Raw genomic sequence first — 57671 nt, 5'->3', positions numbered from 1 at the left:
TGCACAATCTGAAAGTGAATTAGCTTCTGTATTAGCGCACGAAATCGCGCACGTAACCCAACGTCACTTAGCGCGTAGTATGGAAGACCAAGCGCGCCGCTCTCCAGCAACCATTGCAGCACTAGCAGCCTCTGTATTACTGGCAATTGCAGCTCCTGAAGCCGGCATTGCAGCCCTAACGGCAACGACTGCGGGTAATATGCAAAGCCAAATCAACTACACCCGTAGTAATGAAAAAGAAGCCGACCGCTTTGGTATCAACACGCTAGCAAAAGCTGGGTTTGATGTGAATGCGATGCCACGTTTCTTTGGCCGTTTAGCTGATGAATATCGCTATGCGAGCACACCACCGCCAATGCTACTGACTCACCCATTACCAGAAGACCGAATTACCGATTCACGTGCTCGTGCTCGTAGTTACCCGCCACTGAAACTGGCTCCCTCTCTGGACTACCACCTAGCAAGAGCCCGCATTGTTGCGCGCTATGCTGGCATTAATAATGATGCTGCTCTTGATTGGTTTGAGCGTCAGCTAAAGAAAGCCCCTAAAGCTTTGGTTCCGTCATTAGAATATGGCCAAGCACTGGTTTACCTAGACTCTAAAAAATTAGACAAAGCAGAGCCCATCCTGAACAAGCTGATTAACAGCGATCCAACCAACCTGTTTTATCTAGATGCTATTTCGGATCTGCACATCGAGAAGAAGCAGCCTGAGATTGCGATTAAAGAACTTAAATCGGCACTGGTTCGTCAACCAAACAACCCGGTTCTGACCATTAACTACGCCAACGCACTGATTGAAAATGAAGATCTTCAAGAAGCGGTTCGCGTATTGCAGCGTTACACGCACGATAACCCGAATGACACCAATGGCTGGCACTTACTTTCAAAAGTAAATACGAGCCTTGGTAATAGCGACGAAGAACTGGCTGCTCGTGCAGAAATTTTGGCACTGCAAGCCAACTGGAACAAAGCGATTCAGTACTACACGCAAGCAAGCCAAATCGCAGAATTAGGAAGCCTAAAACAAGCACGCTACGACGCTCGAATTGATCAGCTAATGATTCAACGAGAGCGCTTCTTGTCGCTACAATAGAGTGTTTACTGGTAACAGCTCGTTACCAGAATAAAAAGAAAGCTCAACGTTACACAAAAAAGAAGTCACCCCTGGTGGCTTCAGCTAAACAACTAAATCAAAAATAATAATGAGGAAGAACCATGTCTGTCGTGATTTATCATAACCCACGCTGCTCAAAGAGCCGTCAAACTCTAGAAGTGCTTCAGGAAAACGGCGTACAGCCAGAGGTCATCAAATACCTGGAGACTCCGTTAACAGTTGAACAGCTGAAAGTACTGTTCACTCAGCTTGGTTTTGACAGTGTTCGCGACATGATGCGCACCAAAGAAGCGGACTACAAAGAAGCAAACCTTGGCGATGCTTCAGTTACTGATGAAGATCTTTTCGCCGCGATGGCAACCAATCCAAAACTGTTTGAGCGCCCAGTCGTTGTCGCGAACAACAAAGCAAAAATTGGTCGTCCACCAGAGCAAGTGCTAGAGATTCTGTAATCCAATATGAGCATTAACATTCTTGTTCTTTATTACAGTCGCCACGGCAACACACAAGCTCTAGCAAGGCAGATTGCACGAGGGGTTGAATCCATCCCGAACTGCGAAGCTATGCTAAGGACGGTGAACGACGTGTACACAGTAGAAGAGCAGCCTGATTCGCGTTATCAACCAACCGATCCTATTGCCTCGTTACAAGAACTTCGATCTTGTGATGGTTTGGCGCTAGGCAGTCCGGTTTGGTTTGGTAACATGGCCGGGCCAATGAAGCACTTTTGGGATAGCACGACATCAATGTGGATCAATGGTGATCTCATCGATAAGCCAGGTTGTGTATTTACCTCTTCTTCATCATTGCATGGTGGTCAAGAGACAACACAACAAAGCATGATGTTGCCCCTGCTTCATCACGGCATGTTAGTCGTGGGCATCCCCTACTCAGAACCGGCGCTGCACACCACTCAAACTGGTGGTACGCCTTATGGTGCAAGCAGTACTGGAGAGAGCGCTTCACTTAGCAAAGAAGAGATTGAGTTGGCGCAAAACCTAGGTAAACGCCTAGCGCGCATCGCAATAAATCAGAAGGGAATTTCTCAATGATGTATATGCCAGAGAAGGCTATGTCTCCCAAAACCAAGCTATTTCGCTACCTTGCTTTAGCGGGCAACTTGTCACTGTTATTCTGGGTGGTGGCTTGGCAGATGACGCTTTCACCGCACCCTCATCTCAGTAATGTCACACTGGCGATTGCTTGGGCTATCCCGCTGTTATTGCCATTACCGGGCATTTTAGCAGGAAAACCTTATACGCACGCATGGGCAAATTTCGTCTTGATGCTCTATTTCCTACACGCATTAACTATCTTGTATGTAGACGATGGTGAACGTTTATTAGCGGCTGTAGAACTGCTTCTGACGACTCTAGGTTTCGCGGGCAATATCTTATTTACTCGCTTTAGAGCCAAAGAGTTAGGCATCAAGTTGAAGCGCCTTTCCGAAGTAGAAAAGAGAGAGAAAGCTAAGTTCGAGCAATAATATTGAGCCCATGCTTTTAAACTGACCGCTTACAAACAAAAAGCCCTGCGAGATTGCTCTTGCAGGGCTTTTTTCAAGTTTTCATTTCAATCAGTCATGTCAGCTGACAATTATGAGCGAACCCACTCGTATACCAAGCTTGGCTTAGCATGTACTGGCGCAGTGATGGTTAGATCTTCTGTATTAGAATCCTCTAACGTTGCGTCAGGCGTATTCGTTAGCTCAGCATCCTCAGATACCTCGTTGCCCTTAATCACTTGTACGCCTGAGTCAGTTTCGTCACCAACGACTTCAGCAGCGTCTGTTGAATCATCACCTACAGACATTGTGTTGTCTTGAGTTTCAAATTCAGGGCTCACTTCAGGCTCAATGTAAGATTCTTCAACCTTCGCAACTTGGCGAATACTTGCTACTTCTTGCTCAAACTCTTGTTGAGTCGACAATAAGTGAATTCGGAAAGTGACTTCGTTGTTCTGAATCTTCAGAATATCTAGGCTTGCCACCGAGTTTAGACGCTTAAGTGCGTTCTCTAACTGGAAGAAGTCTTGAGCATTATTCAGGCTAATAAACTGCGTTAAAATCGATTCTGATGACTCACTCGCTACCGTCACAGCACTTTTGCCTGCGTAGTAGTTACTGATTTGGTCAACTAACTTCTTAGAAGTCGTGTCGCTGTTACCCGATAGTGAACCACTTACAGGCGATGTTGGTGCACTCGTCAATTGACTTGGCTTTTGATCGTATAGAGCCCAACGTAGGCCTGAAGATTGAGCCTTTATCACCAACACAGCATCAACAGGATAACGCTGACTCGCTTTACTGATTGGCGTAACAAAGCTACCCCACAAATCAGAAGTCGCAATACCCGTAATATCGTCAAAGTCACCCACAGGCAGCGTTAGAGGCAAGCCACGCTCTTTTGCCTTAGCTTGTAAGCTAGCTGCTAACTGTGAGTTAGAGTGTTCCCATACGATGTTCTTGTCGTAGTTGTCCTCTTCCACCAGCCAAACAAGGATGTTTGAACGCGTGTCAGGCCAGTAAGGTAACTGTGCTTGAGTCAACAGAGAACGGATTTGAGCACCGTTAAAACGCATACGCAATGTTGATTGGTCATTGCTTTCGCCAAAACTCATTTGAGACATGTACTGCGAACTCTTGCGCATCGCCTTTTGAATCGTCTCATTCGAAGCGACATCAGTTTGGCCAGTCGCACGTATCAATACCTGCTCCATACCTGTATTTCTTGCCACTTGTTCTGGCTGTTTGTCTTCAGCGTTAATCGCAACTTCAGCACTAAAAATATCTACTTGAGTTAAGGCATAACTCGGAGAGGCTAATAGTCCCATCAACAACAATGCTATGTAGCGCATACTGATCCTAATATTCAAATCTTGTGCCTAGATGATAAGCAACTATGGATTGAGGGGCAAGGTCGATAGCGCCCACTGTGTTTAATAACCACAAAATATCACCTGGCCATGATAAATCGCTCACTTATAAACTGAATTTCTAGGGCTTAGATGGATATAAAACATCACTAAGATAAATAAATTTGATCTATTTGGTGTAGCAATCGATTGCCAAGTGATAGAATCCCGCGAATTTTATTTTTCGCTTTTCATATAACGACCATTTTTAAGGACATAACATGAAAAATGCTTTGCAAGGTGCGCAAATGCTGTTCGTAGCTTTTGGTGCGCTTGTACTCGTGCCGCTACTAACAGGGCTTGATCCTAACGTTGCACTGTTTGGCGCAGGTATCGGTACCCTTTTATTCCAACTTATTACACGCCGTTCAGTGCCAATCTTCTTAGCGTCTTCTTTCGCATTCATCGCGCCTATCATGTTTGGTATTCAAACATGGGGCGTTGGCGCAACCATGGGTGGCCTAATGGCGGCAGGTGTTGTGTATGTATTGATGGGTGCATTGATTAAAGTAAGAGGCGTTGGCTTCATTCATAAGCTACTTCCACCCGTCGTGGTTGGCCCTGTAATCATGGTTATCGGTTTAGGTCTTGCGCCTGTTGCGGTAAACATGGCGCTTGGTAAGACTGGCGACGGCGCAGTTCAGCTCGTTGATGCAGACGCAGCACTGTGGATCTCTTCGATTTCACTGCTAGTAACGATTGTCATCAGTGTATTCTCGAAAGGCTTCCTAAAACTGCTGCCTATCTTTGGTGGTATTGTTGCGGGTTACATCACTAGCTTGGTATACGGCGCGGTAGACTTCACACCAGTGGCTCAAGCGTCTTGGTTGGCACTACCGAACTTCACTGCACCTGAGTTCAACATCAACGCTATCTTTTTTATGGTATTTGTCGCGATTGCACCTGCCGTTGAACACGTAGGTGATATGCTTGCGATATCTAACGTGACCGGTAAAGACTACCTTAAAAAACCAGGTTTACACCGCACTATTACTGGCGACGGTGTGGCAACAATTGCCGCTTCAATGCTGGGCGCGCCGCCAAACACGACGTACAGTGAAGTAACAGGCGCAGTAATGCTTACCAAAGCATTCAACCCTGTGATCATGACTTGGGCTGCAGTCACAGCCATCGTTCTTGCATTGGTTGGCAAGCTAGGCGCACTACTTCAAACGATTCCGGTTCCTGTAATGGGCGGAATCATGATTCTACTGTTTGGCTCTATCGCAACAGTGGGTCTTAACACGCTAATCAAAAACAATGTTGACCTACACAAATCACGTAACCTTGTGATTGTGGGCATTACTTTAGTCTTTGGTATTGGCGGCATGGCCTTTGGTATCGGTGACTTTAGCCTACAGGGCGTAAGCTTGTGCGGTATCGTTGCGATTCTACTTAACCTAGTACTTCCAGAAGAGCTAGGTGACAACACTGTGGTAGATAAAGCTCAAATCGATTAATGAGTCGGTAAGGCTAGATTCCAAAGAATCGCAACCTAACAAGATCAAAAAAGGGAGAGCATCGAATGCTCTCCCTTTTTATTAATACGGTTAATTCAGCGAGTTAAGGAACTGTTTAGAGTCACTTAAGCTGAAACCGAATTACTTAGTACCGAAGATCTTATCGCCAGCATCGCCAAGACCAGGAACAATGTAGCCCTTGTCGTTTAGCTTCTCATCGATTGCAGCCGTGTAAAGCTCAACATCTGGGTGCGCTTTTTCTAGAGCAGCGATACCTTCAGGAGCAGCAACAAGCACAAGAATCTTAAAGTGCTTACAACCTTTCTCTTTCATCAGGTCGATAGTCGCGATCATAGAACCACCTGTCGCAAGCATTGGGTCTACCACTAGAGCAATACGCTCATCGATGTTAGATGCAAGCTTGTTGAAGTATGGTACTGGCTCAAGTGTTTCTTCGTCACGGTAGATACCAACAACGCTGATACGTGCACTTGGGATGTGCTCAAGAACGCCGTCCATCATGCCTAGACCAGCACGTAGGATTGGCACTACCGTTACTTTTTTACCTTTAATTTGGTCAACTTCTACTGGACCGTTCCAACCGTTAATCGTCACACGCTCAGTTTCAAAGTCTGATGTCGCTTCGTATGTTAGAAGGCTACCCACTTCTGTCGCTAGCTCACGAAAACGCTTAGTGCTAATCTCACCTTCACGCATCAGGCCAATTTTATGTTTTACTAGCGGGTGTTTCACTTCAACAACTTTCATTTCCAACTCCGGCAATATTTAAACAAACCTGTAGATTATACACGAACTCTAAGGTTATTTCAGAATCTTTATTCTAATAAAAAAAACCGCGCAAACGTTTGCTCTTCATATTCAAGCCCTGTTAGAATAGCGCCGTTTTCACATCCAACTTAAGTTCGAGGACTATCCCGTGAGTGGTAATACTTCTTCTCTAAGCTACAAAGACGCTGGTGTTGATATCGACGCAGGTAATGCACTAGTAGACCGTATTAAAGGTGCTGTTAAACGCACTCGTCGCCCTGAAGTAATGGGCGGTATTGGTGGCTTTGGCGCCCTATGTGAACTTCCAACGAAATACAAAGAGCCAGTACTTGTTTCAGGTACTGATGGTGTTGGTACTAAACTTCGCCTTGCTTTGGATCTGAAAAAACACGACACCATTGGTATCGACCTAGTGGCAATGTGTGTGAACGACCTAATCGTTCAAGGTGGTGAGCCTTTATTCTTCCTAGACTACTACGCAACAGGTAAGCTAGATGTAGATACAGCAGCAGACGTTGTTTCTGGTATTGCTGAAGGCTGTGTTCAAGCTGGCTGTGCACTAATCGGTGGTGAAACTGCTGAAATGCCAGGCATGTACGAAGGCGACGACTACGATGTAGCTGGCTTCTGTGTTGGTGTTGTAGAAAAAGCGGACATCATTGACGGCACTAAAGTAGCAGCAGGCGACGCACTTATCGCTGTTGGCTCAAGTGGTCCACACTCAAACGGTTACTCTTTAATTCGTAAAGTCCTAGAAGTTTCTGGTGCTGATAAGAGTGAAGAACTAGAAGGTCGCACTATCGGTGAGCACCTACTAGAACCAACTAAGATTTACATCAAATCGGCACTTAAGATGATTGCAGAGCATGACATTCATGCTATCTCACACATCACAGGTGGTGGTTTCTGGGAAAACATCCCACGCGTACTTCCTGAAGGTACTAAAGCAGTCATTGATGGCAAGAGCTGGGAATGGCCTGCTATCTTCAACTGGCTACAAGAGAAAGGTAACGTGGAGACATTCGAAATGTACCGCACTTTCAACTGTGGTGTAGGCCTAGTTGTTGCTCTACCTAAAGATCAAGCAGACGCTGCTGTTGAACTACTGAAAGCTGAAGGCGAAAACGCTTGGGTTATCGGTGAGATCGCAAACGCTGAAGCTGGCGAAGAGCAAGTTGAAATTAAATAAGTGATACGCTCACTTACTTAGTTAATCAATGAGGACCTAATGGTCCTCATTTTGCTATTTAGCCCGCAGAAAACCTTAGTTTATGTAGGTACATTGTAAACAATTCAGTTAATCAATCGTATGACCCACTCTATGAAAAACAATCACTCAAATAAAACCAGTCACTCCCAGAAAAACATCGTTGTGTTAGTTTCAGGAAGCGGAAGTAACTTACAGGCTATTTTAGATGCCTGCGATAGCGATATGATTGATGCATCGGTTAAAGCTGTCTTCTCAAACAAAGCAGAGGCTTTTGGATTAGAACGAGCGAAAACCGCAGGTGTTGACGCTCATTCAGTGAATCCAAAAGACTTTGGTTCACGTGAAGAGTTTGACCATGAATTGATGGTTCAGATCGATGCTTACCAGCCAGATTTAATCGTACTCGCTGGCTACATGCGAATCCTGAGTTCAGAGTTTGTTCGTCACTATGCAGGGAAAATGGTCAACATCCACCCTTCTCTGTTGCCGAAATACCCAGGCCTACACACCCACCAGCGTGCCATTGATGCGCAAGACAAAGAACACGGTACTAGCGTCCACTTTGTTACCGAGGAGCTCGATGGCGGCCCTGTGATCTTGCAAGCTAAGGTGCCGGTATTTGAAGATGATGATGCTGATATGTTGGCAAGCCGAGTGCTTACTCAAGAACACTGCATTTACCCTATGGTCTGTAAATGGTTCGCCGAAGATCGTTTATCAATGCTAAATGGGCAAGCTGTCTTAGACGGTAAGGCATTAGGTAAACACGGTTACGCAGAAGAGTAATTCTTCAGAAACTAAATCAAATCCAAAAAAAGACCGCTTACTGATTCATTAGTTCAGTAAGCGGTCTTTTTTATGAGGTTCAAATCATACTATTCGGGATACTTAGCTCAGCTCAATGGTTCAGTTGGCGCTTGGCTTGCTACCTTCTTCGGCGCATAAGCGACATCTTCCAATGCTTTATGATTGTTGCCTATCAGCTCACCAAAATGAAACAGCGCATATTCGCCCGGCTTCATTCTAAACCACTCTTCATTGTCTGTTAGAGGCTGGGTTGCCACCACTGTAACCACATCATTAGGTGTAGTTTCTTCTTGGAAGTTAATCTCAACATCTTCATCAATCAGGCTCGCTTTACCAAAAGGTGCGCGCCTTGTTATCCAGTACAAATGGTTGGTACAGAAGGTCATCACATACTCACCATCACTGAGTAACATGTTGAAAACGCCTTTCTCACGCAGCTTGTCACAACACTCAGCCACAAAGCGAAACATACCTTCCATATCTTGAGGTGGCTCAGGAAAACGCTCTTCGAGTTGTTTGAGTAACCAACAGAAAGAGAGCTCACTGTCTGTCTCGCCGACCGGTCTGAAACGACCACTGATCAGATCGTCGTAATCCGTTAATTGACCATTGTGAGCGAAGGTCCAGTATCGCCCCCAAAGCTCACGAGTAAAAGGGTGTGTATTTTCTAGATTAACACCACCACGGTTCGCTTGACGGATATGACTGACAACGGCTTGGCTTTTAATTGGGTAGTTTTGAACCAACTCAGCGATCTTAGATTCACAGCTAGGGTTAGGATCTTTAAATGTACGAAAACCCTTTCCCTCATAAAAGGTAATACCCCAGCCATCACGATGCGGGCCAGTGTTGCCTCCACGCTGCATAAGACCAGTAAAGCTAAAACAAATATCAGTTGGCACATTCGCGCTCATACCAAGCAATTCACACATGGTTTAATCTACTCCCTATTAAAACCAGCAGAGCCTAAGCTGTGCTTTAAATCTCTGTAAACGACTATTCCATTTCTTTTTCAACAAGTTGAATCACAATGTGGATGATCTTAATGTGAATCTCTTGGATGCGATCTGCGTAGCCAAAGTGTGGTACTCGGATTTCGATATCCGCACAACCCGCCATTTTACCGCCATCTTTACCCGTCAATGCAATCGTCTTCATGCCTTTCGCTTGAGCCGCTTCAATCGCTTTTAGAATATTGGCAGAGTTACCTGAAGTCGACAGACCGAACAACACATCACCTTTACGACCCACCGCTTCTACATAGCGAGAAAACACGTGGTCGTAGCCAAAATCATTACTCACACAAGATAAGTGGCTAGGGTCTGAAATCGCAATGCCAGCGTAGCCCGGGCGATTTTCACGGTATCGGCCTGTTAGCTCTTCCGCGAAGTGCATCGCATCACAGTGTGAGCCACCGTTACCACAAGAAAGCACTTTGCCTTCTTGTTTGAATGAGTCAGCAATCAGTTTTGCAGCCGCTTCAATTTGAGCAATGTTGTGATCATCACTCAAGAACTTGTTAAGAACGTCAGCAGCTTCGTTCAATTCACTTTTGATTAGGTCTTGGTACATAAGGCTTATCTCTTATATTTTTTTACGCAACTTAAGGTACGTGAAATGAGAGCTGAGGGTTTTTCCCTCTTTATAGCTGAGTTTACCCACAAACATGAAATAGTGTCGACACTTAAGCCCAAAGATTGCCACCTTAATTAACTTGTCGTTGTAAATCCGTCCAAATATTCGCCACCAACCTCTCACAATTAGAATTTTAACTCTATTGAGATCACTTTTTACTCACCTTGGAGTTTTACAAATATTTAATATTTTGTTTACACTTGACTGGTTAGACCTCTTACCTAAAACTTAATAACAATAAGTGATCTCTGAAAAGGAAATCGATCATGAACATATTGCTCTCCCTACTCGGCATGACCGCCATCTTAGGCGTCTGTCTTTACCATAGAGTTAGTCTGGTACGTGCATTAGTTGTATTAACCGGCGCAATGGTAGCATTAACACTGCTTGGCGGCGTGGCTGTTACTGGCTGGCTTTGCTATCTATTAGCCGTTGCGATCTTTGCTGTACCGACCATTCGTCAGACACTGATCAGCCAAAAAGCACTCTCTTTATTTAAGAAAGTTCTACCGGCGATGTCTCAGACAGAAAAAGAAGCACTAGAAGCTGGCACAGTATGGTGGGAAGCAGAGCTGTTCAAAGGCAAACCTGAATGGAAGAAGCTTCAGAACATTGCTGATCCGAAGCTCTCTGAAGCTGAGCAAGCGTTTTTAGATGGCCCAGTAAATACCGTGTGTGAAATGGTCAATGATTACCAAGTGACACATGAGCTTGCTGATTTGCCACCAGAAGTATGGCAATACCTGAAAGACCATAAATTCTTCGCCATGATCATCAAGAAAAAATACGGCGGCTTAGAGTTCTCAGCTTACGCTCAATCTTTGGTTCTACAGAAGCTAACGGGCGTTTCTAGTGTATTGTCATCGACGGTTGGCGTACCTAACTCATTAGGCCCTGGTGAACTTTTACAACACTACGGAACAGAAGAACAAAGAAACCACTACCTGCCTCGCTTAGCGGAAGGTAAAGAGATCCCTTGTTTTGCTCTGACTAGCCCAGAAGCCGGTTCAGATGCAGGCTCTATCCCAGATTACGGTGTGGTATGTAAAGGCGACTGGCAAGGCGAAGAAGTACTTGGCATGCGCCTAACTTGGAACAAGCGTTACATCACTCTCGCGCCTGTCGCGACGGTATTAGGCTTAGCTTTTAAACTTCGTGACCCGGATGGCCTGCTTGGTGATCAAAAAGATCTTGGTATCACTTGTGCGCTTATCCCAACGGATTTAAAAGGCGTAGAGATTGGCAACCGCCACTTCCCACTAAACGTACCTTTCCAAAATGGCCCGACGCAAGGCGACGATATCTTCGTGCCTATCGATTTCATCATTGGCGGTCAGAAAATGGCCGGTCAAGGCTGGCGTATGCTGGTTGAGTGCCTGTCGGTTGGTCGTGGTATCACACTGCCTTCAAATTCAACTGGTGGCATCAAGTCTGCCGCGCTTGCAACTGGCGCTTACGCTCGTATCCGCCGTCAGTTCAAACAGCCTATTGGCCGCATGGAAGGGGTTGAAGAGCCACTTGCACGCCTTGCAGGTAACGCTTATGTAATGGACGCTGCAAGTAACCTAACCGTTGCGGGCATCGACCTTGGTGAAAAGCCTTCGGTTATCTCTGCAATCGTTAAGTACCACTGTACTCACCGTGGCCAGCGCAGCATCATTGATGCGATGGATATCGTCGGTGGTAAAGGCATTTGTTTAGGCCCATCGAACTTCCTAGCTCGTGGCTACCAAGGCTCGCCTATCGCGATTACGGTTGAAGGCGCAAACATCCTGACTCGTTCAATGATCATCTATGGTCAAGGTGCGATTCGCTGTCACCCTTACGTACTGAACGAAATGGAAGCGGCTTATTCTGAAAGCAGCGATGCGCTTGATAAGTTTGATTCAGCGTTAGCAGGGCACGTTAGCTTTACGATGAGCAACCTAGTCCGCAGCTTGTGGTTTGGTTTAACCGATGGTCGTGGTTCTGATGCGCCAACACCTTCAAATAAAACAGATAAACAGACACAGCGTTACTACCAACAGCTAAACCGCTACAGTGCAAACCTAGCGCTACTGTCTGATATTTCAATGGCAGTTCTAGGCGGATCACTGAAGCGTAGAGAACGTTTATCAGCAAGACTGGGTGATATCTTAAGTCAACTTTACCTCGGTTCAGCAACGTTGAAGCGCTTTGAAAGTGAAGGCAGCCACGCTGAAGATCTACCGTTAGTACATTGGGGGATGCAAGATAGCTTACGTCAGACTGAAGTGGCGATTGATGAATTCTTAGCGAACTTCCCTAACCCTGTGATTGGTCGTCTGCTTCGTGTTGTGCTAATGCCATTTGGTCGTATCCGTCGTGCTCCAAACGACAAGCTCGATAGCAAAGTTGCGCACATTCTACAAACACCAAGCGAAACACGCTCTCGTATAGGTCGCGGCCAATACCTAGAAGCGACGGAATACAACCCAGTAGGTAAGATTGAAAAAGCGCTAGAAGTGATTCTTCAAGCTGAACCTCTGTTCGACAAAGTCTGCAAAGAGACACACCAAAAGCGCGCTTTCTTACGACTAGACCTTGTGGCTCAATTAGGGTTAGAGAAAGGCATCTTAACGCAAGAAGAGGCAGTTCTGCTGATTAGCGCCGAGGAACATAGACTGTACACGATTAACGTTGACGACTTCTCTCCAGAGGAGCTTGCAGCAAAGTCTCAGTACCCAGACCAATCGATTGATAACGTCGCTTAAGGTTAGAAAAAGAAACAAAAACGGGACTCCTATGAGTCCCGTTTTTTTTGTTCATGACATCGTTGTCACAAATTTTAATGCTTTATCTAGCGGCTTATTCTCTCTAGACAATCTAATCATCTAAGCGAGTTACTTGGGCGCCTTGAGCTGCATCTCAGGTAACGCTTTTTTCTTCGCCTTGACCTTACGAACCACAAACCAAATCAATAAGCCCAATAGAATAGCGACCACATTACCCACCGCAATAATGATCATACTGCGCTGTCTGTCATCTTCACGTTTTTGAAGGATCATCAACTCTGTTGCGATACGCTTCTGTTCAGCAAGAGCTTCTTCTTGAAGACGTCGTGACTCTGCTAAGTCGATATCTTCAACAACGCTGTACGACTGCTCGGTAATTGGAAAAATCAGCGGGCGCTGACTTGAAGCATCAGTGGCATAAACCATCCCTGACCAATTATAAATTCCTAAATCGCCATTATAAGGCACCTCTAAAGCGACTTTCATTGCGTCGACTTCAGCTTGCCCCTGCTTGTACATCACATACTCATCAGGAGCCTTGTGCTCAACATGAACCGCTAACGAGCTCGGTGCGATCATCCCCTGCTCACCAGACACCACAATAGTATGAGGTAAGCCCTCTTTTCGTGACTGAATGAAGGTGGTAGTAATGGGTGTTGGGTAAACCAAGACTTCTTGCTCTTGCGCTCGCAGGAAAACGCCATTGCCAGAAGTAATACGCGCTCTGTATTTACCAGGCTCGATATCAATTGGTAAAGAGACAGTGAACACACCATCTCCGGCTTTTTCATCAAGATCAGCGCCATCATCGGCAAACTCGCCCATCACAACAGGCACCGGGCGCGCTTCTCTTACTAAAGACTCTTCGTTTTCAACAAACTTAGTAAAGGTAACCTTAAGCTTCACGCGATCGAGAAAATCGCGCAGCACCAGCGGCTTGCCATCAGAAGTCAGTCGAGCGGTAAATTTGATGCGCTCTGTTTGGTACAACTTATCTGGGAACTCATTAGCATCCAAAACAAGATGAGACAGCAGCTTGATATTGTTCTTAGGGGAAACTTTACCTATCGCTTGCCAAGGGCCGGGCATCGGATTGTCGATAGAGATAATGTCCATGGACGATTCTTCGTACCAACGGACATTATCAGCATTGCGCCAAGAGTAGTATTTCTTGCCATCAGGGCGAACCAAAACGACAGGTTTAGAGTTATCGGCTCGATAAATCACAAAGGTGACTTGTTCAATACTGGGATCAACTCGAAAACGGTTGTCCAATAAACTCATAACGGATTCTGTTGCTGCATGTAAGCCAAAACTTAACAGCAATAAGCAACCGGTAGCCAATACCCTTAACATACTTTCTCCCTACTGACGCCAGAGGCAGCTTCCGCTTTTCTCGACGAGATCTAAACGACTTTGATGCGCTTCTACTTCATCGGCCGTAGCTCGTAAAACCTTTAGGGATTTTCGACCACTTTCTACTCTTCGTATGCTTTCGGCTTCACCTTCCTGTTGACCAGCGTTAAATTGCAGCGAAGTTTGACCACCCGTCATCAATAAGTAGACGTCGGCTAGGATCTCCGCATCGAGCAATGCGCCGTGGAGAGTGCGGTGCGAGTTATCGATACCGTAACGGTCACATAAGATATCTAGGTTGTTTCTTTTACCTGGGAATATCTTCTTCGCCATTGCCAAGGTATCGGTAACTTTACAGTAGTCATCCGTTTTACCTATCGCTGGGTTGAGCTTCTCAAACTCATAGTCCATGAAGCCCGTATCGAAGGGCGCGTTATGAGCCACCAGCTCCGCACCTTTGATAAAGTCGAGAAACTCTTTATGAATGTCTCGGTATTCAGGCTTATCAATCAAGAATTCATCGGTAATACCGTGAACGCCAATCGCCTCTTCTTGAATCGCACGATCGGGCTTGATGTAGACGTGGAAATGACGCCCGGTCAGCCTACGGTTGATGATCTCTACTGCACCAATTTCAACGATGCGGTGACCCATATAGTGAGGGCCACCTTCTGTATTCATACCGGTGGTTTCGGTATCGAGTACAACAATGCGCTTATTTTCGTTCGAACTGTTTTTTTCGTTCGTGCTTTGTTCTGGAGTGCTACTGGTATTCATAAGGATAACTGTGTCAGACTATGCCGATAATGTGCTTGAGGTAATAGTATCAAATCATGACGAAACAAGTTGAAATTTTCACTGATGGTTCTTGTTTAGGAAACCCTGGTCCCGGCGGCTATGGCATCGTACTTCGCTACAAAAAAGTCGAGAAGACGCTAGCAGAAGGTTTTACGCTAACAACCAATAACCGTATGGAAATGCTCGCCGCTGTCGTTGCTCTCCAAGCCCTCAAAGAACCTTGCTCTGTGATTCTGACCACAGATAGCCAATACGTGCGTCAAGGCATCACACAGTGGATTCATAACTGGAAAAAGCGTGACTGGAAAACAGCCGACAAGAAACCGGTTAAAAATGCCGATCTGTGGCAAAGGCTCGATAAAGAAACCGCTCGCCATAGCGTTGATTGGCGCTGGGTAAAAGGACACGCGGGACACAGAGAAAACGAAATGTGTGATGATTTAGCGCGAAATGCAGCGGAGAATCCGACTCTAGAAGATACGGGCTATCAACCAAGCTAATCGTCTTTTTAATTAGACGCACATTTCAGAAAGCGATTTATAATTTCTTAAACTAATTGACAATTTCTCAATCGAATTGATAGATGAAAAGCCGACAACTAATCGGCTTTTTCTGTTTTTAGCGGATATGACGCTTTGGCTGAATCCATTGTACGGCGCGTATTGGTTCTAAAACTTGCCCCAACAGGCGAGAAACGTCGCTTAAGGTGCCAATGTGGTTTGATGGGTTTTAGCGGGTAAGTACGCTTACGAGCAACAATAAAGTATTGGCTTCCGGCGAAGGATGCACAACCACCTAAGCTGTTCTCCAACCACGTCCACATCGCTTGATACTTACTCATCGGAAACAGCGCGTAGGTGTCACAATGAATTACTTCATAGTTAAGTACACCTAACCAGTCTTTAATTCGACTTGGCGTGTACATACGCCCACTCCAAGGCAAGCTGTTCTTTCGCCAAGGCATCAAACTGGCAAGCCCAGTGACACTGATTGGGTTGAAGCCCGTGATAATGATATAGCCATCGTCCATCATCACTCGATCGACTTCTCTCAATAAGCGATGCGGGTCATTGCTATAATCTAGCTGATGACTCAGTACTACAACATCAAAGCTTTTCTCCAAAAAGGGTAAATTATAGCCATCCGCTATCACATTATGTAATGGGTTCTGGATATCTAGGTTTACTTGATGTTGAATGTTGCATGTGCAGCTAGAAATCTCACTACTGAGGCCACCGAGCTTGAGCATATGGTAACCAAATAGCTTTGGGCACCACTCATCGAGTCGAGTTTGAATAGATTCTCTCAACCAGTCCCCATTGTGCAATTGCGCCCAAGTGTAAGGACGTTCAAACTTCTTTCTGCTACGTGCTGGCTTCATCAATAATCTGTCTCACTTATTCTGTCGCACTAATAGTGACTGGAGAACCAATAATGTTACATATCAAAAGCATACCTGCATTTAACGACAATTACATCTGGCTGATTCAAAATAGCGATCGCCGTTGTGCTGTCGTCGACCCTGGTGATGCGGCTCCAGTATTAGAGTACTTGGCACACCATGAGCTAACTTTAGATGCAATCTTGATTACACACCACCACCACGATCACATTGGTGGTGTTCCAGAACTCGTTAGACAATTTCCCGGCGTGGATGTTGTCGGTCCAAGGAATGAACCTATCCCTACCTTAACTCATCCGGTCGATGATGGTGATCAATTAGAACTGTTTGGCGAAGTATTCCTCGTCCTAGGGCTCAGTGGCCATACTGCGGGTCATATTGGTTATGTGGGCGATGCCAAACTGTTTTGTGGTGATGTGTTGTTCTCTGCGGGCTGTGGCCGAATCATGGAAGGCACACCACAACAGATGTTCGATGCACTGAATAAGATCACGGCTCTGCCTCAAGAAACCGAAGTGTATTGTGCACATGAGTACACTGCAGCCAATATCGCTTTCGCATTAGCCGTAGAGCCTGATAACCAACATTTGCAGCAATATCGCGACCAAGTGAACCGACTTCGCGCTCAAAATAAGTCGACCATCCCCACAAATTTGAGACAAGAGAAGTTTGTGAACCCCTTCCTGCGCTATACCGAGCCAAGTGTAGTGAAATCAGTGTCTAATCGCACCGAGCAGACCGATCCTTTATCGGTATTCACCGCTTTACGTGCGTGGAAGAACGAATTTTAACAAATACAGACTTGTCACTCATAGGGGGTGGCAAGTATTATCATCGGCCGTTAATTAAAAAGGCTGTAACATGCGAGTTAAGTACAGCTGGGCTTTGGTATTACTACTTTCTGGTTGCCAATTAACTCAGTCAGAGAATCCAGACCAAGCTTCCGAGCAAACCAACACATCTCCTACTAAAGAAGTTTCTCAAGCGAACGTTTCATCAGAAGCAACAGCCAAAGAAGATCAAAAAGTTGAAGCACCTGTCGTTACTCCACAAACACAAGAAGATGTTTGGAAACGCATTGCGATGCAACTTGAAATGGAAGTGCCAGACCAAAAGAAGGTCGACTACTACCGAACTTGGTATCTCAAGCACCCGAGTCATCTAAAAACAGTATCAAAGCGTGCTGAACCTTTCTTGTATCTGATCACGACTAAGATTGAAGAAAAAGGCTTACCACTAGAATTGGCACTACTACCCGTTGTAGAAAGCTCTTTCGATGCGTTTGCCTACTCTCATGGCAGTGCTGCTGGTCTATGGCAATTCATTTCAGGCACTGGCAAAGACTACGGGCTTGAACAGAACTTTTGGTATGACGGCCGCCGCGATGTTGCCGCCTCTACCGACGCCGCATTGGACTTCCTCTCAGATCTTAACCGACGTTTCGATGGCGACTGGAATCATGCGATTGCTGCCTATAACAGTGGTGGTGGTCGAGTAAACAGCGCAATTCGCAAGAACAAGAAGCTGGGCAAGCCAATCGACTTTTTCTCTTTGGACTTACCAAAAGAGACCAGCAGCTATGTACCTAAACTGCTTGCTCTAGCAGATGTCATTGCCAACCAAGAAAAGTATGGCATCGATATTCCGGCGATCCCGAATAAGCCAGTGCTGACTCTGGTTAACCCTGAAGAACAGCTTGATTTAGCCATTGCTGCGAACTACGCAGGCATTCCTGTCAAAGAACTTCAAGGTTACAACCCGGCTTACAACCAATGGGCAACGGCACCAGAGAAACACCAACAACTATTACTTCCTTTAGATTCAGTTGAGAAATTCAACAAAGAAGTCGCTGCCAATAAAGGCAAAGGCATGAAGTTGGTGCGTTACAAGGTTCAATCTGGTGACAGCATTAGCGTACTGGCAAGCAAATATAACACCACCAGCAAAGTGATCCGCTCTGCAAACGGTTTGAGCAACAACAATATTCGTATTGGCCAGCACTTACTTATCCCAACATCCACCAAAGACGACAAGACATACGCCCTAAGCGCCTCAAACCGCCTAGCAAGCACACAGTCGAAGAGTCGTGGTCAATATAAGCTCAGCCATACTGTAAGAAGTGGTGACAGCCTATGGACGATTGCACGCGCAAATAAGGTCTCTCATCAATCACTGGCTAAGTGGAATGGCATGGGACCACGCGACACGCTTAGAGTTGGTCAAGAACTGGTCATTTGGAAGAACGGCTCAGACGGCGCCATCATCCGTACGATCTTTTATAACGTAAGATCAGGTGACACAGTCAGCGGTATTGCATCAAAGTTCAAAGTAAAAAGTACAGATGTTGTAAAATGGAACACTTTGCAGAACAAAAAATACCTACAGCCAGGACAAAAACTGAAGCTGTATGTTGATGTAACTAAGGTAAGTGTATGAACCCGTCAAGTAACCCACTCGTCATGCTGTTGGATATATTCCGTTCGCCAACAGCTTGTTTCTTAGCGCTTTATCAACGAAGTGCTTGGGGATGGCAACCCTACGTCGTATTAATGCTCAGCCCATTTTTGTTTTGGGGTGCTTATTTTTCGAATGTAGATTTTGCATGGTTAAGTGCAGAGCTCTCGCAGCAACTGGCTCAAACGAACCCTGACCAATTGGCGTTACTTGACAGCAATACCTTACTCGCAAGTGAAATCATCAGCGACGTATTTGGCCGAACATTAACCATCGTTCTATTGGCATTCTGGTTTAACCTAGCAACCAAGCCAAGCCAACATCAGCACAGCTTTTGGCGATGGTTTGCAGCGGCATCGGTTGTTATATTCCCAGCTGTTTTAGGTGATGTAGCAAGCTACGCAAGCCTGATATTCAAGCATGGACATGTGATGAACTACGCTGCCGACTTGAACAGCTTAAATGGCTTGATCAAGTTACCGCTAACTAATGATTGGTCACAGTTTGCTAGCTCATTACCACTGCTTCTGCCATGGTACATCGTGCTAGGTTATGCTGCGGTATTAACGTGGACTGAGTTTGAACGCGGGCAAGCGCTTGTGATTTCAGGCTTACCATGGGTTGGCTACTACCTAATCTGGGCGCTCTACATTTTAATCTTTTAAGTAGAAGAGATAAGGCTAGCGAAGACTCTCTAGCCTATTGTTCCGTTAGATTTCCCAAGGTAACCACCGTGCGAATGGTTAAGTTCCAATGACTAATAGCTAATCACTATTTAGCCTTAAAGGTCACTCGCATAGGGTTATGATCAGAAGCGTCCGTAATGGGCGCTTTTGCTTTTTCTACCTCTAGCCCTCGATAGAACACATGGTCGAGCACCAGTCCTGTAATGAACTGAGTTCTGTTATCTGGCTCAAAGGCAACTTCCGTCAAACCAACCTTCTCCAACGCATCTTTCAATACAGCAAAGCGAGCTTCACTCCAGCTATTAAAGTCCCCAGCAAAAATAACCGGCCCACGATACTTTTGCAGATTGTCAGTTAAGCTCTTGAGCTGAGCCTCGTAATCTTCCGTACCAAAGGTAAAGTTCACAGCGTGGATATTAATCACAGCCAGCTCTTCGCCATTGTTTAGTTGGTAACGCGACCAAAGCGCCGATTTAGGCAGTTGAAGCCAAGGTTCTTCATGAGTATAAGCACACGCTTCAATCGGTAAATGGGTTGCTAGGTTGAGTACCCCAGCACTTTGCTCAAAGGCCTCAAACGCATTAACACGTGTGCTTCCCCACTGTCCGCTCATTACCCATTGGCGAAGTCCTTCTGTCATACTAGCTTCTTGCAGCAAGACTAAATCGCTACCTGCCGACAGCTTATTTAACTCACTCTGCCAATTATTTCGGTTTTGCTTGTAGATATTCCACACCGTAATGTCTAAGCCATCAGACACATCAATCGCTTTCGGTGCAGAGTTTTGGTAGCAACTGTAGATGTCGTTACTGGTACTTTGAGAGGAAATGATCAGGTTGGGTTTATTCGGGATCACGAAGATAAAATGAAAACTAACGACAGCAAGCGTTATCAATAACGTGATAACAATGATGGTTTTCTTAAACATACAGCACCCTACCAGAGATGAAAAAGGAGCGATAAACGCTCCTTTTAGGGTAATAGTTTTTTTATACGGCGTCTTCGTCTTCTTCGCCAGTACGAATACGTACCACACGTTCAACTTCAGTAATGAAGATCTTACCGTCACCAATTTTACCTGTTTGAGCCGTCTCAATGATGGTATCAACACATTGGTCAGCCACTTCGTCGGTCACAACGATTTCTAGTTTCACTTTAGGTAAAAAGTCGACCATGTACTCTGCGCCGCGGTATAGCTCAGTATGACCTTTTTGACGTCCAAAGCCTTTAACTTCAGATACTGTCATACCCGTAATACCCACTTCTGCAAGTGCTTCACGTACATCATCAAGTTTGAATGGCTTGATAATGGCTTCAATCTTTTTCATGTTCATCCCTTAAACTGTGCGAATGGCTCATTATCGGTTAGCTATAGTAAACATTCAATGAAAAAAGCCAGAGCTTTAAAGCTCTGGCTCGAAATTTATCATCTTGTTTAATCAGCGCTTTGAGAAGGTTTTACTTAAGGCTTGCGTAGTAAGCGGCTAGATTCGCGATGTCTTCATCACTCAGCATTGAAGCTTGAGCCTGCATTACAGCGGCCAAACCGCCGGTGCGCTGGCCATTCTTATAGGCCTTAATTGATGAAGCGATGTATTGCTCGTTTTGACCTTTAAGGTTTGGATAGCCAGGGATCACTGCGATACCGTCTGCACCATGACATGCCGCACAGATTGCTGCTTTAGCTTGACCCGCAGCAACATCAGCCGCCAGAGCGTTACCACTCAATAGTCCAAATCCAAGAACTAATCCTAGTGTAATTTTCTTCATTGCATATTCCATTAATTATTTTTATTAAAGTGACGGTGAATTGTGACATAAACTTTTTCTACTTGCTCCAAAGCGCTTCACAATCTTGACCTTCGTAGTTTTTATCTACGAATAAGCCTAAAACAGCGATCACTCGATCGCCATCCATTAATATCGGCGTTCTGCGTCTTAACCAACTGGGTACTTGGTACTCTTGAAACAACTTCTTAAGCTTCCTGCTATGACCGCGCCCAACAGGGTGTGCTGACAATCCCTCAGGGTTAAATATCACTCGCAGTGTTCCTCTCGTTGTGTTGAGACTAAAATGTTGCGCATCACAGTGGTTAGATACACCATCACTCGCCGCTGAAGTTAAGTGTAGTTCCCCTAAACCGTCAGGCAAAACTAAGCTCTCTTCCATCGAGATATCACTTTGCCAGTTCGACAAGTCTTTGGTCTCTTTTACGACATGGAGCTGATGATTAAAACGTCTAACCTCAACCTCATTCAACACCAGCTTAGGGTTGGCGTCTGCCTGAGCACATGCCACCTCATCCCATATAAGTTTGAGCTGCTTTTGGCTCGGCATCGGTTGATTACAGCGGCTCAGCCACATTCTTAATAAGCGTGCACGCAGTAAATCAGAGTACTGAGATAATACCTCAATACTTAAGCTGTGCTTCTCAGTCAAAGCTTGTTGTAAGTGAGATTCTAACAACTCATCCAACAGTAACTCTTGCTCTGCACATAGCTGAGCACTACGACTGACCGATTCTCGAAAACTAGGCCAACGCACGGTCAGTGTCGGAGTGACTTGATGACGAATAAAATTACGGTCAAAGCGAACGTCTTGATTACTCTCATCTTCTACCCAAGTTAAAGCCATATCGCGCGCCGCCACTTCAATATCCGTTCTCGTCACCGACAGCAGTGGGCGAACGATATGAGCACCTGAAAATGGCATCACTTTCGCCATTGAAGAGAGCCCTTTCGGACCACTGCCACGCTTAAGAGCTAACAAGAAGGTCTCGACTTGGTCATCGATGTGCTGGCCTGTCACTAACACATCACCTTGTCTAATATGCTTTTTAAGGGCTTGGTATCGCGCGTCTCGAGCCAGCTTTTCAACGCTTTCTCCACGGCTAATATCTAGCGAGACTCGTTCAATGAACAAGGATACCGACAAAGCATCACACCATGTTTTGCACTGCTCTGCCCAATAATCAGCATTGTTGCTTAAGCCGTGGTGAACATGTACCGCACAGCAATCGATGTGATGGGACTTAGCGAATTGGGCAGCCAACTCCAACAACACTCGTGAATCGACACCACCACTGAAAGCGACGATCAACCGACAAGGCTTAAGCGCGCTTTGATCAAGTACAGATGTGAAGGTATCAATTAAGTGTGTCATGAGGCTAATAAACCAAGAGATCGTGTGTTAAGGGATAATGTTTTAATAATAAAAAAGGGTTGGCACTGAGTCCAACCCTTTCATCATTTGTTCGTATAGCTAGCCTTATCGCTAAGGCAAGTTATCAGCAGTAGCCGTAGCTCATTAGACGCTGGTAACGACGCTCAAGCAGCGTTTCGTTATCAAACTGCTCTAGCTCTTCTAGCTGTTTAACTAACATGTCTTTCATGTTTTGAGCGGTTTGTGCAGGGTCGCGGTGCGCGCCACCTAGAGGCTCAGGAATGATTTCGTCGATAAGCTCAAGCTCTTTAAGACGAGGAGCAATCAGGCCCATCGCTTCAGCTGCTTGTGGTGCTTTATCTGAATCGCGCCATAAGATTGAAGCACAACCTTCTGGAGAGATTACTGAGTACGTAGAGTACTGAAGCATGTTCACGTAGTCACCAACACCAATCGCTAGTGCGCCACCAGAACCGCCTTCACCCACAACGTTACAGATAACAGGAACTGAAAGGCCAGCCATCACTTTTAGGTTTTTAGCGATAGCTTCAGATTGACCACGCTCTTCAGCACCAACACCTGGGTATGCGCCCGCTGTGTCGATGAAAGTAATAATAGGCATGTTGAAACGCTCAGCAGTTTCCATTAGACGTAGCGCCTTACGGTAACCTTCTGGCTTTGGCATACCAAAGTTACGGATCACTTTCTCTTTAGTCTCACGACCTTTCTGGTGACCAATAACCATAACAGGACGGCCATTTAGACGAGCCATACCACCCACAATAGCTTTGTCGTCAGCGTAAGCGCGATCGCCCGCCATCTCTTCAAACTCTGTGAATGCATGCTCCAGGTAATCTTTGGTGTAAGGACGTTGAGGGTGACGAGCAAGTTGAGCTACCTGCCATGCACCTAAGTCACTAAAGATTTTCTGTTTAAGCTCTAAGCTTTTTTTCTCTAGTTGTTCGATTTCTTTGTCTAGATCTACCGCTGTGTCACCACCGTGACGCGAAACGTCACGTAGCGCTTCGATTTTTGCTTCAAGTTCAGCGATAGGCTTTTCAAATTCTAGAAAGTTCAGGCTCATCTATGAATCCTTGTTGATTCAGCTCCGCATTCGCGAAGCTAAATTTTAGTTAAATTCGAGTTCTACTTGGCTATTTCCAAGCAGCTGTTTTAATTCGTCTAGTAATGTATCACTTGGCGTCACGCGCCATTCTGTGCCCAATGTTAACCGCGCTCTAGCGTCGGCACGCTGGTAGTATACATTGACTGGGACCGTTCCGGCTCTATAAGGTTCTAAGATTTGACTAAAGCGTTCAAAAAATTGACCGTTAATTTGGGATTGGTCGATAGATATCGACACCCCACGAGCATATTTCTCACGGGCGCTTCCTAAGTCCATGACCTCGCGCGCGGACATTTTAAGCCCGCCATTGAAATCATCAAAGCTGACCTGTCCGGAAACGACCACAATTTTGTCTTTTTCGAGCAATTCTGCGTAGCGATCGAGCGCATCCGAGAACAACATCACTTCCATTCGCCCCGAACGGTCATCAAGTGTCATCAAACCAATTCGCGTGCCGCGCTTCGTCGTCATCACTCTCGCAGCAATCACCAAGCCTGCAATTGTTAGTGATTGGTCACGACGCGTTGGCGTGGCATCTTTCAAACGACAGCTGGTGTATTTCGCTAACTCTTTGATGTAAGCGTTAACCGGGTGACCCGTTAAATACAAACCAAGCGTTTCACGTTCACCTTCAAGCCAAACCTTCTCAGGCCATTTAGGCACTTGGGTATACTTGTGTTCAACCTCTTCCGGAGCGTCGGTCAACACGCCAAACATATCAGATTGACCAAAAGACTCGGCATGATGATGTTGACTCGCCGCCTTCACCGCATCTTTCAAAGATGCCATCATTGCCGCTCGGTGAGGACCTAATCTATCTAAGGCTCCGGATAGAATCAACTTTTCGATAACACGTTTGTTGACCTTCTTCAGATCAAGGCGTGCACAGAAGTCGAATAAGTCTTTAAAGTAACCGCCTTTATTTCGCGCTTCAATGATCGCTTCAATAGGGCCTTCACCGACCCCTTTGATCGCACCGATGCCATAAACAATCGCGCCATCTTCATCCACATTGAAACGGTATAAACCTGAGTTGATATCTGGTGGTAAAAGCTTGAGCTTCATACGGAAACATTCATCAACAAGGCCGATAACCTTCTCGGTGTTATCCATATCCGCTGTCATTACCGCAGCCATAAATTCCGCTGGGTAGTGCGTTTTCAGCCATAGCGTTTGATAAGAAACCAGTGCGTATGCGGCCGAGTGAGATTTGTTAAAGCCGTAGCCCGCAAATTTCTCTACCAAGTCAAAGATCTTCATGGCCAGTTCGCCATCAACACCATTGGCTTCAGCGCCCTCTTTAAAGGTACCACGCTGCTTTGCCATCTCTTCTGGCTTTTTCTTACCCATCGCACGACGCAACATATCCGCTCCGCCAAGCGTATAACCAGCGAGGATCTGTGCGATTTGCATTACCTGTTCTTGGTACAGGATGATGCCGTACGTAGGTTCTAGTGTCTCTTTAAGCGATTCGTGCTGCCACGTTTCATCTGGGTATGAAACCGCTTCTCGGCCGTGCTTACGGTCGATAAAGTTATCTACCATGCCTGATTGCAGAGGACCCGGACGGAACAAGGCTACCAATGCGATAATATCTTCAAAACAGTCGGGCTGTAGACGTTTGATAAGGTCTTTCATACCACGCGATTCCAGCTGGAATACCGCGGTGGTTTCAGAATTTTGTAATAGGTTAAATGACGCTTGGTCATCAAGAGGAATCGACTCGATACGAACCGGTTCTTTCCCCTCTTTCTTCAAACGTGGATTCACTAGGCCTAACGCCCAGTCGATGATGGTCAGGGTACGCAGCCCCAAGAAGTCGAACTTAACCAAGCCAGCCGTTTCAACGTCATTCTTATCGAACTGCGTTACTGGGAAGTTACCTTCTGCGTCGGCATAGATTGGCGCAAAATCGGTGATCGTGGTGGGTGAGATAACAACACCACCTGCGTGCTTACCGGCATTTCGCGTACAACCTTCAAGGATGCGACACTTATCAATCAGCTCACGAACTTCTTCATCGCCATCGTAAAGCTCTGGCAATGCAGGTTCAGCAAGGAATGCTTTCTCTAGCGTCATACCCGGGTCTGGCGGTACAAGCTTTGAAATTCGATCGACGAAACCAAACGGGTGGCCCAATACACGGCCTACATCGCGGATTACCGCTTTTGCCGCCATGGTACCAAAGGTGATGATCTGAGAAACAGCATCACGACCGTACATCTCAGCCACGTGATCAATAACTTGGTCGCGCTTATCCATACAGAAGTCGATATCGAAATCGGGCATGGATACACGTTCTGGGTTCAAGAAACGTTCGAAAAGTAGATCGTATTCAAGTGGATCGAGATCGGTGATATCCAAGGCGTAAGCTACTAGAGAGCCGGCACCAGAACCACGGCCAGGACCTACTGGCACATCGTTGTCTTTTGACCACTGGATGAACTCCATTACGATCAAGAAGTAACCTGGGAAACCCATGTTGTTAACAACTTCGAGCTCAATCTTGAGTCGCTCATCGTATTCCGGTCTGCGCTCAGCACGCACTTTTTCATCTGGGAATAGGAACGCTAGACGTCGCTCAAGGCCTTCTTCAGATTTCTTGATCAAGAAGTCTTCAATCGCCAAACCTTCCGTTGGGAAGTTAGGCAGGAAGTACTCGCCCAGACGAACCGTTACATTACAACGCTTAGCAATCTCAACACTGTTCTCAAGTGCTTCAGGAATGTCTGAGAACAGCTCACACATCTCTTCTTCACTACGTAGATATTGCTGCGCGCTGTAGTTCTTAGGGCGACGAGGATCGACCATAGTGAAACCATCATGGATCGCCACGCGGATTTCGTGAGCATCAAACAGGTCTTCAGTTAGAAAAACCACTTCGTTGGTTGCGACAACAGGCAGGTCTTCCTGCTCAGCCAGTTCCAACGCAAAGTGTAAGTATGACTCTTCATCCGGACGTCCGGTACGAATCAGTTCCAAGTAAAAACGATCGGCGAAGTACGTTTTGTAAAACTCGACGCTGCTTGCAACCAAGTCACGGTTACCTTTCAGCAACGCCTTACCAATCTCACCTTCTTTGGCGCCAGATAGAATGATCAGGCCTTCTGCATTCTCAATTAGCCACTCTTTATCAATAACAGGCTGATGTTGAACATGACCACGAAGGTAAGCTTTTGAGATGAGTAACGTTAGGTTGTTATAACCTTTATTGTTCGTTGCGATAACGGTGAGCTTGGTCAACTCGTCACCGAATTCTGGAGACTGCATCAAGAAGTCAGCACCAATAATAGGTTTAACCCCACACCCATGGGCAGTACCGTAAAACTTCACTAAACCACACAGGTTGGTAAAGTCGGTCAATGCTAGAGCAGGCATACCCATTTCAGCGACTTTTTTAACTAATGGTGGCACCTTGGATAGGCCATCCACCATCGAAAAGTCACTGTGTACGCGTAGGTGAACAAATTTTGGATCTGACATTATTTTTCCTGAGTTCTAGGTTTGAGCCTAGGATTACAACTGTGTGTATTCTATTTTTTTCTAATACAAGTTAGCAACTTTATTCGATGCTAAGCTCTAGTTAACGTAAAGCTCTAATCTATACCAAGAATACGTTTTACTGGCTTAAAGCTCTTGCGGTAATGCTCGGTTACACCATGTTTTTCAATCGCTTCGAAATGCGCTTTGGTCGGGTAACCTTTATGCTTAGCAAAACCAAACTCTGGATGAAGTTTATCAAGATCTTCCATCTCTTGGTCACGAACGACTTTTGCGATAATAGACGCCGCACTGATTTCAGCCACTCGCAAGTCCCCCTTCACAATCGCAAGACCATCCATCGGCAGTTCTGGGACTCGGTTTCCATCTATCAACGCCATATCAGGTTGAACGCTCAACCCCGCGATAGCTCGCTGCATAGCAACCATCGTCGCTTGCAGAATATTCAACTCATCAATTTCTTGTGGAGAACAACGACCGACAGACCACGCCAAAGCTTTCTCTTTGATTTCAGGAAGTAACGCAAGACGCTTTTTCTCAGACAGTTTTTTTGAATCGTTTAAGCCTTCGATTGGGTTGTTTGGATCGAGGATAACCGCAGCAGTCACCACGTCGCCAACCAAAGGGCCACGTCCTACTTCATCCACGCCAGCAAACAGCTGGTAGCCTTGCGGGTATTCAAATGGAGGAAGCTCTTTTTTCTCTTTTACTGCCATAACTAATCTCTTAATATTCTGTAAGTAAGCGCTTTATGCTTCAACAAAAGGTCGGTCAATCAATTTCAATACTGCGTTAGCGGCTTGTTTGTCTGCGTCTTTACGGATCCAGTGATGCATCTCGGTAAAGCGTTCGATCAAGGCACTGTTATCGGCTGATAGCATTTTATCGACAGACGGGAACAAAAAGTCTGGGTGGCACTCTTCAAGAATATGCTCTTTCACGATCTCTTCACCGGCCAAAATATTCGGCAGTGACACAAACTCAGTGATCGCCAACTTCTTAACAATGTAACCCGTCAGCTTATTTACTTTGTAACCAACCACCATAGGGCGTTTAAGCAACATACATTCGAGAGCCACGGTACCTGAAGCCAAAAGCACAGAATCAGCGGCGGTAATCACGTTGGTTGCCGTATCTTCGACTAACGTGAATTCAAGCTCAGGTGCGGTCGATTGCCAGATTTCAGTAAACTGCTTTTTACGTTGCTCGTTAACGAGCGCAACAACAAAGTTGATATCCGGATACTTCTGCTTAATACGCTGGCAAGTTTCGATAAATGGCTGAGCAATCAAACCCATCTCACCGCCACGACTGCCCGGCAGTACGGCTAACCACTGCTTGTCTTGATCAAGACCTAACAGCTCTCGAGCATCTTGTTTACTTGGCTCTAAAGGAATCGCGTCTGCCAACGTGTGACCAACAAACTCACAGGCAACGTTATATTTATCGTAGAACGCTTTTTCGAACGGCAAGAAAGCCAATACCAAGTCAGTTGCTTTGTCGATTTTAAAGATACGTTTGGGACGCCAAGCCCACACTGAAGGGCTCACGTAATGCACCGTTTTGATGCCAGCGTTCTTAAGGTCTAACTCAAGCCTTAGGTTGAAATCAGGCGCATCGATACCCACAAACACATCTGGCGGGTTTTGAGTGAAATACTTTACCAGCTCTGCTTTCACTTTTAATAAGCGAGGTAAACGGCCAAGTACTTCAACTAAGCCCATGACAGCCAGCTCTTCCATCTCGAAAAGAGACTCACAACCAAGCGCCTTCATTTTTGGTCCGCCAATACCCACGAATTCAGCGTTCGGGTACTGCGATTTGATTGCTTTGATAAAACCTTCGCCAAGCGTGTCACCAGAGAGTTCTCCGACAACGATACCTACGCGCAGTGGTTCAATCGAAACAAAGTCCGTGCTGTTGGTTGCTGTTTCTTGCTGTGCCATAGTTTTCCAATTCCCTTCTTGCCTAAAACAAAAAAGATCGCCTAATGATTAGCGATCTTTTTGTTATACCAATCTGATTAAGTAATTATTGTCATACTTACGCGGATTGGTACATAACCACATCGAGTATTAACGAATAATACCGCGCTCAGAGTTCTCTAGCATTTCAAGCATAGGAACTACCGAAGTAAACTCTTTTGCCATTTCCACTAAAGCCGCTTTCGCTTCTTCAAGTGTTTTACCTGAACGGTATAGCTCTTTGTACGCTTTCTGTAGTGCACGAATTTCAGGTTTCTCAAATCCGTTACGCTTCAAGCCTACTAGGTTAAGGCCGAATGGAGCCGCGTGGTTACCCTGTGCAAGCACGTACGGCAGTACATCTTGAACAACTGCAGAACAGCCACCGATGTATGCGTAAGCACCAATTGAGCAGAATGGGTGAATCGCAGAAAGTGCCATAACACCAGCGTAGTCGCCAACCGTTACATGACCGCCAAGAATAGCGTTGTTACCAATGTGAGTGTGGTTACCAACAATAACATCGTGCGCTACGTGAGCATTAACACAAAGTAAGTTGTCATCACCAATCACTGTGGTTGCTTTGTCTTGAACCGTACCACGATGGATTTGAACCGCTTCACGAATTACGTTGCGATCACCGATCACAACTGTTGTGTCTTCGCCGCCGTATTTCTTATCTTGGTTTTCTTCACCGATAACAGCGTGTGGGAAGATACGGTTTTCTTTACCAATGGTTGTGTGACCTTTGATCACAACGTGCGACATCACTTCAGTGTCGTCACCAATTGTCACGTTACCAGCAATGTAAGTGAAAGGCCCAACCGTCACGTTAGCACCGATAGTTACATCACCTTCGATTACTGCTGCCGGGTGAATTTTCGCTGTTTCATGAATCATATTAAAACTCTCTACGAGCACATTTAAGTTCAGCTGAACATACAACTACGCCGTCAACCTTAGCAACACCATTAAACGATGCGATGCCACGACGTTCTTTTAAGAATTCAACTTCGATAACCAGTTGGTCACCAGGTACTACTGGCTTACGGAATTTTGCTTTATCAACACTTGCAAAGTAGTAAAGCTCGTTGCCAGAAGGCGCACCAAAAGATTTAAATGCTAGAAGGCCTGTTGCTTGTGCCATTGCTTCTAAGATCAACACGCCTGGGAATACAGGAAGTTGTGGGAAGTGGCCTGTGAACTGAGGTTCGTTAACAGAGACATTCTTAATCGCAGTCAGTGTTTTTTCTTTTTCAAAGCTAGTCACACGATCAACCATTAAGAATGGGTAGCGATGAGGTAATAGTTCCTGAATTTCAGTAATGTTCATCGTTGTCTGTTCAGTAGTCAAAGTCGTATTCCTATATATATTCTTTATTTAATTAGAAGGATTATAAACGAAAAAGACTCGCTGTACGCGAGCCTTTTATTAGAAATGCTGGAATTATGATTCCGCGCTCTTCTCGATAAGTTTTTCAACAGTTTTCAAACGCTTGTTCATTTCATCAATTCGATGAACACGCGTTGCTGTTTTACGCCAATCTTTATTTGGCTGTAAAGGAATACCTGAAGAGTACATGCCTTTCTCAGTGATGCTGCGCATTACCATCCCCATACCGGTGATTGTAACGCCATCAACGATTTCAATGTGACCATTAATCACACTGCCGCCACCAATAATACAGTACTTACCTATCGTCGTGCTGCCTGCGATGATAGTACCACCCGCAAGAGCAGAACCATATCCGATGTGAACATTGTGAGCAATTTGAAGTTGGTTATCTAAGATAACGTTATCTTCAATGATTGTGTCATCTAATGCACCACGGTCAATGGTAGTACACGCGCCGATTTCTACGCGGTTACCAATGCGAACAGAACCCACTTGCGGGATCTTAACCCACTCACCTTTCTCGTTCGCATAGCCAAAGCCATCAGAGCCAATAACAGTACTTGATTGGATCAGACATCCTTCACCAATCACAACTTCATGGTAAACACTTACGTTAGCCCACAGCTTAGTGCCTGCGCCAATTTTTGCATTTTTACCAATAAAGCAACCAGCACCGATGATCACATCATCACTAAGTACTACACCAGACTCAATCACAGCGTTCGCGCCAATAGACACATTTTGTCCAATGGTTGCTTCGCTAGAGATTGAAGCAGAATCAGCAATAGCCGCTGCGGGAGCAGGAGTAGTATCAAGCGCTTGAGCAACTTTAGCAAAAGCAACATAAGGGTCATTAACCACAATCACGTTAGTCTTGCACAGTTGACGCTCACTCTCTTTAACCATAATAGCGGACGCTTTACAGTCACCTAGGTGCTTGCTGTACTTCACGTTAGAAAGGAACGTAATGTTACCTTCTTGCGCTTTATCCATCGGAGCGACTGCTGAAACGGTAATTGTACCATCTCCGTGTAGCTCTCCCCCAGTAATCGTTGCCAATTCGGCTAAAGTCAGATTCTTCATAAAACTTATTTCAGTGCTTTAATTACTTTCTCAGAGATGTTGTATTCTGGCTTGCCGTATTGCAGAGCTTGAATATCAACGATCATGTCGTAGCCTTCTTTCTCTGCAACTTTCGTTACAGCATCTTGAATCACTTTGAATAGCTTCTGCTTCTCTTGTGCTTCACGACGTTGGCTTGCTTTTTCTAGTGCTTGAGCTTTGATTTTGTACTTGCTGTCTAGTTGGCCTACTTCGATACGTAGCTTCTCAACTTCGTCAGGACCTAGTAGCTCGCCATCACGCTTAAGCTTTTCAATCTTCGTTTTAGCTTCAGCTTGAATGCTCTGTAGCTCAGCTGCTTTGTCTTTGAACTCTTCCTGCATTTTTTGAAGAACAACTTCACGCTGAGGTAGAGCCTGGAATACTTGTGCAGTGTTTACATAACCCACTTTTTGCGCAGCTTCAGCAGCTGTTGCAAAGAAAGAAGAGCTAAGAACTACAAGGCCTAAACCTGCTGCTTTAATCATATTTTTCAAAATATTGTCCTTTAAATATTAGAAAGTTCTACCAATGGTGAATGTGAAGAATTCCTCATCATCACCTTCGTAAACTTTAATTGGTTTCGCTAGAGAGAAAACCAGTGGGCCCATCGGTGACATCCATTGAAGGGCTGCACCATAAGATGAACGGTAATTTGTTGGATCAGAGTAATCGTAGTAGTACTGGCCGCCACTGTTAGGTGCGCCACGGTCTACGAACTCGGTATCCCATACACTTGCCATATCGAAGAAGACACTGGTACGAATTTGGCTGCGCGCTTCATCAGAAGCAAACGGCGTTGGTACAATTAACTCTAAGCTTGCTAAGGCAACCGCGTTACCACCCACTGAATCATCAGTAGCGGTATCATAGGTTGGGTTATTACCTGTGCTGCTGCCGTAAACGGCTTTCGGGCCAGCTGAGTTAGAGCCAAAACCACGTAGGGTTGTAAAACCACCTGCGTAGTAGTTCTCGTAGAATGGGAACAAGTTATCGTTACCATCTGTTTGACCATAACCATTACCATAGCCTAATCGGCCGCGCATCAATAGTGTGAACTCATGCTTTTTGGTCAGCGGGATGTAATGTTTTACATCGTACTGCATTTTGAAGTACTGAGCATCAGAGCCTGGTACCGTCATTTTAGCGAAAGCACGTTGGTGGTTACCCTCAGTTGGGAAGAAACCACGGTTCAAATTGTTACGCGTCCATGAAATATTGATATCGAAGTCATCGGTTAAGATGTGCTCATCACCGTATTGGTCGATACTTCTCGCAAACTGTTCAACCTGGATATAAGTCGGTACGTTACCGATCTTGTTGTGCGTATAGCCAACACCGAACTCAATGCGGTTCAGCTCATCCATAGGGAAACCCCAGGTTAAGCTCGTACCATAACTTTGGTTGGTATAGTCGACGATGCCCGCTTCAGAGGCTTCAAATTCGTTGTAGAAGATCTTACCGCCTAAGCTCACACCATCCAGGTTCCAGTATGGGTCACGGTAGTCTAAGCTCACGTTTTTTTGGTAATCGTTCATCATGGCACTTACGCCAACACGGTTACCAGAGCCCGCAAAGTTGTCTTGTTGCAGGCCAACTTGGAAACTCACACCAGATTCAGTACCGTAGCCGACACCAAAGTTGATACTGCCTGAGTTCGCTTCCTTAACGTTGTAAACCAAATCAACTTGGTCTTCACTGCCAGGAACACGCACTGTTTGTACATCAACCGTTTCAAAGAAACCTAAACGGTTAAGACGGCTCTTACCGGTATCAATGGACTTAGAGTTAAGCCAGCTGCCTTCCATTTGACGCATTTCACGACGCAGTACTTCGTCTTTCGTTGAGTTGTTACCCGTGAATCGAATATCACGAACATAGATACGGCTGCCCGCTTCTACATTGATAACCAACGACACTTCTTTGGTCTCATCGTCAAATTCAGGAATCGTGCGAACTTGTGGGTACGCGTAGCCAGATTCACCAAGAATTCGTTTTACGTTCTCTTCCAAAGACGTTACCGAAGAACCGTTGTACGTATCGCCGTCTTCGAATGGCACTAACGCTTCGAAGTCAGCCTCACGACCGATTAATTCACCACGGAAAGAGACATCTTTAACGGTGTAGGCTTCGCCTTCATCGAGGCCAAGCGTGATGTAAACACCTTTTTTGTCTGGAGAGATCGCCACCTGCGTAGAGTCAACCTTAAACTTAAGGTAACCACGGTCAAGGTAGTAAGATTTCAGCGCTTCGATATCACCGGCTAATACTTGCTTTTGGTATTTTTCATCCGCAAGGAAATTCCACCATGCAACATCAACATTCAGATTGAAACGACTAAGCAGTTCAGAGTCAGAGAAGACTTCATTACCGATAAAGTTGATTTGCTGAATCTTAGCGGATACGCCCTCAGTAAACACAAACTTAAGGTCAGAACGGTTACGTGGCAGAGGTGTCACAACCGCTTTTACTGTCGCGTTGTACTTACCAACACTGTAGTAAAAATCTTCAAGGCCTTTTTCAATGTTACTCAGCGTAGTACGGTCAAGGGCTTCACCTTCACGAACACCAGACGCATCTAGGTTCTGCTGAAGCTGTTCTTCTTTAATCGCTTTATTACCAGAGAATGAGATGCTTGCGATGGTCGGTCGTTCTTGAACTTGAACAATCAATACACCTTCATCACGAAGTACTTTAACGTCCTCAAAGTTGCCCGAAGCATACAATGCACGAATGATCTCAGACACATCGCTTTCATCTACTTCATCGCCAATACGTACTGGCATTTTCAGTAGAGCTGCACCAAGTGCAACACGCTGTAAACCTTCGATCTTGATATCTTGAACTACAAAGTTTTGTGCTCCGTTCGCAGCCACACTAGTGGCCAATAGACTTGCGAACAGAATTTGCTTAATCGCCATACTTATTCTAATTATTCCTTGCTACTACCAATGCCTGTGAGAAACCATTCACAGACGAGTAAAATCGTTAAATATTGCCAGAGCCATCAATGAGAAGAGGATTGCCCCTCCCACTCTGTATCCCATTTCCTGAACTTTCTCAGGTACCGGTTTACGAGTAACGGCCTCAATAGCGAAAAACAGCAAATGTCCGCCATCAAGCATAGGCAGCGGAACCAAATTAATAATCCCTAAGTTAACACTAATCAGAGCCAAAAAGCCCAAGAAGTAAACCAGACCATAATCGGCGGTTGTACCTGCACCTTTAGCGATTGAAATAGGGCCACTCAAGTTGTTTAAGCCAACATCACCAACGATGAGCTTCTTAAGCATTGTCAGTGTCAATCCAATGATTTGACCTGTTTTATCAAATGCTTTTCCTACAGACTCAATTACACCAAATTGTAACTCAAAGCGATAATCTTCTGGCCATTCTGCGACTTCCGGAGCAATACCTGCATAGCCGATTGTCGAACCATCAGAAAGCTCGCGGCTTTTTGGCGTCATAACCAATGACTGCTCGGCACCATTTCGCAATACGACCAAGTCCAATGATGTCATTGGATTAGCACGAATTAACTCAACAACCGACTGCCACTGTTCAATAGGTTGCCCGTTAATCTCAACAATTTTATCGCCAGCTTCAAGACCTGCATCGTATGCAGCGCCATCATCAATGATTTGAGCCAGTACGGTCGATATCTCTGGAGAATACGGTCTAAAGCCCAGCGTTGTCATTGCAGATTCAGTTTCTGGGTTGAACGACCAGTCTGAAATATCCAATGTCATTTGTTGCTCAAAGCCGATGTCGTCTTGAGAAGCAACCGTCACTGTCATGGATTGATCACCAATGTGCGATATCAACCCCATATTGACTGATTCCCAATCTGCGGTTTTGATTCCTGAAATAGATTTAAGTTCCATTCCAGTTTCAATTCCGGCTTGTGCAGCAATAGATTGTGGAGTGACTTCACCAATCACGGGCTTAACCGCGGGTACGCCAATCAAAAATACTAACCAATATGCAAACACAGCAAAGATGAAGTTAAACGCTGGTCCAGCGCCAACAATCGCGGTTCGCTTCCACAATGGCTTTTTATCAAACGCGTACTGCTGCTCATCTTCTGATAGGTCATCGACACGACCGTCGAGCATTTTTACGTAACCGCCCAATGGAATCACGGACAAGCTGTATTCCGTACCATCTCGGCCTACTTTGCTCCAGATCGATTTACCAAAACCAATCGAGAATTTTTCAACTTTCACACCACAACGACGAGCGACCCAGAAGTGTCCAAACTCATGAACAGCAACCAGAATGCCAAGCGCTACGATAAAAGATGCGAAGTTCCACAGAATTCCACTCATGCTAGCTGCTCTTTAATAAATTGAATGGCTATTTGACGAGACATATTATCGAGCTCGAGAAGGCTTTCCAAGCTATCTAAGCCCTCAGAGTTATGTTGTTCACATACTTTGCTCATAACGTGTTCGTTAATGACAGCAATATCGGTAAACTTCACCTGATTGTTCAAGAAAGCATCGACCGCGATCTCGTTTGCTGCATTAATGGCTGTTGTCGCATGCTGACCTAAGTAGCACGCTTCAATCGCTAACCTCAAACACGGGTAACGACTGAAATCTGGTTCTAAGAAGGTAAGCTCACCCACTTTAGTAAAGTCTAAAGGCTTAACACCCGCCTCGGTACGATTAGGGTAAGACATCGTCAAAGCGATTGGCGTTGCCATATCTGGTTCGCCCATTTGAGCAAGCACAGAGCCATCCTTGTACTGAACCATCGAGTGAATCACAGACTGCGGGTGAATGATGACCTTTAACTGCTCCTGAGAAGCATTAAATAGCCATTTCGCTTCAATGTACTCTAGCCCTTTATTCATCATAGTCGCAGAATCGACAGAGATCTTAGGCCCCATAGACCAGTTAGGGTGTGCAATTGCGCGTTCAGGAGTCACTGATTCGAGTTCAGCCACATCGGTATAACGGAAAGGACCACCAGAACCAGTCAGAAGAATATGGTTAATGCCGTTTTCTTCAAGGTTACAGCGGCCTAGGTTAGTTTGTACGTTCTGCGGAAGGCATTGGAAAATAGCATTATGCTCGCTATCGACAGGAAGCAGCTCTGCACCGTATTTTTCCACGGCGTCGATAAACAACTGCCCAGACATCACCAAAGCTTCTTTGTTTGCAAGCAAGATACGCTTGCCCGCTTTAACCGCAGACATAGTAGGAAGTAAACCAGCGGCACCAACAATCGCGGCCATTACCGTGTCCACTTCCTCTAGAGAAGCAACCTGACACATGCCTTCAGTGCCTGAAAGTACTTTTACGTTAGGGTAACTCACGGACAACACTTCAGTCAGTTGAGACGCTGCATCAGAGCAAGCCATAGCAACATAGCTTGGTTGCCACTTTTCAACTAACGCCAGCATCTTTTCAACATTCGAGCCTGCAGCCAGTGCCACGACCGAATAGAGATCTGGGTTTTGCTCAACGACTTTTAGTGTACTTGCACCAATTGAGCCGGTAGCGCCAAGGATAGTTAGATTTCGCATCACATATGACCGTAGAAATGTAATAAAGGGCAGAATCACTGCCCTTTTTTATTAGAATGCTAAATAAAGCAGAGCAAAGACAGGGAATGCAGCCGTTAAGCTATCTATTCTATCTAGTATACCACCATGACCAGGAATCAGATTACTGCTGTCTTTCACCCCAGAAACACGCTTAAACATGCTTTCAACAAGGTCACCTAGAACAGAAATAACAACGGTCACAAGGGTAATAACAATCATGTGAAGTGGGCTTGTGAATTGGATGTCAAACAAGTCAGCAAAGATCCAAGCCACGATCACCGCAGTAACAATGCCACCGATAAGACCTTCAATCGTCTTATTAGGGCTTACCGCTGGTGCCATTTTACGCTTACCAAAACTCTTTCCTGAAAAGTATGCGCCGCTATCTGCAGCCCAAACAAGCAAGCAAACAAACATCACCAGTTTAGCACCGTGGTAAGGATCAGCATCGATACCGTTAGCACGCAGGATAACCACACTCCAGAAGAATGGCAGCAGAGTCAGCACACCAAAGGCGTGACGAAGAAGAGAAGAGTCTTTCCATGCAGGCATAGACTTAGGATAAGTCACCGCCATGCCACTCGCGATTACCCACCAAATCGAGCCAATCGTTAGAATGGCGTAGTGAGCAGTAGACAAGTTATTAAGGCTAAATGCATCAAAAGGGATAAAAGCAAAACTTGCAGCACTTACCACAACCGTTGGAATCAACGCTACATAACGTGATTTGCTTTCAACAAACTGAGTCCACTCCCAAAAACCCAATAGCGAGATTACCGCTAGTGAAAGAATAAATGTAGGAAGTGATAACTCGAAAATACCTAGAATAACTAGGGGAGCTAAAATCAACGCCGTAATAATTCGTTGTTTCAAACCAAAAAATCCTTATTAACTGTCCATCAGAGCTTTAATTTGCTCACCGGTGCATCCAAAACGACGCTCACGGTTAACAAACCAAGTCACAGCTTCTACTAAGCTGTCTTCATTAAAGTCTGGCCAGAATTGTTCAGTGAAATACATTTCGGCGTAAGCCAACTGCCAAAGCATAAAATTACTAATGCGGCATTCGCCACTGGTACGGATAAGTAGATCGACTTCAGGAATATCTGCCATTGTCAGGTGCTGTGTAATCATAGCTTCATCAATGTCATCTACATTAATATCACCAGACTTTACCTGTTGAGCAATAGAGGTCATTGCTTGCTGAATATCCCACTTACCGCCGTAGTTAGCTGCAATATTAATAACCATACCCGTATTGGTGCTAGTCAAAGCTTCCGCTTCTTCTATCTTCTTTTGTAGTCGATCATTGAAACGACTTTTATCACCAATAACACGAAGTTGTAGATTATTTTTATGAAGCTTTTTAACTTCACTCGACAGCACTGAAATAAACAGTTCCATCAAGATACCGACTTCTTCTTCAGGACGACGCCAGTTTTCGCTACTAAATGCAAAAAGAGTAACGGCTTTAATGCCAAGTCTGGCTGCAGAAGAGATAGTTTTACGAACGGCTTGAACACCGTTTTTATGGCCAAAGACGCGAGGCTTGCCCTGAGCTTTTGCCCAGCGACCATTACCATCCATAATGATAGCAATGTGTTTAGGAAGAGAGTCTGTGAACGCTTGAGAATTATGCATAAAAGAGTGAATCAAATTCTAATAGTCGAACAGAGTAGCATAAAAAAACGCTGCACCGTGAGTACAGCGTTTTTCCGGAAAGAAAAGAATATGGAAAATTAAACTTCCATCAACTCTTTTTCTTTAACAGCTAGAACTTCGTCTACGTTCTTAACCGCAGCGTCAGTTAGCTTTTGAATTTCGTCTTGTGCTTTACGATCTTCATCTTCAGAGATTTCTTTATCTTTAAGAAGTGCTTTTAGATCGCCATTCGCGTCACGACGGATGTTACGGATAGCAACACGGCCACCTTCAGCTTCGCCACGAACGATTTTAACTAGGTCTTTACGACGCTCTTCCGTTAGCGGTGGAAGTGGAACACGGATAACCGTACCAGCAGACATAGGGTTTAGGCCTAGGTCAGATGTCAGGATTGCTTTTTCAACTAGAGGAGTCAGTGTTTTATCAAACACTGTAATAGCTAGTGTACGTGCATCTTCAGCGATAACGTTAGCTACTTGAGTCAAAGGCGTTGGAGCACCGTAGTACTCAACAGTAAGACCAGAAAGTAGGCTCGGGTGCGCACGGCCTGTACGAATCTTTTGCAGGCTGTTTTTTAGTGCATCAACACTTTTTACCATGCGCTCTTGAGCGTCTTTTTTGATTTCGTTAATCACAATTTCACCTTGATTATGTTCTTTCTTCAAGAAAGCTTTTTATTTGGAGTGATAAGGATAAGCTTACCAAGGTACAACACCTCAGTAAGCCCGAAAAATTAGTCAGCGTCGCTGATTAATGTACCTTCAGTTTCACCCATAACCACGCGACGTAGTGCGCCTGGTTTATTCATGTTAAATACACGGATTGGCATTTTGTGATCACGTGCTAGCGTAAATGCAGCCAAGTCCATTACTTTAAGTTCTTTATCAAGAACCGTGTTGTAAGACAACGTATCATACAACTCTGCGTCTGGGTTTGCTACAGGGTCAGAAGTAAATACACCATCTACTTTTGTCGCTTTTAGAACTACGTCAGCTTCGATTTCGATACCACGTAGACATGCAGCAGAATCCGTAGTGAAGAATGGGTTACCCGTACCAGCAGAGAAGATCACAACGCGACCTTGACGTAGTTGGCTGATTGCATCTGCCCAGTTGTAGTCGTCACACACACCTTTAAGAGGGATTGCAGACATTACACGTGCGTTTACGTAAGCACGGTGAAGAGCGTCACGCATTGCAAGGCCGTTCATTACCGTTGCAAGCATACCCATGTGGTCACCAACAACGCGGTTCATGCCAGCTTCAGCAAGACCAGCACCACGGAACAAGTTACCGCCACCGATAACAACACCAACTTGAACGCCTAGTTCAACCAATTCTTTTACTTCTTGAGCCATACGATCAAGGATCGTTGGGTCAATACCAAAACCTTCTTCGCCTTGTAGCGCTTCACCGCTAAGTTTTAACAGAATACGTTGATACACTGGTTTAGGGTTCGTAGTCATGGAGTTTACCTTCCAAAGAGTTGATGATTAACAGTCATGGATAAAAACTGAGTAAGTCAGTTTGCATTCATAACCACTAACGTTGCCTTCAAAAATAGTTCACTATTCATAAAAAGACCGCAGCATTTGCCACGGTCTTTTTTCAAACAATACGCTAAGGATTAACCTTTTTGTACCGCTGCAACTTCGTCAGCGAAGCTCATTTCAGCAGCTTTCTCGATACCTTCACCAACTTCTAGACGTACGAAGTTAGATACTGCAGCGCCTTTTTCTTTAAGGATTTCGCCAACAGTTTTCTTAGGTTCCATGATGAAAGCTTGACCAGTTAGAGAGATTTCGCCCGTGAATTTCTTCATACGGCCGATAACCATTTTCTCAGCGATCTCTTGAGGCTTGCCTTCGTTCATAGCGATTTCAACTTGAACTTCTTTCTCTTTAGCAACTACGTCTGCTGGTACGTCTTCTGGGTTAACAAACTCAGGACGAGAAGCAGCAACGTGCATAGCAACGTGCTTAAGAGTTTCAGCTTCGCCTTCACCAGCTACAACAACACCGATTTTCTCACCGTGACGGTAAGAAGCTAGTGCAGCACCTTCAACGTAAGCTACGCGACGGATGTTGATGTTTTCGCCGATTTTAGCAACTAGAGCAACGCGAGTTTCTTCGAACTGTGCTTGTAGCTCTTCTACAGAAGCTTTAGAAGCTACGGCTGCAGCTGCAACTTCTTCTGCAAACGCAGTGAAGCTAGCATCTTTTGCTACGAAGTCAGTTTGGCAGTTAACTTCAAGAAGAACAGCTACACCGTTCTCTTCTTTGATGATGATTGCGCCTTCAGCAGCAACGTTACCAGCTTTCTTAGCTGCTTTCGCTGCGCCAGATTTACGCATGTTTTCAATTGCTAGTTCGATGTCAGCGTTTGCTTCTACAAGCGCTTTCTTACATTCCATCATGCCAGCGCCAGTGCGCTCGCGAAGTTCTTTAACTAGAGCAGCAGTTACAGTTGCCATTCTCTATTCCTCGGTTGATTCGAAAATAAGGTAAAAATCAGGGGCCAAAATGAGGCCCCCGATCTAACTATAACTTAGCTTACATTTAATAAAGATTTCAAAATCTATATTAGCTAAGCCAAGCGTGATTCAGAGCCGCTATTATTCAGCTTCTACAAAACCATCTTTTTCAGCAGCTACAGCAGCAACGTCTTTGTTACGACCTTCTTTAACCGCGTCTGCAGCAGCGTTTAGGTAAAGCTGTACTGCACGGATTGCATCGTCGTTACCTGGGATAACGAAGTCAACGCCGTCTGGGTTAGAGTTAGTATCAACTACAGCGTAAACTGGGATACCTAGGTTGTTTGCTTCTTTAACTGCGATGTGTTCGTGATCAGCATCGATTACGAATAGAGCGTCTGGTAGGCCGCCCATGTTCTTGATACCACCAAGAGACTTCTCTAGCTTCTCCATTTCACGAGTGCGCATTAGAGCTTCTTTCTTAGTTAGCTTGTCGAAAGTACCGTCTTGAGCTTGCGCTTCAAGTTCTTTCAGACGCTTGATAGACTGACGAACAGTTTTGTAGTTCGTTAGCATACCGCCTAACCAGCGGTTGTTAACGTAGAACTGGTTGCTGTTTACAGCAGCTTCTTTAACAGCTTCAGATGCAGCGCGCTTAGTACCAACGAAAAGAACTTTACCTTTCTTCTCACCAACTTTAGCGATTTCTGCTAGAGCTTCGTTGAACATTGGTACAGTTTTTTCTAGGTTGATGATATGTACTTTGTTACGAGCACCAAAGATGAATGGCTTCATTTTTGGGTTCCAGTAACGAGTTTGGTGACCGAAGTGAACACCAGCTTTAAGCATATCGCGCATTGATACAGTTGCCATTTTAAAATCCTCTATGGGGTTAGGCCTCCACATCCCCCATGAATCCGACCCCTAACAACTAACCACTTTTCAGCCGTTATCTGTGTTGTTGAGGCACCCCGGAACATGTGTCGGAATGTGTGTGATTTAAAGAAATAAGTTAGTGGACATAAAGCTTGTTTCGCCAATTGGAGAAAACAGTCCTGATGTCCGGCGCGCTTTATACCATATTTTGTCTATCTATGGCTAGAAAAAATTCTAAAAATGGCGACTGCTATACTGATCTCTAAAGGTAAATTTTCTCTAAAAAATAGTGTCTATATCAAGCAGGTTCTGCACCATTAAACCGAACATTATCCACTCAGATTGAGCAGTATCCACCAATATTGTACGGACATGGTAATGTTGCGCTAAAATGCTGCACTGATAGAATAGCCCCAATATGCACACTTAGGTGCTACCAAATTAAGAGATATGCAATGGCTGTAAAAATTAAAACTGCTGAAGAAATCGAAAAAATGCGCGTTGCCGGCAAACTGGCCGCTGAAATTCTAGAGATGATTGAACCTCACATCCAAGTAGGTACAACGACAGAAGAACTGAACAAAATCTGTCACGAGTACGCTCTAGAAAGAGGCGCATACTCAGCACCACTCGATTACCACGGTTTCCCTAAGTCTATCTGTACGTCTATCAATCATATTGTGTGTCACGGCATTCCCGCGTCACAAGACGAGACGGGTAGCACAGGTCAATTCAAACCTGCGGTACTCAAAGATGGCGACATTCTGAACGTTGATATCACAGTTATCATCCCTGATGACGCAAATGCCGATCTTAGTACTCGCCCTCAAGGCTACCACGGTGACACCTCTAAGATGTTCCTAGTGGGTGAGGTTTCACCTGCAAACAAGCGTCTGTGCATGGTTGCTCAAGAAGCACTTTACGAAGGCATGCGCCAAGTTAAGCCAGGTGTTCAACTTGGTCAAATCGGTACTGCTATCGAGAAGTACATCAAAACAAACAACAAGAACAACCCACGCGCTAAGTTCTCTATTGTTAAAGATTACTGTGGTCACGGCATTGGTTCTGAATTCCACGAAGATCCACAAGTAGTTCACTACAAGAACAGCGATCGCACCGTGCTAAAAGCAGGCATGTGCTTCACTATCGAGCCAATGATCAACGCGGGTAAGTTTGGCTGTCGTCTTGATGACGAAGATAGCTGGACAGTATACACAGCAGACAGCAAGAACTCGGCTCAATGGGAGCACACTCTGGTTGTAACTGATACTGGTTGTGAAGTACTAACACTGCGCAGCGATGATACAATCCCACGTATCATGAAGAACGCTTAGTTCACCGAACTGAGCGCATCAGCCTTTTAAAAATATCCTCGCATTGTCGAGGATATTTTTTATCCACTCAATTTCGATTTTCCATCAGCTTCTGTTAAATTGTTTACTATTCTCATTTGCTTGCACGGATAGCAGACTATGCCTTATCAATGCCCTCTTACGTTCAATGACGAACAAATTGAAATCTGCGAATTAAAAAATCAGCTCGAGATCTTCACGCAGTATCAAAAAAATGAATTTCTGAACCACCATCCCGTCACCGATTTGGTTCTACTGCGCTCCGAATACATGGATTTACTTCTCAATCGTTTGTGGGAAAATTTCGGATTCAACAAACTGCCTCATATTTCACTTGTCGCAGTGGGTGGTTATGGTCGTGGCGAACTGCATCCTTTGTCTGACATTGATATTCTCATTGTCTCGCAAAAAACACTACCACCAGCTCTTGGTGAAAAGGTCAGTCAATTCATTACTCTACTTTGGGATTTAAAGCTCGAAGTTGGCCATGCTGTGCGAACTATTACTGAGTGTCTCGATATCGGCACCGATGATTTAACCGTCGCGACCAACCTACAAGAGTCGCGATTGTTATGTGGTAGTGAAGACACTTTCCAAGAACTAAAACTGAAGATTCATTCCGATTCATTTTGGCCAAGTGAGACGTTTTACAAAGCCAAGATTCAAGAACAGAGAGAGCGTCATGCTCGCTACCACGACACCACTTATAATTTAGAACCGGACATCAAATCGACTCCGGGAGGGCTCAGAGACATCCATACCCTGAGCTGGGTTGCGCGTCGCCACTTCGGCGCGACCTCTTTGTTAGAGATGAGCAAATACGGCTTTCTGACCGATGCTGAATATCGTGAGCTCGTTGAGTGCCAAGATTTTTTATGGCGTGTTCGCTTTGCATTGCATATTGAACTGCGCCGTTACGACAACCGTTTAACGTTCGCGCATCAAGCTCAAGTCGCTGAACATCTGGGTTATACGGGTGAAGGAAACCGTGGTGTTGAGATGATGATGAAAGAGTTCTACCGAACCCTTCGTCGTGTTGCTGAACTGAATAAGATGCTGCTTAAGCTGTTCGATCAAGCGATCATCAATGGCGGTCAAACCCAAGACGCTGAAATTCTCGATAGTGATTTCCAACGTCGAGGTTCGTTGATCGAAGCGCGCAAGCCTGCCCTATTCCAAGCAAGACCAGAAACCATTCTCGATATGTTCATCCATATCGCCAATGACTCGACTATCGAAGGGGTAAGTCCACCAACATTGCGACAACTGCGTACGGCACGCCGTCGATTGAACCGATTCCTGCATACCATTCCTGAAGCTCGTGACAAGTTCATGGATCTAGTTCGCCACCCTAATGCCCTGCACAAAGCCTTTAGCTTAATGCACAAATTGGGCGTGCTCTCTGCGTACTTACCGCAGTGGAGCCAGATCGTTGGTCAGATGCAGTTTGACCTATTCCATGTTTACACCGTGGATGAGCACAGTATCCGCCTGCTCAAGCACATCAACCGCTTTGGTCAAATCGAAAACCACGATAAGCACCCTATCTGCTGTGAAGTCTATCCTCGAGTACAGAAGAAAGAGTTGCTGATCCTTGCCGCTATCTTCCATGACATCGGCAAAGGCCGCGGCGGAGACCACTCTGAGATAGGTGCGGTTGAGGCTTACTCTTTCTGTATTGAACACGGGCTATCGAAGCCTGAAGCCAAACAAGTCGCGTGGTTGGTACAAAATCACCTATTGATGTCAGTAACGGCTCAACGTCGTGATATCTACGACCCAGATGTGATCACCGAATTCGCCAAAAAAGTGCGTGATGAAGAATCACTCGAGCTACTGGTTTGTTTAACCGTTGCCGATATCTGTGCGACTAACCCTGAGCTATGGAACAGTTGGAAACGAACCCTGTTAGCTGAGCTGTTCCACTCAACGCAGCGAGCACTGCGCCGCGGCTTGGAAAACCCTGTCGATGTCAGAGACCGTATTCGTCACAACCAACAAATGGCATCAGCACTGCTGCGTAAAGAAGGCTTCACCGCTCGTGAGATTGAAGTGTTGTGGCAACGCTTTAAGGCCGATTATTTCTTGCGTCACACACATAAACAAATCGCTTGGCACTGTGAGCACTTACTTCGCCTAGAAGACCCAAGCCAACCGTTAGTGCTGATCAGTAAGAAAGCGACGCGCGGTGGCACAGAAGTGTTCGTTTATTGTAAAGACCAAGCAGCACTGTTTGCGACCGTGGTTGCCGAACTCGACAGACGTAACTTTAACGTTCATGACGCGCAGGTCATGGTTAGCAAAGATGGTCATGTTTTGGATACCTTTATCGTACTAGACCAGCACGGCGAAGCGATTGATGAAGCAAGACACAAAGCCGTTGCTAAACATCTGACTCACGTTCTAGCTGATGGTCGTCCAACTAAAATTAGAACACGCAGAACGCCGCGTAACTTACAGCACTTCAAGGTAAAGACTCTGGTCGAATTCCTACCGACCAAGAGCAAGAAACGCACCTTGATGGAACTCAGAGCATTGGACACGCCGGGATTACTGGCTCAAGTCGGTGCAACCTTTGCTGAGTTAGACATCAATTTGCACGGCGCTAAAATTACCACCATCGGCGAACGTGCAGAAGATTTGTTTATTCTGACTAGTGAAGCGGGAGGAAGGCTATCTGAAGAGCAGGAACAAGCGCTAAGAGAAAGATTGACGGAGCATGTTTCGGAACTTGCGCCCTAAAAACAGAATCTAATCATCAGATAAGTGTGGGTAAAGATAGAGAGCGATCTTGCCCACAACTTACAATCAATTCCCATATATCAACTATCTAGCTCGTCGTTAGGCTGCTACATTGATCAAGTCAATTACATAAAAGTATTACATTCATAAACTAGAGGTCGCTTATGTATCCAAACCTCACTGGCTTAGGTATCCACGAACCTAAACAGATTGAACGTTACTCCCTTCGCCAAGAAGCTCACAAAGATATTCTTAAGATTTACTTCCGTAAACAGAAAGGCGAACTGTTCGCGAAAAGCGTTAAGTTTAAGTATCCACGACAAGTAAAAAGTGTGCTTGTTAGCGGTGGCAACAATCAATACAAAGAAGTGACCGAGATTAACCGTAATCTCACACTTGTAATTGATGAGCTCAATAAGATCACCAAGCCGATTCCAACTGCAGAAGTCGATGTGAAACAGAAAATTCTTACTGACTTACGTCACCTAGAGAAAGTGGTATCGAGCAAGATCGCAGAGATCGAAGCGGATCTAGAAAAGCTAAAATGATCCCGCGATTCACGGTTAGCTATGAACTGGTAACAACTAAATGTTAACTACCCGTTCAAATTGCACAGACATTAAAAAGGGCTGATATCACTATCAGCCCTTTATTTTTTCTTCTGTCTACGTTGACTAGACACGTGTGCGTTTACTTAGACAAACATACTCCAGCATTCACTAAGTTGGTATCCCACTCAAAGGTTTCAAATAACCTTAACCACGTTTCATCTAGGTTGGCCTTCATCACTAACTCTTTTTTAGTGAAAGGATGAATGAAGCGCAATTCAGAAGCATGCAGCAACAGACGGTGTGAGTCTAAATCATCACGAAACAATCGGTTATGTTTACCATCACCATGTGAAGTATCGCCGACAATCGGGTGTCTTAGGTGAGCCATATGACGACGCAGCTGATGTTTACGTCCTGTCTTTGGCATCATCTCAACTAAGCAGTAACGACTGGTAGGAAAGCGACCAGTTGAATACGGTACTTCGACTTTCGCTAACGGCTCGTAAACGGTGACAGCTTCTTGTGGTTCTTTGTCTTCTTTCGCGAACTTATCGGCGATCTTATCCAGTTCAACCTTAAGCGCATAATCGAGCGTATCGCCCTCTTCTATCCACCCACGCACAATCGCATGATAGGTTTTTTGCATCTCGTGGTTGGCGAACATCGGCATCACCTCAGAGGCAACCTCACTCGACAGTGCAAACACCAACACACCAGATGTAGGTCGGTCTAAACGATGCAGAGGAAAGACATGCTGACCAATTTGGTCGCGCAGAGTCTGCATCACAAACTGAGTCTCGTGTTTATCCAACCATGAGCGATGCACTAGCATACCCGCAGGCTTATTCACTGCGACAAAATACTCATCTTGATAAATGATCTCTAACATTACGCGCATACCTCATCAATGCTCAGAATCGTCACTAGCAATTCCGCTTTCTCTGCCTCATTTTTCCACACTTCACCAAAATAAGGATGAATAGCAAAGCCTTTAGGTAGGCTCATTTGTGCATCCATCATTGCGTTGATCTTAACGATGAAGATCCACTGCAACCACTCTTCAGGTTGTAACGAATCAATAGCAAAAGGTTCAACGCTCGCCAGAGCTTCATCCGAAGGCGGAAGAACACTCCATAGAGAACATTGGCGCATTTGTTGTTCTAATTGTTGAAGTAAAAGAGGTAACTTTGTGGCTGCTGTCATTTTTCACCAAGTTATTTATCTAGTGACCTTGAAATTGGGGCATAGAGTACCATCTATTTAGGAAAGAAAGTTAGGAGCTTTATTACTATGGAAACGATTCACACGCTCACTCAGTTGCTAAAGAATAGCGGTTGCCAATACGATATCTACGACCTCGGTCGCCGTATCCAGAAGATCGACAACACCCTATTCTCTGATGTTGAGCAGGGGAAACAGCCATACCCGTTTCCACTTCAAAAACAAGCTCACTTAGCGATTAGCTACTGGAACGAACACAAGCAGCCTTGGATCTGGTTCCTAAAATTCAAACTGGACGAAAGAGGCCTATTACATCAAGGTGATGTCGGCAATTTCCTTAAGTTTGTTATCGAAGCGATGGGCACACGTTTGAACGGTGAGATCAGCGAAGAGCAACAACAAAAGCTGTCAAACAACCCATATACCTTCAAGCCTTCAGAAGACAAAATGGCCGTGTTCCATAGCCAAGTAAGAGCAGGTTTAGACCTTGCAACGAGCCAATACTACGAACACGCTCAACACTACTTCACAGGCGATCTAGGCTGGGACAACTGGAAAACCGTTGGCCTACAAGGCATCACTGATATGTGTGCTCGTTTAGGCAGCCAACAAAATGGTGTCGCGATTCGCAAAGCATTGAATAAGCTGCCTTCAGAACCTCTATACGCGACTCTCGGGGCGCTTGAGCATACGCAAATCAATGACAAGCTCGCTCAACGCTTACAAGAAATGGCAGAGAATGAGATTAACAGTCAAGAGCCAGATCTGTTCTTACTGTCAGCACTGGTACGTGCCCTTTCTGGCGCAGAGCAAAGCACAACCAACGCCGTAATTAACCAAGTTCTGGCTAGCCCGCGCTTAAGCCACCAAGAAGTATTGATTGGTTTGGCTGGTCGCAGCTGGCACGCACTGCAAGATCCTGCGATTGCTGAGCAGTTCTTGCTGCGTCTCGCACAAACGGGCAACCAAAACTTGTTCAATCAGTTATTTGCAGATTTAGTGATGATTCCGACACTGAGAATGGTATTTTTACCATTATTGAACTCGAACCCATCACCAGAACTCGCCAATGCACTTGTAGAATTACAACAAGCGGCTAAGTCGCAATAGATACCAGACAGAACAGCTCAGTAGCTCATAACAAAAAGCTCAAATCACGAACGGAATAGAGAGATAAAAGGAAGTATGGATTAAATGATAGATAACTTATTGGCTATTTTGATGCTGTGCTTCTTTTGCTTTCTGTTTTGGCAACAGCGCAGGCAATCCGAGCTTGCGAAAGCTGCCATTGCGAGAAAATGTAAAGAGCTCGACTTACAGCTATTAAGTGTTGCCTTTAGTGGTCATAAACTTAAGATGCGCCATGAGCTCACCACCATTTGGCGCTGGCACACCGTGTATCAATTTGAGTTTTCAGCGTTAGGTGATGACCTGTACCAAGGGAAACTGACCATGGTGGGCTTCCGTTCTATGCGGTTTGAGCTACAGCCTCATAGAATGTAACGTCGCAATACGCGGTATAACTATATTCATGATAAGGGCCAAACTGATCTTGTTTGGTCTCTTTAAATGCAAAGCCTAACTTTTCAAGTAACTTAATTGATGGGTTATGACCAACATTAACGGTCGCGACAACATTCGTTAGGTGTTCTTCAAAACAAACCAAACTAAAGAAAGGTTTTAGCACTTCACTAGCAAGGCCTTGATTCCAAAACTCCTTGTCCAGAATAAATCCCAGTTCATGCTTCCCTTCTTCAGACGAAACAAACAAATGCCCGAGGTATTCGCGGGTTTGGTTGTGGATAATGGCTCGGCAAAAACCAACGTTGTCGTTCAGTATTTCTTGAAATAGGTGTTTTGCAGAGGCAATAGAATGCGGCCCGTTCATTTCAGCACGATTGATGGGGCAGCAATTCAACTTGATAAAGTCATGTTCTAACTGCTCGGTATAAGGTACCAACAGCGTTCTTGAGGTTGCTATCGTCATAAAACACTCCTTGTGTTGACCATTAGCAAAAAAGCAGATGTCGCGTGCTTAGATAAAAGCTCCTGAATTAAAGAGAGCCCCTAGATAGAGAAAAAGCCTTAGGAAAAGAAAAGCCCCGACACCGAAGTGTCAGGGCTAGGGTCTTACTCGCAGCAGTCCGGCTACTAATTAATGCTCCATGCATCATCCATAATAGTGGCTGTAATCCTTCAGCTCTTTCCTTTACTTCGCCGTCCTAGCGGTGTCCAATCATCCTGAAAGCTAACAATCCTAGTTAGCGCACATCACTTGTTCCGTGAGCGGTGTCCTTTACATCGTCCTGATGCTAATCCAACCCTTTAATCCTAAAGGTGTCCATTGTCATTCCGTTGCAGCTAACTTCCTGTTAACTGACTGTATCCCTACAATGTCCTTACGCTCCATGCTTGATCACTCAATCCTAAGTAACCAAATCTTCATCCTGAAGATAACCAAATCCTTGGTGCTTTCCTGTTCCGTGTCAGAATCCTTCCGACAAGGTTTAATTTACGCGATTTAGGATTTCGGACAATAGATTTGCATCACATTTTGAATTCAAGAAAGTTGTTAATTATATAAAACAATTAAAATTCAACACCTTAACCATGTGCACATCAATCTCTCTAGCGATGTATTCGTGTTATCTCACAACCTTTGTAAGAGATCTCTCACAAGCCATGGGCGGTTTTATGATTCGCTATCATTCACCAGAGCGAGTAAAATGACTAAAGACTAAAAATGGAGATCAACATGCTGACAAAAGATGTTTCTGAAGAGTTGAAATCAGTGCTTGAAGGACTGCAAGCGCAAGGGAAAGAGCCGACAGTTGCTTTAGTTAAGGCTCGTATGAGCACATCCGTTCCGATGCCCGCTTTAATCACGACCATCAAGAGCTGGAAAAGCGCAAATCGTGTTCCTAAAGTTGAAGTCGCGACACAAGAAGAGCCAGCACTTGATCGTGTTAGCCAACTGGAAAAGCAAATCCTTGAACTCACTGCTCGCGTTGCCATGCTTGAAGCTAAACTAACTGATCAATAAGGCAACTGAGCAATAAGTTGACCGATAAATAAGCTAACAGAGAAATAGAACACTATGAAGATATGGGTTGATGCGGACGCTTGTCCAAAGGTTATCCGAGAAACAATCGTACGCGCAGCTGAGCGCACAGGGGTTGAATGTACCTTTGTGGCAAACCATCTGGTTCCCGTTCCTAAACGCAATAACATTCACTCAATTCAAGTGCCAAGCGGGTTTGATATTGCTGATGATGAAATCGTAAAGCGCACTGAACCCGGCGATCTTGTGATTACATCCGATATCCCTCTGGCTGACGAAGTGATCACTAAAGGTGGGCAAGCACTCAGCTCTCGTGGTGAGCTTTACACCAAAGAGACCATTAAAGCGCGTCTGAACATTCGTGACTTTATGGATACCATGCGCTCAAGTGGCATCCAAACGGGTGGACCAAGTGCCCTTTCTCAAACCGACCGTCGTGAGTTTGCCAACCACTTAGATAGAATTCTAGCCAAACGCTAGCTGGCTCATCCGAGCTTAACCTAGTTCTATCTCTCCATAAAAAATCAAAAAACCTGCAAACAATGCAGGTTTTTTTAATATCAATTAGAAGAAGGTTTCCCCTACTCTACAACTAAGGCGTGTAGTACGTTGCAGCACCTGGACCTACTGGTAGGCCAAATACGAATACCCAAACGTAGAACATTAAGCTCCAACCAACCAAGAATACGATTGAGTATGGAAGCATAGTTGCAATCAGAGTACCGATACCTAGGTTCTTCATGTAACGCGTCGCTACAGCTAGGATAAGACCAAAGTAGCTCATCATTGGCGTAATGATGTTGGTTGTTGAATCACCGATACGGTAAGCCGCTTGAATCGTTTCAGGTGCGTAACCTACTAACATTAGCATTGGAACGAAGATTGGCGCTGTTACTGCCCACTGAGCAGAAGCCGAACCGATCATCAGGTTAATGAAGCCACACATTAGGATGAATGCGAAGAACAACATTGGACCCGTTAGGCCGATATCCTGTAGGAAAGTAGCACCTGCAACTGCGAATACTTGACCGAAGTTAGTCCACTTGAAGAAAGCAACAAACTGAGCAGCGAAGAACACAAGTACGATGTACATGCCCATTGAAGACATAGACTTAGACATTGCATTGATTACATCACGGTCTGTTTTCATTGTGCCGGTAACTTTACCGTAAACAAAACCAGGAACTGCGAAGAATACGAAGATGAACGCTACGATACTTTTCAGGAATGGAGAACCTGAAACCGTACCTGCTGCTGAACGTAGAACACCATCAGCTGGAACAATCGTCCAAGCAAGAAGCGCTGAAACCGCTAGCACTGCGATACCCGCAAACTTAAGGCCTTTCTTCTCAACGTCTGTTAGCTTGCCCATTGAATCATTTGATAAATCTTCAGACGCTTCTTCGTCGTTGTATTTACCCAGTTTTGGTTCAACAATCTTCTCAGTTACAAATGCACCTGTAATCGCGATGAAGAAAGTAGAAACAAACATGAAGTACCAGTTTGATTCAGGACCAACGTTGTAAGTCGGGTCAATCATTTGTGCTGCTGTTGTAGTAATACCAGAAAGCAGCGGGTCAACCGTACCGATTAGAAGGTTTGCAGAGTAACCACCAGATACACCAGCAAATGCTGCCGCTAGACCTGCTAATGGGTGACGACCCAAAGAGTGGAAAAGCATTGCTGCAAGCGGGATAAGTACTACATAGCCAAGCTCTGAAGCCGTGTTAGAGATAATACCTGCGAAAACTACGGTTACCGTAACCATGCGCTTAGATGCGCCCATTACCATGCCACGCATCGCCGCAGATAATAGACCTGAGTGCTCAGCAATCGCTACACCTAGCATTGCAACAAGCACGGTACCTAATGGCGCAAAGCCAACAAAGTTTGTCACTAGATTAGTAACAATGAGCTGTAAGCCTTCAGCATTAAGTAAGCTTACAACGTAGATCATGCCGTCAGCAGCACGACCTGGAGCACCTTCTGGACGAGGGTCCATAACAGAGACTTCAAAATATCCAGCGATACCTGAAGTAACTAGAATAGCGACACAGAAGATTGCGAAAAGAGTGATCGGGTGGGGTAATAGGTTCCCCAAATATTCAACACCATCGAGAAAACGGGTAAAAATAGGTTTCTTTGGCGAGTTGTTTTTTATTGAAGCTGATGAACTCATCAGTTCCCTCCTTGTAGTGATTCCTATGCAATTGTGACAAAAATGTTCAAATTGCCAGCGAAGGGTACGCGACAAAATTATCAATTAGAAATTCAAAATGTTACAAAATGTGTAGAAGACGGCGATTTTTAACTCTATTTGAACAATTAATTAGCAAATAAATCTACATTAAATACAAAATCTAGATTTATAATTCACAATTACACATTCACTACAAATATAAGTGATAGTATAACCCATTGATTCACTTGAAAATAAAACACACCATACGATAAGTTAATACACAATATCCTGTCAGGTTCTTCTCGAGGGAAAAGAAAAACAGACAAATGAATGAAGTTTGACTTTCCCCTCGTTTTTACACTCGCGTCACATCAATTTGACTGACTAATTCTGAACCGCTTTGAATCTCGGATTGGTTTTGCAGATAACATAATGACGACCTCTGCGCTTTACTATCTGGCAATCAGGATGGCGGCTTTTCGCGCTTTTAAGTGATTTCACAACTTTCATTCTATTTCGCTCCCTTACCTAATTGACCAAAACGACGAGTGAAGTTCGCAACGCGTCCCTCTTTATGTAGCACTCGTTGTTTGCCCGTATAGAAAGGATGCGACTTTGGCGACACCTCAATCGTGAAGTAAGGGCAAATATTGCCGACTTCCCATTCGATAGTACGGTCTGTTTTTAGCGTTGAGCCGATTAAGAAGTACTCATCGACACTGGTGTCATGAAAAACCACGGGACGGTAATCTGGATGGATATTCGGTTTCATTGTATTCCCCTTAAATAACCAACTTGATATGTTATAACACTACAAGTGACAATTGTTATCAAAAGAAAAACAAGCGATTTTATGATATTTTTCCGTCTTAATCGTAATCAGAGAACACCCAACTATGTACACAATTGAACCTGTTGGCTTTATTGAGTCTCCTTATAAAGAGAAGTTCGCTGTGCCAAGGCAGCCCAGGTTGGTACCCACATCCACCTCAAGAGTCAGATTGGTTGATGCAGCAAACTGCCTTGAGTCTGTTCGTGATATAGAGCAATTTAGCCATGTTTGGTTGTTGTTTCTGTTCGATAAGAACCTTGAAGCGGGCTGGAAACCAACTGTGAGGCCGCCTCGACTTGGCGGCAATGAACGTATCGGTGTTTTCGCATCACGTGCGACATTCAGACCGAATGGGATTGGTATGTCCGCGGTTGAGCTCAAAGGTGTCTATCAAGAAAAAGGACAAACTTGGTTGGACTTGGGCAGCGTCGATCTCGTTGACGGTACGCCTATCATCGACATCAAACCTTATATCTCCTACTCGGATTCAATTCCCGATGCACTAGGAGGGTTTGCCGCCGATGAACCTGAAGTGTTAGATGTGAACTTCTCTCAGCAAGCCCAAAGTAAGCTGTCTGGTCACCCGCAGGCACGCCATATCATTCAAGTGATCAAAGAAGTGCTTGGTCAAGATCCGCGACCTGCCTATAAAAAAGGCAAGCCTGACAACAAGGAATATGCGGTAAATTTGTTCAATCTTAACGTGAAATTCGTGGTTGAAACGCTTTTCATCAATGTAACTGACATTGAACGCTTTTGAGATCCCAAATAGGCTGATATTATATGCGGCTATATCAGATTTGCTGTGGTTACGAACGACAGCAAGTTTTCTTTTATCAATGATGAAACGGATACCATAGAATGCGTACCAGTAACTACCTTCTTTCTACTCTGAAAGAGACTCCAAACGACGCAGAAGTTATCAGCCACCAGCTGATGCTACGTGCAGGTATGATCCGTAAGCTAGCTTCAGGTTTATATACTTGGCTACCTACTGGTCTACGTGTACTGCGTAAAGTCGAAAATATCGTTCGCCAAGAGATCGATAATGCAGGTGCCGTTGAAATCTTGATGCCCGTAGTTCAACCGTTTGAGCTTTGGGAAGAGACTGGCCGTTCTGAAAAGATGGGGCCTGAGCTACTTCGTTTCACAGACCGTCACTCTCGTCCGTTTGTTCTTAGCCCAACAGCTGAAGAAGTAGTAACGAGCCTAGTACGTAACGAGATCAGCTCTTACAAACAGCTACCTCTAAATCTGTACCAAATCCAGACTAAATTCCGTGATGAGCGCCGCCCTCGTTTTGGCGTAATGCGTGCACGTGAATTCTCTATGATGGATGCGTACAGCTTTGATATCGATAAAGAAGGCTTAGAAAAGTCTTACCAAGCGATGCACGATGCTTACTGTAAAGCATTCGACCGCATGGGCCTTGAGTATCGTCCAGTATTGGCAGACTCTGGCGCAATCGGCGGCAGCGGCTCTCAAGAGTTCCACGTTCTTGCTGAAAGCGGCGAAGACCTAATCGCATTCTCAACTGAGTCAGATTACGCAGCAAACATCGAAAAAGCAGAAGCACTTGCTCCTACTGAAGATGCTGCAGCACCAACTCAAGAGATGGAACTGGTTGATACACCAAACGCGAAAACTATCGCAGAATTGGTAGAGCAACACGGTCTAGCAATCGAGAAGACAGTTAAGACTCTATTCGTTAAAGCTTCTGATGAAGTAGAAGCAGATATTATTGCTCTGATCATCCGTGGTGACCACGAGCTTAACGAAGTGAAAGCAGAGAACCTTCCACAAGTTGCTGCTCCGCTAGAGATGGCTTCTGAAGAAGAAATCCGCGCACTTGTTGGTGCAGGTCCAGGTTCACTTGGCCCTGTTGGCCTAGAGCTACCATTCATCGTTGACCGCTCTGTTGCTGTAATGAGCGACTTTGGCGCTGGCGCAAACGTAGACGGTAAGCACTACTTCGGTATTAACTGGGGTCGTGATGTTGAGCTTGCTCAAATTGAAGATCTACGTAACGTAGTTGAAGGCGACCTAAGCCCATGTGGTCAAGGTACAATCCAACTTAAGCGCGGTATCGAAGTTGGTCACATCTTCCAACTGGGTAATACTTACTCTAAAGCAATGAACTGTAACGTGCTTGGTCCTGACGGCAAGAGCGTAATCCTAGAAATGGGTTGTTACGGTATCGGTGTTTCACGTGTTGTTGCATCTGCTATCGAGCAAAACCACGATAAATTCGGTATCACTTGGCCAGACGCACTAGCACCGTTCCAAGTTGCTATCGTACCAATGAACATGCACAAATCTGAGCGCGTTAAAGAAGCAGCTGAGAAGCTATACGCTGAATTAACAGCTATGGGTATCGAAGTTCTATTCGATGACCGTAAAGAGCGCCCAGGTGTTATGTTTAAAGATATCGAGCTAGTGGGTATTCCTCACACTATCGTTATCGGTGATCGCAGCATGGACGAAGGTAACTTCGAATACAAAAACCGTCGTACTGGTGATAAAGAAGCTATCGCAATGGACACGGTTATCGAGCACCTTAAAGCTCAACTAGCTTAGTAATCCGATTACTCACTAGATAAATATTGAAAGGCTACCATCAGGTGGCCTTTTTTATGGTTCATCGCGGATTAGCGGGAACTAAAAACAAAAACGGTAGTAAGTGATATGGTTTAGTCGCCAAACAAAAATCATACACAAACTACCGTTTTCATGCCGAATCATACTTTCCTATCTTCATTCTGGGAAGGCTTTCAAATAGTAAAGTCTCACCAGACAGCATCACTTATTACCCTGACTCTTAAACCTAACTCTGAGGCTAAGTGCCTTTGTGGTCTCGAGGCCGAGGCTATTCATGAGTATCAATGGCGTCATGTAAAAGAGGCCATGTTGCTCGGTGTTCCTGTTGAACTTTCCGTTCAAACACGAAGAATCAAGTGTCGTGACTGCGGCATAAAAACAGAGTCTCTATCTTGGCTAGAGCCTTATGCTCGCATCACGAAGCGCTTAAAAAGTTATATAGAACAACTGCTGCCTCTTCTTCCCATTAAGCATATCTCCCAGTTAACAAGCGTACATTGGCACACCATTAAAGAGATAGATAAACGCCGACTTCGCCAAGTGGTACCGTCAGTGAAATGGGAGGGGCTAAGGCAACTCGTCATGGATGAGTTCGCTATCTTTAAAGGACATCGGTATGCCACGGTCATCGCTGACGCTAAGACTCACCAAGTTATTTGGATAGGGTTAGGCCGTAGCCGCAAGGACATACGACCGTTCTTCGAGCTGTTAGGCAAGCATGGCAATAATATCGAAGCGGTCGCGATGGACATGAATACGGCTTTTGACCTTGAAGTTCAAGCGCATTGCCCGAACGCAAAAATCGTTTACGACTTATTCCATGTTGTCGCTAAGTTCGGTCGTGAGGTCATGGATAGAGTCAGAGTCGACCAAGCCAACAAGCTCAAGCAAGATAAAAAAGCGAGGCAATGGGTCAAGCGCTCACGCTGGGTGTTGT

At 45.1% G+C, this 57671-nt stretch carries 56 protein-coding genes (1 of these 56 running past the window's edge); 22 read left to right on the top strand and 34 right to left on the bottom strand.

Annotated elements, in window-relative coordinates; translation table 11 throughout:
- From AB6D93_RS12545 to AB6D93_RS12530, 4 genes are all read left to right on the top strand, one after another.
- On the top strand, nt 1-1096 hold the 3' portion of the coding sequence (locus AB6D93_RS12545; RefSeq protein ID WP_017060710.1) for a M48 family metallopeptidase. It extends 359 nt beyond the left edge of the window; the window shows 1096 of its 1455 coding nt (coding positions 360-1455); its start codon lies beyond the left edge, outside the window; the stop codon is at nt 1094-1096.
- A gap of 122 nt (nt 1097-1218) precedes the next feature.
- Nucleotides 1219-1569 carry an arsenate reductase (glutaredoxin) gene (gene arsC / locus AB6D93_RS12540; RefSeq protein ID WP_017060711.1) on the top strand — a complete coding sequence of 117 codons (351 nt, stop codon included), beginning with the start codon at nt 1219-1221 and terminating at the stop codon, nt 1567-1569.
- Nucleotides 1570-1575: 6 nt separating this feature from the next.
- Nucleotides 1576-2169, top strand: a complete 594-nt coding sequence (gene wrbA, locus AB6D93_RS12535) for an NAD(P)H:quinone oxidoreductase (RefSeq protein WP_017060712.1) — start codon at nt 1576-1578, stop codon at nt 2167-2169.
- Nucleotides 2166-2603 (top strand): DUF2069 domain-containing protein, encoded by a 438-nt coding sequence (locus AB6D93_RS12530; RefSeq protein WP_017060713.1) that lies wholly within the window; start codon nt 2166-2168, stop codon nt 2601-2603. Before wrbA ends, AB6D93_RS12530 begins: the two co-directional genes overlap by 4 nt.
- A 110-nt stretch (nt 2604-2713) precedes the next feature.
- Here AB6D93_RS12530 and AB6D93_RS12525 read toward each other — a convergent pair whose 3' ends face one another.
- Nucleotides 2714-3973, bottom strand: a complete 1260-nt coding sequence (locus AB6D93_RS12525; RefSeq protein ID WP_102333436.1) for a DUF2066 domain-containing protein — start codon at nt 3971-3973, stop codon at nt 2714-2716.
- A gap of 278 nt (nt 3974-4251) precedes the next feature.
- On the opposite strand from AB6D93_RS12525, the gene AB6D93_RS12520 reads away from it, so the two are divergent.
- Nucleotides 4252-5490 carry a uracil-xanthine permease family protein gene (locus AB6D93_RS12520; protein WP_065583985.1) on the top strand — a complete coding sequence of 413 codons (1239 nt, stop codon included), beginning with the start codon at nt 4252-4254 and terminating at the stop codon, nt 5488-5490.
- A gap of 141 nt (nt 5491-5631) precedes the next feature.
- Here the strand turns inward: AB6D93_RS12520 and upp are convergent, their stop codons facing one another.
- Complete coding sequence (gene upp / locus AB6D93_RS12515) at nt 5632-6258, bottom strand: uracil phosphoribosyltransferase (protein WP_017060716.1); 627 nt, start codon at nt 6256-6258, stop codon at nt 5632-5634.
- Nucleotides 6259-6427: 169 nt separating this feature from the next.
- Between upp and purM the strand changes: the two genes are divergently transcribed.
- Together purM and purN are read left to right on the top strand one after the other, a co-directional pair.
- A complete protein-coding gene (gene purM / locus AB6D93_RS12510) occupies nt 6428-7468 on the top strand; it encodes a phosphoribosylformylglycinamidine cyclo-ligase (RefSeq protein ID WP_008222945.1) in 1041 nt (346 codons plus the stop codon).
- A gap of 132 nt (nt 7469-7600) precedes the next feature.
- A complete protein-coding gene (gene purN / locus AB6D93_RS12505; protein ID WP_102333440.1) occupies nt 7601-8275 on the top strand; it encodes a phosphoribosylglycinamide formyltransferase in 675 nt (224 codons plus the stop codon).
- A gap of 107 nt (nt 8276-8382) precedes the next feature.
- Here the strand turns inward: purN and AB6D93_RS12500 are convergent, their stop codons facing one another.
- The gene (locus AB6D93_RS12500; RefSeq protein WP_102333435.1) at nt 8383-9228 is read right to left on the bottom strand and encodes a class II glutamine amidotransferase; all 846 of its coding nucleotides are present in this window, start codon (nt 9226-9228) and stop codon (nt 8383-8385) included.
- A gap of 64 nt (nt 9229-9292) precedes the next feature.
- Entirely contained in the window at nt 9293-9868 is a 576-nt protein-coding gene (gene lpcA, locus AB6D93_RS12495; RefSeq protein ID WP_017063379.1) for a D-sedoheptulose 7-phosphate isomerase, read from the bottom strand.
- A 329-nt stretch (nt 9869-10197) separates the two neighbouring features.
- On the opposite strand from lpcA, the gene fadE reads away from it, so the two are divergent.
- Nucleotides 10198-12663, top strand: coding sequence for an acyl-CoA dehydrogenase FadE (fadE, locus tag AB6D93_RS12490; protein WP_017060720.1), 2466 nt, complete (start codon nt 10198-10200; stop codon nt 12661-12663).
- A gap of 129 nt (nt 12664-12792) precedes the next feature.
- Here the strand turns inward: fadE and AB6D93_RS12485 are convergent, their stop codons facing one another.
- Complete coding sequence (locus tag AB6D93_RS12485; RefSeq protein WP_102333434.1) at nt 12793-14040, bottom strand: TIGR03503 family protein; 1248 nt, start codon at nt 14038-14040, stop codon at nt 12793-12795.
- Between the two features lie 9 nt (nt 14041-14049).
- Entirely contained in the window at nt 14050-14817 is a 768-nt protein-coding gene (gene dnaQ, locus AB6D93_RS12480; protein ID WP_102333433.1) for a DNA polymerase III subunit epsilon, read from the bottom strand.
- A 56-nt stretch (nt 14818-14873) separates the two neighbouring features.
- Between dnaQ and rnhA the strand changes: the two genes are divergently transcribed.
- The gene (gene rnhA, locus AB6D93_RS12475) at nt 14874-15338 is read left to right on the top strand and encodes a ribonuclease HI (protein WP_017060723.1); all 465 of its coding nucleotides are present in this window, start codon (nt 14874-14876) and stop codon (nt 15336-15338) included.
- A 98-nt stretch (nt 15339-15436) separates the two neighbouring features.
- Here rnhA and AB6D93_RS12470 read toward each other — a convergent pair whose 3' ends face one another.
- On the bottom strand, nt 15437-16219 hold the full coding sequence (locus AB6D93_RS12470) for a class I SAM-dependent methyltransferase (protein WP_017060724.1): 783 nt from the start codon (nt 16217-16219) through the stop codon (nt 15437-15439).
- Between the two features lie 53 nt (nt 16220-16272).
- Between AB6D93_RS12470 and gloB the strand changes: the two genes are divergently transcribed.
- From gloB to AB6D93_RS12455, 3 genes are all read left to right on the top strand, one after another.
- A complete protein-coding gene (gloB, locus tag AB6D93_RS12465) occupies nt 16273-17031 on the top strand; it encodes a hydroxyacylglutathione hydrolase (RefSeq protein WP_017060725.1) in 759 nt (252 codons plus the stop codon).
- A gap of 70 nt (nt 17032-17101) precedes the next feature.
- Nucleotides 17102-18676 carry a LysM peptidoglycan-binding domain-containing protein gene (locus AB6D93_RS12460; protein WP_017063374.1) on the top strand — a complete coding sequence of 525 codons (1575 nt, stop codon included), beginning with the start codon at nt 17102-17104 and terminating at the stop codon, nt 18674-18676.
- Nucleotides 18673-19359, top strand: coding sequence for a YIP1 family protein (locus AB6D93_RS12455; RefSeq protein ID WP_102333432.1), 687 nt, complete (start codon nt 18673-18675; stop codon nt 19357-19359). The genes AB6D93_RS12460 and AB6D93_RS12455 overlap by 4 nt, the downstream gene beginning before the upstream one ends.
- 106 nt (nt 19360-19465) lie before the next feature.
- On the opposite strand, the gene AB6D93_RS12450 is transcribed toward AB6D93_RS12455, so the two are convergent.
- The 21 genes from AB6D93_RS12450 to rpsB form a co-directional block, all read right to left on the bottom strand.
- Nucleotides 19466-20308, bottom strand: a complete 843-nt coding sequence (locus AB6D93_RS12450; protein WP_017060728.1) for an endonuclease/exonuclease/phosphatase family protein — start codon at nt 20306-20308, stop codon at nt 19466-19468.
- Nucleotides 20309-20369: 61 nt separating this feature from the next.
- Nucleotides 20370-20708, bottom strand: a complete 339-nt coding sequence (gene glnB, locus AB6D93_RS12445) for a nitrogen regulatory protein P-II (protein ID WP_017063373.1) — start codon at nt 20706-20708, stop codon at nt 20370-20372.
- Between the two features lie 130 nt (nt 20709-20838).
- Nucleotides 20839-21162, bottom strand: a complete 324-nt coding sequence (locus tag AB6D93_RS12440) for a cytochrome c (protein ID WP_170791809.1) — start codon at nt 21160-21162, stop codon at nt 20839-20841.
- Between the two features lie 46 nt (nt 21163-21208).
- Nucleotides 21209-22543, bottom strand: a complete 1335-nt coding sequence (tilS, locus tag AB6D93_RS12435) for a tRNA lysidine(34) synthetase TilS (RefSeq protein WP_102333431.1) — start codon at nt 22541-22543, stop codon at nt 21209-21211.
- 124 nt (nt 22544-22667) lie between these two features.
- Complete coding sequence (accA, locus tag AB6D93_RS12430) at nt 22668-23627, bottom strand: acetyl-CoA carboxylase carboxyl transferase subunit alpha (protein WP_017060731.1); 960 nt, start codon at nt 23625-23627, stop codon at nt 22668-22670.
- Nucleotides 23628-23672: 45 nt separating this feature from the next.
- Nucleotides 23673-27152, bottom strand: coding sequence for a DNA polymerase III subunit alpha (dnaE, locus tag AB6D93_RS12425; protein ID WP_050649624.1), 3480 nt, complete (start codon nt 27150-27152; stop codon nt 23673-23675).
- Between the two features lie 113 nt (nt 27153-27265).
- Nucleotides 27266-27886, bottom strand: coding sequence for a ribonuclease HII (gene rnhB, locus AB6D93_RS12420; protein WP_017063371.1), 621 nt, complete (start codon nt 27884-27886; stop codon nt 27266-27268).
- A 33-nt stretch (nt 27887-27919) separates the two neighbouring features.
- Nucleotides 27920-29116 (bottom strand): lipid-A-disaccharide synthase, encoded by a 1197-nt coding sequence (gene lpxB, locus AB6D93_RS12415; RefSeq protein WP_102320145.1) that lies wholly within the window; start codon nt 29114-29116, stop codon nt 27920-27922.
- A gap of 129 nt (nt 29117-29245) precedes the next feature.
- Nucleotides 29246-30034, bottom strand: a complete 789-nt coding sequence (gene lpxA / locus AB6D93_RS12410) for an acyl-ACP--UDP-N-acetylglucosamine O-acyltransferase (RefSeq protein ID WP_017069381.1) — start codon at nt 30032-30034, stop codon at nt 29246-29248.
- Nucleotide 30035: 1 nt separating this feature from the next.
- A complete protein-coding gene (gene fabZ / locus AB6D93_RS12405) occupies nt 30036-30488 on the bottom strand; it encodes a 3-hydroxyacyl-ACP dehydratase FabZ (RefSeq protein WP_009847408.1) in 453 nt (150 codons plus the stop codon).
- A 93-nt stretch (nt 30489-30581) separates the two neighbouring features.
- Nucleotides 30582-31613 (bottom strand): UDP-3-O-(3-hydroxymyristoyl)glucosamine N-acyltransferase, encoded by a 1032-nt coding sequence (lpxD, locus tag AB6D93_RS12400; protein WP_017063368.1) that lies wholly within the window; start codon nt 31611-31613, stop codon nt 30582-30584.
- A 5-nt stretch (nt 31614-31618) separates the two neighbouring features.
- On the bottom strand, nt 31619-32119 hold the full coding sequence (locus AB6D93_RS12395; RefSeq protein ID WP_017056311.1) for an OmpH family outer membrane protein: 501 nt from the start codon (nt 32117-32119) through the stop codon (nt 31619-31621).
- 27 nt (nt 32120-32146) lie between these two features.
- On the bottom strand, nt 32147-34552 hold the full coding sequence (gene bamA / locus AB6D93_RS12390) for an outer membrane protein assembly factor BamA (RefSeq protein ID WP_017069384.1): 2406 nt from the start codon (nt 34550-34552) through the stop codon (nt 32147-32149).
- 48 nt (nt 34553-34600) lie between these two features.
- A complete protein-coding gene (rseP, locus tag AB6D93_RS12385) occupies nt 34601-35959 on the bottom strand; it encodes a sigma E protease regulator RseP (protein ID WP_017066403.1) in 1359 nt (452 codons plus the stop codon).
- Nucleotides 35956-37164 carry a 1-deoxy-D-xylulose-5-phosphate reductoisomerase gene (gene ispC, locus AB6D93_RS12380; protein ID WP_017060737.1) on the bottom strand — a complete coding sequence of 403 codons (1209 nt, stop codon included), beginning with the start codon at nt 37162-37164 and terminating at the stop codon, nt 35956-35958. The genes rseP and ispC overlap by 4 nt, the downstream gene beginning before the upstream one ends.
- A gap of 51 nt (nt 37165-37215) precedes the next feature.
- The gene (locus AB6D93_RS12375; protein WP_102333430.1) at nt 37216-38058 is read right to left on the bottom strand and encodes a phosphatidate cytidylyltransferase; all 843 of its coding nucleotides are present in this window, start codon (nt 38056-38058) and stop codon (nt 37216-37218) included.
- Nucleotides 38059-38073: 15 nt separating this feature from the next.
- On the bottom strand, nt 38074-38826 hold the full coding sequence (locus AB6D93_RS12370; RefSeq protein WP_017063364.1) for an isoprenyl transferase: 753 nt from the start codon (nt 38824-38826) through the stop codon (nt 38074-38076).
- A 98-nt stretch (nt 38827-38924) separates the two neighbouring features.
- Entirely contained in the window at nt 38925-39482 is a 558-nt protein-coding gene (gene frr / locus AB6D93_RS12365) for a ribosome recycling factor (RefSeq protein WP_017060741.1), read from the bottom strand.
- A gap of 98 nt (nt 39483-39580) precedes the next feature.
- A complete protein-coding gene (gene pyrH, locus AB6D93_RS12360) occupies nt 39581-40312 on the bottom strand; it encodes a UMP kinase (RefSeq protein ID WP_017060742.1) in 732 nt (243 codons plus the stop codon).
- Between the two features lie 161 nt (nt 40313-40473).
- Complete coding sequence (tsf, locus tag AB6D93_RS12355) at nt 40474-41319, bottom strand: translation elongation factor Ts (protein ID WP_017063361.1); 846 nt, start codon at nt 41317-41319, stop codon at nt 40474-40476.
- A 141-nt stretch (nt 41320-41460) separates the two neighbouring features.
- Nucleotides 41461-42192 carry a 30S ribosomal protein S2 gene (gene rpsB, locus AB6D93_RS12350; RefSeq protein WP_032546326.1) on the bottom strand — a complete coding sequence of 244 codons (732 nt, stop codon included), beginning with the start codon at nt 42190-42192 and terminating at the stop codon, nt 41461-41463.
- Between the two features lie 458 nt (nt 42193-42650).
- Here rpsB and map point away from each other — a divergent pair, with 458 nt between their 5' ends.
- The 3 genes from map to AB6D93_RS12335 all read left to right on the top strand — a co-directional run bounded on the left by map (nt 42651) and on the right by AB6D93_RS12335 (nt 46837).
- Entirely contained in the window at nt 42651-43529 is an 879-nt protein-coding gene (gene map / locus AB6D93_RS12345; RefSeq protein ID WP_102333429.1) for a type I methionyl aminopeptidase, read from the top strand.
- Between the two features lie 138 nt (nt 43530-43667).
- Nucleotides 43668-46289, top strand: coding sequence for a bifunctional uridylyltransferase/uridylyl-removing protein GlnD (gene glnD, locus AB6D93_RS12340; RefSeq protein WP_017069386.1), 2622 nt, complete (start codon nt 43668-43670; stop codon nt 46287-46289).
- 164 nt (nt 46290-46453) lie between these two features.
- The gene (locus tag AB6D93_RS12335) at nt 46454-46837 is read left to right on the top strand and encodes a DUF3461 family protein (RefSeq protein ID WP_017107178.1); all 384 of its coding nucleotides are present in this window, start codon (nt 46454-46456) and stop codon (nt 46835-46837) included.
- A gap of 142 nt (nt 46838-46979) precedes the next feature.
- Here the strand turns inward: AB6D93_RS12335 and truC are convergent, their stop codons facing one another.
- Together truC and AB6D93_RS12325 are read right to left on the bottom strand one after the other, a co-directional pair.
- The gene (gene truC / locus AB6D93_RS12330; protein ID WP_065583999.1) at nt 46980-47729 is read right to left on the bottom strand and encodes a tRNA pseudouridine(65) synthase TruC; all 750 of its coding nucleotides are present in this window, start codon (nt 47727-47729) and stop codon (nt 46980-46982) included.
- Complete coding sequence (locus AB6D93_RS12325) at nt 47729-48043, bottom strand: YqcC family protein (protein WP_017072007.1); 315 nt, start codon at nt 48041-48043, stop codon at nt 47729-47731. The genes truC and AB6D93_RS12325 overlap by 1 nt, the downstream gene beginning before the upstream one ends.
- Before the next feature lie 87 nt (nt 48044-48130).
- On the opposite strand from AB6D93_RS12325, the gene AB6D93_RS12320 reads away from it, so the two are divergent.
- Both AB6D93_RS12320 and AB6D93_RS12315 read left to right on the top strand, forming a co-directional pair.
- The gene (locus tag AB6D93_RS12320; RefSeq protein WP_017060747.1) at nt 48131-49171 is read left to right on the top strand and encodes a DUF3549 family protein; all 1041 of its coding nucleotides are present in this window, start codon (nt 48131-48133) and stop codon (nt 49169-49171) included.
- 84 nt (nt 49172-49255) lie between these two features.
- A complete protein-coding gene (locus AB6D93_RS12315) occupies nt 49256-49564 on the top strand; it encodes a DUF3301 domain-containing protein (RefSeq protein WP_017060748.1) in 309 nt (102 codons plus the stop codon).
- On the opposite strand, the gene AB6D93_RS12310 is transcribed toward AB6D93_RS12315, so the two are convergent.
- Nucleotides 49530-50048 (bottom strand): GNAT family N-acetyltransferase, encoded by a 519-nt coding sequence (locus AB6D93_RS12310; RefSeq protein WP_017060749.1) that lies wholly within the window; start codon nt 50046-50048, stop codon nt 49530-49532. The two genes, AB6D93_RS12315 and AB6D93_RS12310, sit on opposite strands and share 35 nt — an antisense overlap.
- A gap of 768 nt (nt 50049-50816) precedes the next feature.
- Here AB6D93_RS12310 and AB6D93_RS12305 point away from each other — a divergent pair.
- Nucleotides 50817-51104, top strand: a complete 288-nt coding sequence (locus tag AB6D93_RS12305) for a hypothetical protein (protein ID WP_017069390.1) — start codon at nt 50817-50819, stop codon at nt 51102-51104.
- 54 nt (nt 51105-51158) lie between these two features.
- Nucleotides 51159-51602 carry a YaiI/YqxD family protein gene (locus AB6D93_RS12300; protein WP_017063355.1) on the top strand — a complete coding sequence of 148 codons (444 nt, stop codon included), beginning with the start codon at nt 51159-51161 and terminating at the stop codon, nt 51600-51602.
- A gap of 112 nt (nt 51603-51714) precedes the next feature.
- Here AB6D93_RS12300 and AB6D93_RS12295 read toward each other — a convergent pair whose 3' ends face one another.
- The 3 genes from AB6D93_RS12295 to AB6D93_RS12285 form a co-directional block, all read right to left on the bottom strand.
- Entirely contained in the window at nt 51715-53301 is a 1587-nt protein-coding gene (locus tag AB6D93_RS12295; RefSeq protein ID WP_017069391.1) for an AbgT family transporter, read from the bottom strand.
- Nucleotides 53302-53688: 387 nt separating this feature from the next.
- Nucleotides 53689-53814, bottom strand: coding sequence for a type B 50S ribosomal protein L36 (gene ykgO, locus AB6D93_RS12290; protein ID WP_083190210.1), 126 nt, complete (start codon nt 53812-53814; stop codon nt 53689-53691).
- A 1-nt stretch (nt 53815) separates the two neighbouring features.
- Nucleotides 53816-54076, bottom strand: coding sequence for a type B 50S ribosomal protein L31 (locus tag AB6D93_RS12285; RefSeq protein ID WP_102333428.1), 261 nt, complete (start codon nt 54074-54076; stop codon nt 53816-53818).
- A gap of 124 nt (nt 54077-54200) precedes the next feature.
- Between AB6D93_RS12285 and tsaA the strand changes: the two genes are divergently transcribed.
- The 3 genes from tsaA to AB6D93_RS12270 form a co-directional block, all read left to right on the top strand.
- The gene (gene tsaA, locus AB6D93_RS12280) at nt 54201-54896 is read left to right on the top strand and encodes a tRNA (N6-threonylcarbamoyladenosine(37)-N6)-methyltransferase TrmO (RefSeq protein WP_102333427.1); all 696 of its coding nucleotides are present in this window, start codon (nt 54201-54203) and stop codon (nt 54894-54896) included.
- 101 nt (nt 54897-54997) lie between these two features.
- Nucleotides 54998-56713: a proline--tRNA ligase gene (locus AB6D93_RS12275; protein ID WP_102333426.1), complete on the top strand. Its 1716-nt coding sequence runs from the start codon at nt 54998-55000 to the stop codon at nt 56711-56713.
- Nucleotides 56714-56866: 153 nt separating this feature from the next.
- Nucleotides 56867-57671, top strand: an 805-nt coding sequence (locus tag AB6D93_RS12270) for an ISL3 family transposase (protein WP_372159173.1), incomplete at its 3' end; no start/stop codon positions are given.

The sequence above is a fragment of the Vibrio sp. 10N.247.310.23 genome, assembly GCF_041467155.1.
GTDB lineage: Bacteria > Pseudomonadota > Gammaproteobacteria > Enterobacterales > Vibrionaceae > Vibrio > Vibrio crassostreae_C.
The sequence above is the reverse complement of the archived record's forward strand: the minus strand, read 5'-3'. Positions and strand labels throughout refer to the sequence as shown.

Coding starts and splice junctions, on each gene's coding strand:
- tsaA (WP_102333427.1), top strand. CDS start 54,201: ATGTACACAATTGAACCTGTTGGCTTTATTGAGTCTCCTTATAAAGAG.
- tsf (WP_017063361.1), bottom strand. CDS start 41,319: ATGGCAACTGTAACTGCTGCTCTAGTTAAAGAACTTCGCGAGCGCACT.
- AB6D93_RS12460 (WP_017063374.1), top strand. CDS start 17,102: ATGCGAGTTAAGTACAGCTGGGCTTTGGTATTACTACTTTCTGGTTGC.
- fadE (WP_017060720.1), top strand. CDS start 10,198: ATGAACATATTGCTCTCCCTACTCGGCATGACCGCCATCTTAGGCGTC.
- dnaE (WP_050649624.1), bottom strand. CDS start 27,152: ATGTCAGATCCAAAATTTGTTCACCTACGCGTACACAGTGACTTTTCG.
- AB6D93_RS12395 (WP_017056311.1), bottom strand. CDS start 32,119: ATGATTAAAGCAGCAGGTTTAGGCCTTGTAGTTCTTAGCTCTTCTTTC.
- AB6D93_RS12335 (WP_017107178.1), top strand. CDS start 46,454: ATGTATCCAAACCTCACTGGCTTAGGTATCCACGAACCTAAACAGATT.
- AB6D93_RS12325 (WP_017072007.1), bottom strand. CDS start 48,043: ATGACAGCAGCCACAAAGTTACCTCTTTTACTTCAACAATTAGAACAA.
- AB6D93_RS12450 (WP_017060728.1), bottom strand. CDS start 20,308: ATGTTTAAGAAAACCATCATTGTTATCACGTTATTGATAACGCTTGCT.
- bamA (WP_017069384.1), bottom strand. CDS start 34,552: ATGGCGATTAAGCAAATTCTGTTCGCAAGTCTATTGGCCACTAGTGTG.
- tilS (WP_102333431.1), bottom strand. CDS start 22,543: ATGACACACTTAATTGATACCTTCACATCTGTACTTGATCAAAGCGCG.
- rpsB (WP_032546326.1), bottom strand. CDS start 42,192: ATGGCAACTGTATCAATGCGCGATATGCTTAAAGCTGGTGTTCACTTC.
- AB6D93_RS12370 (WP_017063364.1), bottom strand. CDS start 38,826: ATGCATAATTCTCAAGCGTTCACAGACTCTCTTCCTAAACACATTGCT.
- AB6D93_RS12305 (WP_017069390.1), top strand. CDS start 50,817: ATGCTGACAAAAGATGTTTCTGAAGAGTTGAAATCAGTGCTTGAAGGA.
- map (WP_102333429.1), top strand. CDS start 42,651: ATGGCTGTAAAAATTAAAACTGCTGAAGAAATCGAAAAAATGCGCGTT.
- arsC (WP_017060711.1), top strand. CDS start 1,219: ATGTCTGTCGTGATTTATCATAACCCACGCTGCTCAAAGAGCCGTCAA.
- pyrH (WP_017060742.1), bottom strand. CDS start 40,312: ATGACTACGAACCCTAAACCAGTGTATCAACGTATTCTGTTAAAACTT.
- AB6D93_RS12295 (WP_017069391.1), bottom strand. CDS start 53,301: ATGAGTTCATCAGCTTCAATAAAAAACAACTCGCCAAAGAAACCTATT.
- AB6D93_RS12520 (WP_065583985.1), top strand. CDS start 4,252: ATGAAAAATGCTTTGCAAGGTGCGCAAATGCTGTTCGTAGCTTTTGGT.
- purN (WP_102333440.1), top strand. CDS start 7,601: ATGAAAAACAATCACTCAAATAAAACCAGTCACTCCCAGAAAAACATC.
- AB6D93_RS12525 (WP_102333436.1), bottom strand. CDS start 3,973: ATGCGCTACATAGCATTGTTGTTGATGGGACTATTAGCCTCTCCGAGT.
- gloB (WP_017060725.1), top strand. CDS start 16,273: ATGTTACATATCAAAAGCATACCTGCATTTAACGACAATTACATCTGG.
- AB6D93_RS12320 (WP_017060747.1), top strand. CDS start 48,131: ATGGAAACGATTCACACGCTCACTCAGTTGCTAAAGAATAGCGGTTGC.
- AB6D93_RS12455 (WP_102333432.1), top strand. CDS start 18,673: ATGAACCCGTCAAGTAACCCACTCGTCATGCTGTTGGATATATTCCGT.
- upp (WP_017060716.1), bottom strand. CDS start 6,258: ATGAAAGTTGTTGAAGTGAAACACCCGCTAGTAAAACATAAAATTGGC.
- AB6D93_RS12440 (WP_170791809.1), bottom strand. CDS start 21,162: ATGGAATATGCAATGAAGAAAATTACACTAGGATTAGTTCTTGGATTT.
- truC (WP_065583999.1), bottom strand. CDS start 47,729: ATGTTAGAGATCATTTATCAAGATGAGTATTTTGTCGCAGTGAATAAG.
- wrbA (WP_017060712.1), top strand. CDS start 1,576: ATGAGCATTAACATTCTTGTTCTTTATTACAGTCGCCACGGCAACACA.
- ykgO (WP_083190210.1), bottom strand. CDS start 53,814: ATGAAAGTTGTGAAATCACTTAAAAGCGCGAAAAGCCGCCATCCTGAT.
- AB6D93_RS12530 (WP_017060713.1), top strand. CDS start 2,166: ATGATGTATATGCCAGAGAAGGCTATGTCTCCCAAAACCAAGCTATTT.
- lpxA (WP_017069381.1), bottom strand. CDS start 30,034: ATGATTCATGAAACAGCGAAAATTCACCCGGCAGCAGTAATCGAAGGT.
- glnD (WP_017069386.1), top strand. CDS start 43,668: ATGCCTTATCAATGCCCTCTTACGTTCAATGACGAACAAATTGAAATC.
- lpcA (WP_017063379.1), bottom strand. CDS start 9,868: ATGTACCAAGACCTAATCAAAAGTGAATTGAACGAAGCTGCTGACGTT.
- AB6D93_RS12300 (WP_017063355.1), top strand. CDS start 51,159: ATGAAGATATGGGTTGATGCGGACGCTTGTCCAAAGGTTATCCGAGAA.
- rnhB (WP_017063371.1), bottom strand. CDS start 27,886: ATGGCAGTAAAAGAGAAAAAAGAGCTTCCTCCATTTGAATACCCGCAA.
- AB6D93_RS12310 (WP_017060749.1), bottom strand. CDS start 50,048: ATGACGATAGCAACCTCAAGAACGCTGTTGGTACCTTATACCGAGCAG.
- AB6D93_RS12285 (WP_102333428.1), bottom strand. CDS start 54,076: ATGAAACCGAATATCCATCCAGATTACCGTCCCGTGGTTTTTCATGAC.
- AB6D93_RS12470 (WP_017060724.1), bottom strand. CDS start 16,219: ATGAAGCCAGCACGTAGCAGAAAGAAGTTTGAACGTCCTTACACTTGG.
- glnB (WP_017063373.1), bottom strand. CDS start 20,708: ATGAAAAAGATTGAAGCCATTATCAAGCCATTCAAACTTGATGATGTA.
- lpxB (WP_102320145.1), bottom strand. CDS start 29,116: ATGGCACAGCAAGAAACAGCAACCAACAGCACGGACTTTGTTTCGATT.
- AB6D93_RS12500 (WP_102333435.1), bottom strand. CDS start 9,228: ATGTGTGAATTGCTTGGTATGAGCGCGAATGTGCCAACTGATATTTGT.
- rnhA (WP_017060723.1), top strand. CDS start 14,874: ATGACGAAACAAGTTGAAATTTTCACTGATGGTTCTTGTTTAGGAAAC.
- dnaQ (WP_102333433.1), bottom strand. CDS start 14,817: ATGAATACCAGTAGCACTCCAGAACAAAGCACGAACGAAAAAAACAGT.
- accA (WP_017060731.1), bottom strand. CDS start 23,627: ATGAGCCTGAACTTTCTAGAATTTGAAAAGCCTATCGCTGAACTTGAA.
- lpxD (WP_017063368.1), bottom strand. CDS start 31,613: ATGAAGAATCTGACTTTAGCCGAATTGGCAACGATTACTGGGGGAGAG.
- AB6D93_RS12485 (WP_102333434.1), bottom strand. CDS start 14,040: ATGTTAAGGGTATTGGCTACCGGTTGCTTATTGCTGTTAAGTTTTGGC.
- AB6D93_RS12275 (WP_102333426.1), top strand. CDS start 54,998: ATGCGTACCAGTAACTACCTTCTTTCTACTCTGAAAGAGACTCCAAAC.
- rseP (WP_017066403.1), bottom strand. CDS start 35,959: ATGAGTGGAATTCTGTGGAACTTCGCATCTTTTATCGTAGCGCTTGGC.
- AB6D93_RS12315 (WP_017060748.1), top strand. CDS start 49,256: ATGATAGATAACTTATTGGCTATTTTGATGCTGTGCTTCTTTTGCTTT.
- ispC (WP_017060737.1), bottom strand. CDS start 37,164: ATGCGAAATCTAACTATCCTTGGCGCTACCGGCTCAATTGGTGCAAGT.